At 37.3% G+C, this 57,671-nt stretch carries 54 protein-coding genes and 1 tRNA gene (1 of these 55 running past the window's edge); all 55 read left to right on the top strand.

Features of this window, described 5'->3' with window-relative positions; all coding sequences use genetic code 11:
- Window positions 1–58: the 3' portion of a hypothetical protein gene (locus tag A2536_07605; protein OGF48516.1), read on the top strand. 494 nt of this gene lie to the left of the window's left edge; the window shows 58 of its 552 coding nt (coding positions 495–552); its start codon lies beyond the left edge, outside the window; its stop codon occupies window positions 56–58.
- A 188-nt stretch (window positions 59–246) separates the two neighbouring features.
- Entirely contained in the window at window positions 247–1,449 is a 1,203-nt protein-coding gene (locus A2536_07600) for a hypothetical protein (GenBank protein ID OGF48493.1), read from the top strand.
- Entirely contained in the window at window positions 1,443–3,332 is a 1,890-nt protein-coding gene (locus A2536_07595; GenBank protein OGF48492.1) for a hypothetical protein, read from the top strand. Before A2536_07600 ends, A2536_07595 begins: the two co-directional genes overlap by 7 nt.
- The gene (locus A2536_07590; GenBank protein OGF48491.1) at window positions 3,329–4,024 is read left to right on the top strand and encodes a hypothetical protein; all 696 of its coding nucleotides are present in this window, start codon (window positions 3,329–3,331) and stop codon (window positions 4,022–4,024) included. Before A2536_07595 ends, A2536_07590 begins: the two co-directional genes overlap by 4 nt.
- A 1-nt stretch (window position 4,025) precedes the next feature.
- Entirely contained in the window at window positions 4,026–5,315 is a 1,290-nt protein-coding gene (locus A2536_07585; GenBank protein ID OGF48490.1) for an adenylosuccinate synthase, read from the top strand.
- Window positions 5,303–6,139: a hypothetical protein gene (locus A2536_07580; protein OGF48489.1), complete on the top strand. Its 837-nt coding sequence runs from the start codon at window positions 5,303–5,305 to the stop codon at window positions 6,137–6,139. The genes A2536_07585 and A2536_07580 overlap by 13 nt, the downstream gene beginning before the upstream one ends.
- Entirely contained in the window at window positions 6,136–6,669 is a 534-nt protein-coding gene (locus tag A2536_07575) for a hypothetical protein (protein OGF48488.1), read from the top strand. Before A2536_07580 ends, A2536_07575 begins: the two co-directional genes overlap by 4 nt.
- Window positions 6,662–7,462, top strand: coding sequence for a glutamate racemase (locus A2536_07570; protein OGF48487.1), 801 nt, complete (start codon window positions 6,662–6,664; stop codon window positions 7,460–7,462). The genes A2536_07575 and A2536_07570 overlap by 8 nt, the downstream gene beginning before the upstream one ends.
- Before the next feature lie 3 nt (window positions 7,463–7,465).
- Window positions 7,466–8,188, top strand: a complete 723-nt coding sequence (locus A2536_07565; GenBank protein OGF48486.1) for a ribonuclease PH — start codon at window positions 7,466–7,468, stop codon at window positions 8,186–8,188.
- Complete coding sequence (locus tag A2536_07560) at window positions 8,179–8,781, top strand: non-canonical purine NTP pyrophosphatase, RdgB/HAM1 family (protein OGF48485.1); 603 nt, start codon at window positions 8,179–8,181, stop codon at window positions 8,779–8,781. Before A2536_07565 ends, A2536_07560 begins: the two co-directional genes overlap by 10 nt.
- Before the next feature lie 67 nt (window positions 8,782–8,848).
- A tRNA-Pro gene (locus tag A2536_07555) sits at window positions 8,849–8,925 on the top strand.
- 95 nt (window positions 8,926–9,020) lie between these two features.
- Complete coding sequence (locus A2536_07550; GenBank protein OGF48484.1) at window positions 9,021–10,595, top strand: hypothetical protein; 1,575 nt, start codon at window positions 9,021–9,023, stop codon at window positions 10,593–10,595.
- A gap of 44 nt (window positions 10,596–10,639) precedes the next feature.
- Window positions 10,640–11,023, top strand: coding sequence for a reactive intermediate/imine deaminase (locus A2536_07545; protein OGF48483.1), 384 nt, complete (start codon window positions 10,640–10,642; stop codon window positions 11,021–11,023).
- A 61-nt stretch (window positions 11,024–11,084) separates the two neighbouring features.
- Entirely contained in the window at window positions 11,085–11,438 is a 354-nt protein-coding gene (locus A2536_07540; protein OGF48482.1) for a hypothetical protein, read from the top strand.
- 358 nt (window positions 11,439–11,796) lie between these two features.
- Window positions 11,797–13,878: an ATP-dependent DNA helicase RecG gene (locus A2536_07535; GenBank protein ID OGF48481.1), complete on the top strand. Its 2,082-nt coding sequence runs from the start codon at window positions 11,797–11,799 to the stop codon at window positions 13,876–13,878.
- A gap of 272 nt (window positions 13,879–14,150) precedes the next feature.
- On the top strand, window positions 14,151–14,693 hold the full coding sequence (locus tag A2536_07530; protein OGF48480.1) for a 16S rRNA (guanine(966)-N(2))-methyltransferase RsmD: 543 nt from the start codon (window positions 14,151–14,153) through the stop codon (window positions 14,691–14,693).
- A 96-nt stretch (window positions 14,694–14,789) separates the two neighbouring features.
- Window positions 14,790–15,275: a pantetheine-phosphate adenylyltransferase gene (locus tag A2536_07525; protein ID OGF48479.1), complete on the top strand. Its 486-nt coding sequence runs from the start codon at window positions 14,790–14,792 to the stop codon at window positions 15,273–15,275.
- Window positions 15,268–15,867, top strand: a complete 600-nt coding sequence (locus A2536_07520) for a hypothetical protein (protein OGF48478.1) — start codon at window positions 15,268–15,270, stop codon at window positions 15,865–15,867. The genes A2536_07525 and A2536_07520 overlap by 8 nt, the downstream gene beginning before the upstream one ends.
- 92 nt (window positions 15,868–15,959) lie before the next feature.
- Window positions 15,960–16,460, top strand: coding sequence for a hypothetical protein (locus A2536_07515; protein OGF48477.1), 501 nt, complete (start codon window positions 15,960–15,962; stop codon window positions 16,458–16,460).
- Window positions 16,461–17,579, top strand: coding sequence for a hypothetical protein (locus A2536_07510; protein ID OGF48476.1), 1,119 nt, complete (start codon window positions 16,461–16,463; stop codon window positions 17,577–17,579).
- Window positions 17,580–17,861: 282 nt separating this feature from the next.
- Window positions 17,862–18,896: a hypothetical protein gene (locus tag A2536_07505; GenBank protein ID OGF48475.1), complete on the top strand. Its 1,035-nt coding sequence runs from the start codon at window positions 17,862–17,864 to the stop codon at window positions 18,894–18,896.
- A 35-nt stretch (window positions 18,897–18,931) separates the two neighbouring features.
- The gene (locus A2536_07500; protein ID OGF48474.1) at window positions 18,932–20,146 is read left to right on the top strand and encodes a hypothetical protein; all 1,215 of its coding nucleotides are present in this window, start codon (window positions 18,932–18,934) and stop codon (window positions 20,144–20,146) included.
- Window positions 20,147–20,161: 15 nt separating this feature from the next.
- Window positions 20,162–21,082 (top strand): hypothetical protein, encoded by a 921-nt coding sequence (locus A2536_07495; protein ID OGF48473.1) that lies wholly within the window; start codon window positions 20,162–20,164, stop codon window positions 21,080–21,082.
- Between the two features lie 9 nt (window positions 21,083–21,091).
- Window positions 21,092–21,970: a transketolase gene (locus A2536_07490; GenBank protein OGF48472.1), complete on the top strand. Its 879-nt coding sequence runs from the start codon at window positions 21,092–21,094 to the stop codon at window positions 21,968–21,970.
- Window positions 21,971–22,109: 139 nt separating this feature from the next.
- Entirely contained in the window at window positions 22,110–24,392 is a 2,283-nt protein-coding gene (locus tag A2536_07485; protein ID OGF48515.1) for a pyrophosphatase, read from the top strand.
- A gap of 218 nt (window positions 24,393–24,610) precedes the next feature.
- Complete coding sequence (locus A2536_07480) at window positions 24,611–25,885, top strand: hypothetical protein (GenBank protein OGF48471.1); 1,275 nt, start codon at window positions 24,611–24,613, stop codon at window positions 25,883–25,885.
- 667 nt (window positions 25,886–26,552) lie between these two features.
- The gene (locus A2536_07475; protein OGF48514.1) at window positions 26,553–27,869 is read left to right on the top strand and encodes a hypothetical protein; all 1,317 of its coding nucleotides are present in this window, start codon (window positions 26,553–26,555) and stop codon (window positions 27,867–27,869) included.
- Window positions 27,869–28,483: a 5,10-methylene tetrahydromethanopterin reductase gene (locus tag A2536_07470; protein OGF48470.1), complete on the top strand. Its 615-nt coding sequence runs from the start codon at window positions 27,869–27,871 to the stop codon at window positions 28,481–28,483. The genes A2536_07475 and A2536_07470 overlap by 1 nt, the downstream gene beginning before the upstream one ends.
- A 299-nt stretch (window positions 28,484–28,782) precedes the next feature.
- Entirely contained in the window at window positions 28,783–29,679 is an 897-nt protein-coding gene (locus A2536_07465; protein ID OGF48469.1) for a 5,10-methylenetetrahydrofolate reductase, read from the top strand.
- A complete protein-coding gene (locus tag A2536_07460) occupies window positions 29,676–30,032 on the top strand; it encodes an NADH-quinone oxidoreductase subunit A (protein OGF48468.1) in 357 nt (118 codons plus the stop codon). The genes A2536_07465 and A2536_07460 overlap by 4 nt, the downstream gene beginning before the upstream one ends.
- Window positions 30,033–30,058: 26 nt before the next feature.
- Window positions 30,059–30,247 (top strand): hypothetical protein, encoded by a 189-nt coding sequence (locus A2536_07455; GenBank protein OGF48467.1) that lies wholly within the window; start codon window positions 30,059–30,061, stop codon window positions 30,245–30,247.
- A 16-nt stretch (window positions 30,248–30,263) separates the two neighbouring features.
- Window positions 30,264–30,830 (top strand): 5-formyltetrahydrofolate cyclo-ligase, encoded by a 567-nt coding sequence (locus A2536_07450; protein OGF48513.1) that lies wholly within the window; start codon window positions 30,264–30,266, stop codon window positions 30,828–30,830.
- A 100-nt stretch (window positions 30,831–30,930) separates the two neighbouring features.
- On the top strand, window positions 30,931–33,339 hold the full coding sequence (locus A2536_07445) for a hypothetical protein (protein OGF48466.1): 2,409 nt from the start codon (window positions 30,931–30,933) through the stop codon (window positions 33,337–33,339).
- A 15-nt stretch (window positions 33,340–33,354) separates the two neighbouring features.
- A complete protein-coding gene (locus A2536_07440) occupies window positions 33,355–35,250 on the top strand; it encodes a hypothetical protein (GenBank protein OGF48465.1) in 1,896 nt (631 codons plus the stop codon).
- A gap of 303 nt (window positions 35,251–35,553) precedes the next feature.
- Window positions 35,554–37,125: a ribonuclease Y gene (locus A2536_07435; protein ID OGF48464.1), complete on the top strand. Its 1,572-nt coding sequence runs from the start codon at window positions 35,554–35,556 to the stop codon at window positions 37,123–37,125.
- A gap of 90 nt (window positions 37,126–37,215) precedes the next feature.
- A complete protein-coding gene (locus tag A2536_07430; protein ID OGF48463.1) occupies window positions 37,216–38,004 on the top strand; it encodes a metallophosphoesterase in 789 nt (262 codons plus the stop codon).
- A gap of 12 nt (window positions 38,005–38,016) precedes the next feature.
- Window positions 38,017–38,664, top strand: coding sequence for a dTMP kinase (locus A2536_07425; GenBank protein OGF48462.1), 648 nt, complete (start codon window positions 38,017–38,019; stop codon window positions 38,662–38,664).
- A 26-nt stretch (window positions 38,665–38,690) separates the two neighbouring features.
- Window positions 38,691–39,674 carry a hypothetical protein gene (locus A2536_07420; protein OGF48461.1) on the top strand — a complete coding sequence of 328 codons (984 nt, stop codon included), beginning with the start codon at window positions 38,691–38,693 and terminating at the stop codon, window positions 39,672–39,674.
- Window positions 39,667–40,854, top strand: coding sequence for a hypothetical protein (locus A2536_07415; protein OGF48460.1), 1,188 nt, complete (start codon window positions 39,667–39,669; stop codon window positions 40,852–40,854). The genes A2536_07420 and A2536_07415 overlap by 8 nt, the downstream gene beginning before the upstream one ends.
- Complete coding sequence (locus A2536_07410; GenBank protein OGF48459.1) at window positions 40,851–42,389, top strand: methionine--tRNA ligase; 1,539 nt, start codon at window positions 40,851–40,853, stop codon at window positions 42,387–42,389. The genes A2536_07415 and A2536_07410 overlap by 4 nt, the downstream gene beginning before the upstream one ends.
- Entirely contained in the window at window positions 42,379–43,749 is a 1,371-nt protein-coding gene (locus A2536_07405) for a radical SAM protein (GenBank protein OGF48458.1), read from the top strand. Before A2536_07410 ends, A2536_07405 begins: the two co-directional genes overlap by 11 nt.
- A 3-nt stretch (window positions 43,750–43,752) precedes the next feature.
- A complete protein-coding gene (locus A2536_07400) occupies window positions 43,753–44,562 on the top strand; it encodes a hypothetical protein (GenBank protein ID OGF48457.1) in 810 nt (269 codons plus the stop codon).
- Window positions 44,559–45,731 carry a hypothetical protein gene (locus tag A2536_07395; GenBank protein OGF48456.1) on the top strand — a complete coding sequence of 391 codons (1,173 nt, stop codon included), beginning with the start codon at window positions 44,559–44,561 and terminating at the stop codon, window positions 45,729–45,731. The genes A2536_07400 and A2536_07395 overlap by 4 nt, the downstream gene beginning before the upstream one ends.
- Window positions 45,728–46,012, top strand: a complete 285-nt coding sequence (locus A2536_07390) for an asparaginyl/glutamyl-tRNA amidotransferase subunit C (GenBank protein OGF48455.1) — start codon at window positions 45,728–45,730, stop codon at window positions 46,010–46,012. Before A2536_07395 ends, A2536_07390 begins: the two co-directional genes overlap by 4 nt.
- Before the next feature lie 4 nt (window positions 46,013–46,016).
- Entirely contained in the window at window positions 46,017–47,489 is a 1,473-nt protein-coding gene (gatA, locus tag A2536_07385) for an aspartyl/glutamyl-tRNA amidotransferase subunit A (protein OGF48454.1), read from the top strand.
- 1 nt (window position 47,490) lies between these two features.
- A complete protein-coding gene (locus tag A2536_07380; GenBank protein OGF48453.1) occupies window positions 47,491–49,209 on the top strand; it encodes a hypothetical protein in 1,719 nt (572 codons plus the stop codon).
- On the top strand, window positions 49,178–50,134 hold the full coding sequence (locus A2536_07375) for a tRNA (adenosine(37)-N6)-dimethylallyltransferase MiaA (protein OGF48452.1): 957 nt from the start codon (window positions 49,178–49,180) through the stop codon (window positions 50,132–50,134). The genes A2536_07380 and A2536_07375 overlap by 32 nt, the downstream gene beginning before the upstream one ends.
- Window positions 50,125–51,201, top strand: a complete 1,077-nt coding sequence (locus A2536_07370) for a GTPase HflX (protein OGF48451.1) — start codon at window positions 50,125–50,127, stop codon at window positions 51,199–51,201. The genes A2536_07375 and A2536_07370 overlap by 10 nt, the downstream gene beginning before the upstream one ends.
- Before the next feature lie 44 nt (window positions 51,202–51,245).
- Window positions 51,246–53,354, top strand: coding sequence for a hypothetical protein (locus A2536_07365; protein OGF48450.1), 2,109 nt, complete (start codon window positions 51,246–51,248; stop codon window positions 53,352–53,354).
- Complete coding sequence (locus A2536_07360; GenBank protein ID OGF48449.1) at window positions 53,338–54,594, top strand: hypothetical protein; 1,257 nt, start codon at window positions 53,338–53,340, stop codon at window positions 54,592–54,594. Before A2536_07365 ends, A2536_07360 begins: the two co-directional genes overlap by 17 nt.
- A gap of 5 nt (window positions 54,595–54,599) precedes the next feature.
- Entirely contained in the window at window positions 54,600–55,124 is a 525-nt protein-coding gene (locus tag A2536_07355; protein OGF48512.1) for a hypothetical protein, read from the top strand.
- A 40-nt stretch (window positions 55,125–55,164) separates the two neighbouring features.
- Window positions 55,165–55,785 carry an acyl-phosphate glycerol 3-phosphate acyltransferase gene (locus A2536_07350; protein OGF48511.1) on the top strand — a complete coding sequence of 207 codons (621 nt, stop codon included), beginning with the start codon at window positions 55,165–55,167 and terminating at the stop codon, window positions 55,783–55,785.
- On the top strand, window positions 55,761–56,768 hold the full coding sequence (locus A2536_07345; protein OGF48448.1) for a glycerol-3-phosphate dehydrogenase: 1,008 nt from the start codon (window positions 55,761–55,763) through the stop codon (window positions 56,766–56,768). The genes A2536_07350 and A2536_07345 overlap by 25 nt, the downstream gene beginning before the upstream one ends.
- Before the next feature lie 9 nt (window positions 56,769–56,777).
- A complete protein-coding gene (locus A2536_07340) occupies window positions 56,778–57,065 on the top strand; it encodes a hypothetical protein (GenBank protein OGF48447.1) in 288 nt (95 codons plus the stop codon).
- Window positions 57,055–57,423 carry a hypothetical protein gene (locus tag A2536_07335; protein OGF48446.1) on the top strand — a complete coding sequence of 123 codons (369 nt, stop codon included), beginning with the start codon at window positions 57,055–57,057 and terminating at the stop codon, window positions 57,421–57,423. The genes A2536_07340 and A2536_07335 overlap by 11 nt, the downstream gene beginning before the upstream one ends.
- Window positions 57,424–57,671 lie beyond the last annotated feature (248 nt).

The raw sequence follows: 57,671 nt of genomic DNA, 5'->3' as shown, positions 1-57,671 counted from the left end.
GTGGAAGGATGAAAATACCGATATTTTCGTGTTTTGCGTCGATATAATTTCGGAGTAATTTACCAAATTTATGTAATATTTTTCACAGCAAAGTATACGAAAACTGTTATAATATATATTGATAATACAATAAAGATTGTGTAAAATACTAATGAAAACAAGATGAGGGTAGGGCTGGTATTTGCGAATAACTGCCTTACTTAATAATTATTGTAGTTTTGATAATAGGCAGTTCAGGAGGAACAGATGAAAAAGCTATTAATTGGATTGTTTATTTGCCTTGCTATATTTATTTTACCTGCAAACGCAAGCGAGAGAGTAAGAATGGGCGTTTATGATCTGGAAAGTTCAAACATTTCAAAGGATACGGCGTTGGCGGTTTCCGAGATGATGCGTGCTGAGCTTTTTTCAACAGGAAGGTTTGTAATTGTGGATAAGAAAAACATGGAAAAGGTTTTGAAAGAGCAGGCTTTTCAACAAACAGGTTGCACCTCAAGTGAGTGTGCTGTTGAAGTCGGTAAAATACTTGGCGTTAATATCATGGCAACCGGTTCTTTGACAAAACTTGGTAACAGTATAAATATTTCTGTTACCCTGACTGATGTAGAAAAGAGTGAATCAATAGCTATCGAAAAAGGGTCTTGCGATTCCGAAGATAAGTTAGCCGATGTTGTGAAGAGAATAGCTTTTTCAATAGCAATAAAGACGCCTCTTACAGGAAAAGTAGTAAGAGTTTCGAATCAGGAAAGTGTAGTTGTTGACCTTGGGTCTACCGATAATGTATCTAAAGGAATGAAATTAATGGTAAATAGGATAAAAGAAGAGATTAAAGATTCTACAGGTAAGGTTATTATGAGAGAGTATGAAGATGTAGGAGAGATTGAGCTTATTGATGTACAAAAGGATGCTTCCAGAGCAAAATTTTTTAACAGAAAGTTGTCTGTAAAAGAAGGGGATACAGTTAAGGTAAGTGATGCCGTAATAACAAATAACTCCGATACTTCAAAGCTTATACAGCAAATGCAAAGCTCAAGCGGTCCCGGCAGCGGGAGTTTCATAGATCCGGCATGGAGATCCTTAATTATTCCCGGCTGGGGGCAATTCTATAATAAAGATGATTTTAAAGGCTGGTTATTTCTAATTGCAGGGGTTGCTTCTGCTGCAGGGTCAATATCGGGGTATTTAGATTATACAAAAAAATATGATGAATATAACATGAGGACTGATCCAATACTAATAGAAGAAAGTTATCAAATAGCTAATGAATCCTATCAGAAATTTTCAGGAGCTATTAAAATAACAGCAGGAATCTGGGCTCTTAATCTACTGGATTCGGTATTATCTTTTGATCCAAAAAAGCATACTGCAGAAGGCCGTAATCCAAATGCAATGTTCTGTCAAATCAACGGAATAGATTCCGTGAAAGTAGGATACACTGTTAAATGGTAGTAGCTAAGTTTCGTAAAAACAATAAAGGCCTATTAGCGGCAATGCTGATAGGCTTTGCTGTTTTGTTAGTTTTAACTTTTTTTGTTTTTAAGAATCCTGTACCATCATTAAAGAGCGGCAGCTATAATATGCTCTTTTCATGGAGAGGGCATAGAGCCCCGATTGATGATGTTATTATTGTTGCGATTGATGATAAGAGTTTTGAAGAACTTGGTACTTACCCCTGGCCGCGTGATGTATACGGAAAGATTATTGAAAAACTAAAAGCGGATAATGCAAAAGTTATCGGCTTGGATATTGAATTTGCTAATCCGGGTCCTATGCCTGAAAAAGACCTTTTTTTTGCAAAAGCTGCTAAAGCTGCCGGAAATGTACTTTCAGTTGCAACCTTTACAGATGACAAACTTGTTGTGGAAAATGCTAAGGGCGCATGGGAAATGCCTTATAAAAGATATAATCTGCCGATAAAAGTTCTGAATGATTCTATGAAGAAGACGGGTTATACAGCTTTTGAAATGGACATTGACGGAGTTGTCAGAAAATCTGCTCTTGTTGATTTTCTGGATGATAAAAAAGAGCTCTCAAAAATACTTTATAAAGATGCGCAGAAAGTGTATTCTTTTGCGCTTGCTTCTGTCAGTATGTTTACCGGTAAGACTGAAGAGCAGGTTATAGATGATGTAATGCGGCGTAATACCGGTTATAAAAAAGGGGTGAATTCTGGAGATAATACTTTGTTAATAAATTTTGAGGGGGGACCTAAAACTTTCAAACGGGTTTCGTTTTATAGAGTCCTTAATGGGGAAGTTCCTAAAGGTACCTTTAAAGACAAAATAGTACTTGTAGGAGCTACGAGCACTGTTTTGCATGATGAATTTCTTTCTCCTTTTACCGAACTCGGAAATATGCCCGGTGTGGAAATTCATGCGAACGCCATTGATGACCTGCTTAAGAACGAGTATCTTGAAAAATCCGGTATACTGATTAATTATCTTGTATTATTGGCATTTGTTACGATAATATTATTTTTTACTTCCAGATTTACTCCACTTTTGAGTGCCGCTCTTTCTATTCTTGTATATATTTCATATTTTTTCCTGGTGCTATATTTGTTTATCAGAAATTATTGGCTGGATATTTCCGTGCCTTTTGTTGCTCTTATTCTTACTTATGTGGTAAATGTGGGCTATAGGGTTATTACTGAAGGCCAAAAAAGCAGAAAGATGAAAGGTGCATTTCAGCGCTTTGTATCAAGACAGGTAGTGGATGAGATAATTAAAAACGGTCTTGATAATCTGACAGTCGGAGGCAGAAAGCAGAAACTTGTAGTATTCTTCTCTGATATTAGAAACTTTACTACTATGGCAGAAAGGCTGGCTCCGGAAGAAGTCGTTGAAGTCCTTAATTTCTATTTTAAAGAAATGACGAGTATTGCTTTTAAGTATGGCGGTACGGTTGATAAATATATAGGTGATGCTATTATGGTTGAGTTTGGTGCTCCCTTAGCAAGGCCCAATGATGAGGAACTGGCAGTCAGAATGGCGATTGAAATGCAGGAAAAGATGAAAGAATTGAGAGAGATTTGGAAGAGCCAGGGTCGGGAGCAATTTGAGATTGGCTGCGGTATTAATTCAGGAGAGGCCGTAGTTGGATTTATGGGTACGGACAGAAAGATGGAATACTCTGCGCTCGGTGATACCGTTAACCTTGCCTCGCGTCTTGAATCACTTACCAAGGAATACCATGCTTCGATTATTATCAGTCATTCTGTCTATGAGAAAGTGAAGGATATTATTGTTGTCAAAGATCTTGGGTTTGCGACGGTAAAGGGAAAGACAATTAAGGTTCAGATATATGATGTTCTTGGCCTTAAGAAAATATGAAGCAAATTGCCCTTTTGTTTTTCTTAATTCCGTTTTTTTATGAGGCGGAGCAAGCTAAAACGGTTTCTATCGAGCACTATCAAAAAGGTCTTGAGTATTATAAAGCAAATGATTCTGAAAAAGCTAAATCTGAGTTTTTGAAAGCTCTGGAAACAAATAATGCGGACGATGCTAGTAAGAATATGCTTGTAGCTCTTGAAAGAGAGGTTTACAAAGAGGAACCCGGGGATTCTTTTAAGGATTTAGTAAAAGAATTGTTTCTTAAAGGGTTGGTATTTTATAGAGCAGGTGAAAAAGAAAAAGCATTAAGAGAGTGGGAAAAAGGATTGTCTTTAACTCCAAATAATAAGCAATTGAAAGAGTTCTGTAATCTTGTTAATGAGGCAAGTAAAGAAAACTCTTTAAAGCCAGTTGAAAAGAAAGAAGCAGAACGGAAAAAAACTGTAAAAAAAGAAGTTCCGGTAAAGAAAACAGCTCTTCAGAAAGAAAAACACAGTGCTGCTAATGCAAAAAAAAGTGTTGACGAAAAAAAGGTTTCTGACTTATACTATGAAGGTTTAAAATTATACAAGCAGGGTGATTTGAAAAAAGCGGTAGAAATCTGGGAACAGGTCTTAAAACTGGACCCTGATTCAAACAAGACCAGGAAAAACCTGGATAGGGCAAAAAAAGAATTAACACAGGGAGAATAAGATGAATCTTGTTGTTTTGGGCGTTCAATGGGGAGATGAAGGTAAGGGAAAAATAATAGATTTTCTTGCCAAAGAAGCAAGTGTTGTAATTCGTTATCAAGGCGGGAATAATGCCGGACATACGGTAGTGATTGACGGGAGAAAATTTGTTCTTCATCTGATACCTTCCGGAATACTGCATAAAGGTAAAGCCTGTATAATAGGTAACGGCGTTGTTATTGATCCAAAATATCTTCTGGAAGAGATTGCTTATCTGAAAACCAACGGGATCAATGTTGATAATTATCTGAAGGTTAGCGAGAATGCGAGTGTTATTATGCCTTACCATAAGTTGCTTGATGCCTCGAGCGAGAACAAAAACAAAAAAGAAAAAATCGGGACAACGGGTAGGGGTATCGGACCGGCCTATGTTGATAAGGTCGGTCGTCTTGGAATTCGAATGGTTGATCTGCTAAATAAAAGGGTATTAGCGGAAAAACTGGAAAAGAATCTGGCGCAAAAAAACTTTATCATTAGTAAATATTACGGCGAAAAACCTTATAATAAAATAAAACTCTTGAAAGAATATCTCGGTTATGGCCGCCAATTAAGAAAATATATTGTGAATACCATCCCTTACTTGTATAAATATTCCGAGAGTAATAAAAGAATACTCTTTGAAGGTGCGCAGGGCACGATGCTGGATATAGATTTTGGTACTTACCCTTACGTTACTTCCTCTAATTCTACGGCTGGCGGAGCGAGTACAGGCTCGGGGGTCGGACCTGGTGCAATCGATCGGGTTATCGGTGTTACCAAGTCATATACAACCAGGGTAGGCGAAGGGCCGTTCCCTACAGAACTGGATAATCCATGCGGGGAGCTGCTTCGGAACAAAGGACATGAATATGGCGCGACGACCGGAAGACCGAGACGCTGCGGGTGGTTTGATGCCGTGGTCTCTAAATACTCAGCGATGGTTAACGGCTTGACCGGATTAGCACTTACAAAACTTGACGTGCTTTCCGGGCAGAAAGAGCTGAAAATATGTGTAGCCTATAAAATAGGCGGGAAAATTTATAAGGATTTTCCTGCAGATATGGATATGCTCGCGAAAGCCGTCCCTGTTTATAAGACCATGAAAGGATGGACGGAAGACCTTACAGGCATAACAAAATATTCTGACTTACCTGGAAATACTAAAAGATATGTGAAAGAACTTGAAAAGCTTACGGGTGTTAAGGTCACTATATTGTCGGTAGGGCCTGATAGGAGCCAGACTTTTGTGCTGGGTAAAATATGGCAAAAATGAAAATTAGCTGTTTGCTTTTTATTGTTGCGGGGCTGCTGGCACAGGAAGCAGTACAAAATAATATAGTGCCTGGAGCTCAAACGCCGCCGGTTCCTGCGAAAGTTATTAAAGTTGTTATTGATCCCGGACATGGGGGCAGAGATGGCGGTGCTGTCGGGAATAAAGGGACAAGAGAAAAAGATGTTGTTTTGGAAATTTCCAATTTATTTGCTAAAGTATTGGCGGATGCTCCCGACCGGCGGTTTAAAGCTATTTTGACAAGAGCCGAAGATAAGTTTATTACTCTTGAAGACAGGATTTCGTTTGCAAATCAATATGAAGGCGACCTTTTTATCAGTATTCATGCCAACTCTTCTGAAAGTAAACGGGATAATGGTTTTGAAGTTTATTACAACTCAATAGCTACGGATGATTCTGCGATTGACTTGGTAAAACGCGAAAATGCCGGCGCTGTGGAAAAGAAAGAAGTTCAACCTGTAGATTCTATGTTTGTTCTTTGGGATCTGGCGCAAAATGAATTTCAAAAAGAATCAATGGATTTTGCCGACATGATACAGTCCGGTGTTGAAGGTTCTATCAGTAAAGCTATGTTAAACGGTAAGATATTAAATACAAGAAATAGAGGAGTAAAACAAGCTGCTTTCGCGGTTTTACGAGGTGTGAGAATGCCCGGGGCTCTTGTGGAGACTTCTTACCTATCCAATGAAAATGATGAAAATAATTTAAGGTCTTTAGCTTTTAAGGAAAAGCTGGTTTTGGGTCTGCTTGAAGCTGTGACTAATATGGCGAAGAAACTTGAAAAGCAGCAGGAAGGAATAAAGTGAAAAAACCTTCCGGATTATTATTGATAATCATTATTGCCGTTCTTATTTGTGGATATTTTGCGGTAAAATATTTTATTATGCACAAACGGGATTCCTTATTTAACTATGCTGCTCAGCCAAAAGTAATTAGACTATTTTTCGTGAATGAAAACGGCAAACTGCAGGCTGAAAAAAGAGAAATACAGGGTGCGACCAGTGTACTTGATGATGTAAAAATATGTGTAGTAGAATTGGTTAAAGGACCAAAAGAAAAAGGTCTATTTGGTGCCTTGCCAAAAGAGACGGAGGTACGAGAAGTTTATCTTGATGATAATCGTTGCCTTTATCTGGATTTTACTAAAAGTATTATTGACAATCCAAAAGGCGGGACTACGTCGGAAATGCAGCTTATTTATTCGCTTGTAAACACAATACTTGAGAATTTCGGCCAAATTGCCAGTGTCAGGATTCTTATAGAGGGGCAGGAAGTAAAAACTATCGGAGGTCATCTTGATGTTCACAGGCCTTTGAGAGGTAAAAAGCTTGAATAACAACAGACCTATAGGCATCTTTGACTCTGGAGTAGGCGGGGTAACCGTACTTAAAGAAATATGCAAGTATCTTCCAAACGAAAGTATTATTTATTTTGGGGATACAAAACATCTTCCGTATGGCTCTAAATCCAAGGCTACGGTAACCAGACTATCAACAGAGAATGTTCAATTTTTATTAAAGAAAAATGTTAAATTTGTGGTAGTTGCCTGCAATACTGCGTCTGCTTTAAGTTTAAAGCTTCTTAAAAAATTTTATTTAGTTCCAATGCTTGGAGTTGTCGAATCCGGAGCAAAAGCCGCGGCAGAAGCTACTAAAAACAATAAAATAGGCATAATAGGTACTAAAGCGACAATAGAAAGCAGAGCGTATATAGATGCTCTGCTTAAACATAATAACAGGCTTAAGGTAACGGGAAAAGCCTGCCCTTTATTTGTTTCTCTGGTTGAGGAAGGCTGGTTTAACTCGAAAATAACCGAACTAACAGCAAGGGAATATTTAAAGGCATTTAATAAAAAAAATATTGATACTCTTGTCCTGGGCTGCACTCATTATCCTTTTTTAAAGCCGGTCTTGGCCAGGGTTTTAAAAGGAGTAAAGCTGATAGATTCTGCAACAGAAACTGCTAAGTCTGTTAAAGAAGCTTTGACGGTAAAAGGTATGCTAAGAAAGACAACAAAACGTCCGGTTTACAGCTTTTATGTTACGGATGCTCCGGAAAAATTCAGAAAACTTGGTTCCTCTTTTCTCGGCAAAAATATTAATAACGTAAAACTCGTTAAAGTGGAGTGAAAAATGAGAATTGATAATAGAAAAAATGACGAATTAAGACCATTGCGTATAATCCGTCATTATATTAAATATCCGGAAGGTTCAGTGTTGATTGCCTGCGGTTTTACCAAGGTCATCTGCACTGCCACTATACTTGATGAAGTTCCGCCTTTTTTGAGATCAGAGAATAGAGGCTGGATAACTGCTGAATACGGGATGATCCCGAGATCTACGCCTGAAAGGAAAAATAGAGACGGTTCAAAAGGAAAGGTTGACGGCAGGACACATGAAATTCAGCGTTTGATAGGACGTTCTCTCCGTGCCGTAGTGGATATGACAAAACTGGGGAAACGCACAATATTGCTGGACTGCGATGTTATTCAGGCTGATGGAGGCACAAGGACTGCGGCTATTACAGGCTCGTTTGTTGCGATGGCTGATGCTTTATTATATCTTCATAAAAAAGGTATTCTTGAGGAAAATCCTATTAAGGATTATGTTGCTGCTATAAGTGTTGGTGTTGTTAGAGGTGAAGCGATGCTGGATCTTTGCTATGAAGAGGATTCAAAAGCTGAAGTAGACATGAATTTTGTAATGACCGGTTCCGGTAAGTTTGTGGAGATTCAAGGTACTGCCGAAAATAATCCTTTTTCGAAGCAGGATGTCGGTGCCATGATGAAACTGGCAGAACAAGGTATTAAAGAGATATTTAAAGATCAAAAAAAGGTACTTGGGCCTTGGAAATAGTTCTTGCAACGCGTAACCGCAATAAAATAAGAGAGATTTCAAAAAAACTCAAAACATTTGGATTAAAGTTTCTTACTTTGGATAATTTTAGAAATTTTCCTGAAGTAATAGAAAATAAAGATACCCTGGAAGAGAATGCGGTAAAGAAAGCCTCTGAGATAAGCAGCTGTACCGGACATATTTCTCTGTCCGATGATACAGGATTGGAGGTTGATTATTTAAAAGGCGCTCCGGGTGTATATTCCGCAAGATTTGCAGGTGAAGGCTGTTCATATCAGGATAATAATATCAAACTTCTAAAATTACTGTCTAATGTTCCTTTAAGTAAAAGAGGGGCTCTCTTTCGAACTGTCATAGTTATAAAAATTCCAGGGAAAAAACCTGTTATTCTTGAAGGGCGCTGCAGAGGTAAAATATCATTTGCGATTAATGGTAAAAAAGGTTTTGGCTATGATTCAATTTTTATTCCTTCGGGTTATAAGAAGACTTACTCTGAAATGTCACTTTCTTCTAAAAATAGAATAAGTCACAGAGGAAAAGCGCTGGACAAAGTAAAGAAAGTTCTGGTAAGATTGATAAAGATACGCAAATAGGTTTGTAAAGCAAAAGCAAAATTATAGAACCTATACTAACCTTGAATACTTTATGAAACATTATCGTCGGGGCGTAGCGCAGGTGGCTAGCGCATCTGCTTTGGGAGCAGAGGGTCGCCCGTTCAAATCGGGTCGCCCCGACCAATAATAAGTAATGAAATATGTATTCTTACTGTGTTGTAAAAAATATACGAAGAACTGATAAATGCAGCATCTTTAAATCTGGAGGAACATAAGTTATGTTTTCTTATAGAAAAGATGAAAAACAATTCCGGATAAACTCTGAAAAAACAAACAATGAAATAATGTTAAAGACAATCCTTGATAATTCTCCTGATATTATCTATCTAATTAATCTGAATTATTTGTGTACATATGCTAACCAAAAAGCACTTTCATTTTTGGATAAAAATTTGGAGGAGGTTGTAGGGAAAAAAATAACGGATTTGTTTCAGCCGGAAGCTGCCTCTGAAAATATGCGTAATATTCAAAGTGTAATAGAGACTGGGGAAAATAAAGTATTCCTTGAAAGACCTTTTTTGACTTCAAAAGGTACTTTGTGGCTGGACACGATAATTATTGGCATTAAAGATGATTCCGGCAAGGTTACCGGTGTGTTAGGTCATTCCAGAGATATAACAAAATACAAACAAGAAAAAGTAAAAATAGCGGAACTGGAAATTTATGCCCGGAAGGTTCAAAATCTTGAAAGTCTTGGTGTTCTTGCGGGGGGAATTGCTCATGAATTTAATAATCTATTAAGCGGGATACTTGGTTATTTGGAAAACGCAAGGAGTCATTTGAATGAGAAAGATAAAGTTGAGGATAATCTGGTCAAAGCTATTGCTGTTTTTGACAAAGCAAAAGTTCTTACAAAACAACTTTTAACTTTCTCAAAGGGAGGTTCTCCTGAGATGAGGACTGTCGATATCAGAGAAATACTAAAAAAAACAGTTAAATCTCTGACTGACGGGACAAATATAAAAGTATTATTTTATTTTGCTGAAAATCTTAAGAATTGCGATATAGATGAAAATCAAATTACTCAAGTGTTTTATAATATAGTTTTAAACGCCAGGCAGTCAATGTCTAAGGGTGGTATACTTAAAGTTAAGGCAGTTAACGTAGAAAAAAACAAAGAAGGATATTCTTCTTTGTTGGAATTTGGGAAGAATTACATAGAAATTATTATTATAGATACCGGTACGGGAATCCCCACTGAGATAATATCAAAGATATTTGACCCGTTTTTTTCTACAAAAAAGCATGGTAGTGGGTTAGGTCTCGCAGCAGCATTTTCGATTATAAAAAGACACAATGGTGTTATTGAAGCAAAATCAAGTATAAAGGAAGGTACTTCGATGTATGTATATCTTCCTTCCAGTGAAAAAACAGCAGAGAAAGTAGAAGAGATTCTTTTGAAAAAACAAACAGGTATGGGTAACATACTTGTAATGGATGATGAAATATATATTTTGGAGTTACTTAGGGATATTCTGGGGGAGCTTGGATATAAAGTTAATACTGTTGAGAGGTCAGATGAAGCTCTGGAAATATTTAAGAATGCGCTGCCGTCAAAAAACAAATATGAAATAGTAATACTTGATCTTACTATTCCCGGAGGAATGGGCGGTAAAGATATAGTAAAAAGAATGAAGGAACTGGATCCGAATGTGAAAGCTGTAGCCTCAAGCGGTTATTCTGATGATGAAATAATGGCAAGACCAAAAGATTTTGGATTTGATGCCAGTCTTGCTAAGCCTTATACTATAGAAGATCTGGCTAAAATACTGCAAGATTTTAGTAAGAAATAATAGCAAAATAACTGATTGTCTGAAAAAGACAGTGGAGGGTATATATGTCAAAAGAGATAATAAGTACAGATAAAGCTCCAAAAGCGTTAGGTCCGTATTCTCAAGCCGTAAAAGTTGGTAATTTAGTATTCTTTTCCGGACAAATCCCTCTTGATCCTGCAACCGGTATCAAGATTGCCGGAGGTATTGAAGCTCAGACCAAGCGTGTAATGGATAGTTTAAAATCTGTAGCTGAGGCAGCCGGTGGTTCGATGGATAAGATAGTAAAAACTACTATATATTTAAAGGATCTTAATGATTTTAAATTTGTTAATCTGGTCTACGAGAAGTATTTCACTGTAAACTATCCTGCAAGGGTAACAGTCGGGATATCTGATCTGCCTAAAGGAGTGGATTTGGAAATTGACGCAATTATGTCATTGGAATAAGAAGAACAGGTGCTAGATTTTGGGGAAAGAAGAAATTAAAGACAGGTTTTAGGGGTGAAATATGGGGAGAGGTTATAAGGATTTAGAAGTATGGAAAAAGGCAAAAGATTTGGCTGTTAAAATATACAAACAAGCTGGAACAGGAAAAATAGCGAAAGATTACGGATTGAGGGAACAATTACAGAGATCATCCGTAAGTATAGCAAGTAATATTGCAGAAGGTGAAGGAAGAGAAAGCAGTAAGGAATCAATAAGATTCTTTTATATTTCAATGGGTTCGCTTGCAGAGCTTGAAACCCAACTTCAAATAGCTTTTGAGATTGGGTTGCTTGAAGAATCCGTATTTAAACAAATAGAGAAAGACTGTGCTTCCGTAGGGAAAATGACAAGGGGTCTTATTAATTACAGGAAATGAATCTAGGAAAACTAAAATAGTTATGTTTTCTTATAACCTAAAACCAGTGTCTGATCTTTTATTGTCCTTTCAGTCCCCTAGAACCTATCACCCAGAAACTGCTCTTATCTAGCTTTTCTCTTCAGGCACTTAGCGCAAACCATTTCGCCCTTGACTTTTCTAAGGTTCGGGTATGACTTTCTTAAACATTTTTTGTTGGCATGTGATACCAGGTTGATAACCAATGGTTTTTTGCCGCATACGGAACAAACTTTTGACATATTTTCTCCTTCTATAAAACAAATTGAAATTACTACTGTTTTTGTGATATTCTTATGTAGATTATATTGAAAAGGGGTTAAAAAGTCAATAAGAAACTATGACAGATGAAGAATTACGCTACATAAAAGGTGTCGGACCGGTAAAAGCCTCATCATTGAAAAGAATAGGTGTAAAATCTGTTAAAGACCTTCTGTTTTTTTTCCCCCGTTGGCACGTTCATAAAAGCAGGATTACTCCTGTTTCTTCCATAGAAAGCGGCGGAAAATATTTTATTAAAGGTAGAATTTCAGGATTAGAAGAACTTCGAAAACCCGGAAGAAATATTCTAAAAGTGCTGATAGAAGATGAAAGCGGCGGGACTCTAACCTGGATTTGGTACAATAGACCTTATATGAAACCTGCTTTGCTGGCCGGCAGAAGAGTTGTAATTTGGGATACAGTTGAGAATACAAGATGGGGAAAACAAATCACTGCTTCAAATGATTCTTTTGAATTTATTGAAGAATTTGAGAATAAAGCAATAGCAGAAGGGGAAATTCTGTCTTTTTATAAGACTACGAAAATCCTCACAAATGTGTTTTTTCGGGAGGTAATGGCAGAACTTATAAAAAATAATCTTGTGGATATCCATGAGATATTATCCCCGGAATTAACATCAAAACGGGACCTGTATATAATAAAAGAAGCTGTACTGAATATTCATTTTCCGAAGAATTTGTGCGATTTGGAAAAAGCCCGGCAGCGGCTGGTTTTTAATGAACTTTTGATACTTCAGCTTTTTCTGGCAAAACGGAAGAAATATTTTGGGAAAAAAGTAAAGAACAGAAATTATATCATAAATCCGTCAATTATTGAAAAGATAATAAGTAAAATAGGATTTACTCTTACCGGAGCTCAAGTAAGAGTTCTTGAGGATATCAGAAAGGATCTCCTGAAGAAATCCCCTATGAATCGTCTCCTTCAAGGAGACGTAGGTTCGGGAAAGACTATTGTAGCACTTCTTGCTCTTATCCCTGTTCTGGAAAATAATTATCAGGCAGCGGTCATGGCGCCAACGGAAATATTAGCCGAACAGCATTATGCGACTTTTAAAAAAATATTTTCATTAACCGGATATGACAAATCAATTTTACTTTTAACAAGTAAGATTACAGCAAAAGTAAGGAGAGAGTCACTGGCTGCGATAGCCGACGGAAAGGTGTCCCTGGTGATAGGGACTCATGCTTTACTGCAAGAGGATGTTGCTTTTAAGAATCTGGGTTTTGTTGTAATTGATGAGAGACATAAATTTGGAGTGTTTCAACGCCTGGCACTTGAAGCAAAGGGGGTGTTTCCTGATGCGCTTATGATGACTGCAACACCTTTTCCGAGAGCTCTTGTTCTTACTCTTTATGGGGATACGGATTTGTCTGTAATTGATGAGTTACCGCCGGGGCGTCAGCCTATCTATACGAAATGGCAACCGGAAAAGAAAAGACAGGAAGTATATGGTTTTATCTCTCAAAGGTTGAAAGCAGGTGAACAGGTTTATATCGTATATCCGTTGGTGGAAGAGTCTTCAAAATCTCTTTTAAAAGCGGCGGAGCAGGAAGCCCTGCAATTGCAGAATATCGTATTTAAGGATTATAAGGTCGGACTTATTCATGGCAGGATGTCTTCTGAAGAGAAAGAAGCTGTAATGAATGATTTTAAGTCGAAGAAAATAAATATTCTGGTCTCTACGACTGTCATAGAAGTCGGTATTGATGTTTCTAATGCCACAATTATGCTTATTGAACATGCTGAGAGGTTTGGGCTGGCTCAGCTTCATCAGCTTAGGGGACGGGTGGGAAGGGGTACTGCAAGATCTTATTGTTATCTTATGACGGGCTGGCTTCAATCTTCTGATTCTTTTAAACGTATGCGGATAATGGAGCAAATAAATGATGGTTTTAAAATTGCTGAAGCGGATCTTGATATCAGGGGACCCGGCGAACTATTCGGAGCTAATCAGCATGGAGAATTAGATCTAAAGCTTATTAATTTGGAAAAAGACAGGGAGCTCCTTGAAATGGCAAGGGAAGAAGCACATAATATCATAGAACAGGATCCGGATTTTAAGAAACAAGAAAATATTAAGCTGGGAGTATTTTTTAAAGAAAGATTTTCAAAGGATCTGGAGATGATTACCATCAGTTAAAGCTGAGGCGCAGAGGGTCTGATGCTCGGAGGCGCAGTAAGTAAAAGTATAAAGTACGATGTACAGTACGAAGTTTATTGTATTTAGTTATTAATAAATTAAATACCACATTAAAGTAGAACGTTAGTAACATGATAACGTGTAACGTTTTAACGGAATCGCTTGTATCAGTGGAATCCCGTAGTTTTGTAATCAGCGGAATCACTGCTGAAATACAAATAATACATATAAATCAAGAACAAATATAGGTTGAAAAATTGAGAGGGGCTTACATGAGAGTAATCGGCGGTATTGCAAGAAGCAGAAAAGTAAAGATGAACAACAATCTTACTATTCGCCCTATAAGTGACAGGGTTAAGCAATCCTTATTTGAAATATTGAAGTATGATATAAGTGATTCAGTATTTTTAGATTTATTTGCCGGAAGCGGGAGTGTTGGTATTGAGGCTCTAAGCCGGGGGGCAAGAGAAGCGGTTTTTGTAGACAGTAATGAAAAATGTGCCGGATTAATCAGGGAAAATCTTAGAATATTAGGCTTTATTTCAGCGGAAGTGATTAACTCTGATGCTTCCAGAGCCTTAGATGTTCTTTCTAAAAAAGGAAAAAAATTTCTTCTGGTATTTCTTGATCCGCCTTATGAACTCGGTCTTATTAAAAACATATTGAAAAAGCTGGAAACAAGTGATATTCTAAATGAAAATAGTGTGGTGATCGTAAAACGCCATAAGAAAGAAATACTGGATACAAATTTTAATCTTATAAAAGAACGTTTTTACGGCGACACCGTACTTTCGTTCTTAAAAAGAAAAAGCTAGGTTCTTGGCACTTAGTTCTTGGAAAAGAAGAATATTTAATTGTTCCTATCGCCTTGTGCCTGGCACTAGGCACCTGGTTTTTAAAGGAGATAAACAATGAAAACAAAAGCAATCTATCCCGGAAGTTTTGATCCTATTACTTTTGGACATCTTGATCTTTTAAAAAGAAGCCGTAAACTGTTTGATGATCTCACTATTGCTGTGGTTGTTAATCCTCATAAAAAAGCTCTTTTCACTATAGACGAAAGAGTTAAAATGATCAAACAGGCAACGAAAGGATATGGTGATATTAAAGTTGATAAGTTTGATGGACTTTTGGTGAGCTACGCAAAGAAAGTAAAGGCAAATGTTATAATCAGAGGTCTTCGCGCTATTGCAGATTTTGAATATGAATTTCAAATGGCTTTAGTTAATAGATCTCTTAATAATCAGCTTGACATGGTCTATATGATGCCGTCCGTTGAATATACTTACTTGAGTTCAAGTATAGTCAGGGAAGTATCATCTTTAGGTGGAGATGTCTCCAAGTTTGTACCTCCATTTATTGTTGACAGATTGAAGGAAAAACTGAAAAATGCTTAATGTGTTTTTTACGCAATTTCTACTGGCTTTTATTCCTCTGTTTGTAGCTCTCGATGCTTTAGGTACTGTTCCTTTTTTTATCTACTATACGCAAAATGCAGATAAAGAGAGGTTGAAAGTAATAGTTCTACGTTCTGTGATTGTAGCATTTGTAATCGGTATTGTTTTTGTTTTTGTCGGCGAATACATACTGAAATTTCTTGGCATAACTATGTCTGATTTTAAAATAGCAGGAGGTCTTCTTTTATTGGTATTTTCGATAAGATCCATCAGTAAAGAAAAAGAGAAATTGGAGAAATTTGAAGATGATTTTTCGGTAGTACCGCTTGCAATTCCTTTAATGATAGGACCGGCGGTGCTTACAACTTTATTAGTATTTAAAGGAATATATAGATTACCGGTAATTTCTCTTGCCCTGGCTGTAAATCTGATAATAGCGGCTCTTATGTTTAGGTTTTCTAAAGTGCTTATGAAGATACTTGGGAAAGACGGCATGAAAGCCATAGGAAAGATTGCCAGCATTTTGTTGGCAGCAATTGCGGTTATGCTTATCCGTAAAGGAATATTTGAACTTTTCAATCCCTGGCTATGAAAGCAAGTAAAATTAGTAAAGGAAGCTTAAAGGACTCAATTCTTCAAGGCGAAAAAAAGAAATATTTGTAATTTAAAAACCTAGAGGTTAAAATGAAGAAGATACTTGATTTAGGTTGTGGAAATAATAAAATGCCTGATGCTATAGGCCTCGATAGACATAAATATCCTTGTGTTGATATAGTTTATGATCTTGACAAAATACCATATCCGTTCAAAGAGAATGAGTTTGATCTTGTAAACTGTTCTCATATAATAGAGCATGTTGCGGAGCCGTTTGATTTTATAAAAGAGATCTGCAGAATATCCAAGCCGGACGCAGAAATAAGGATTATTACGCCGCACTATTCCAGCCAGTTATCCTACAGTGATCTAACTCATAAATATCATTTCGGTTACAATACTTTCGTCTGGCTGGAGCAAAGAGGTATTGTAAAAATAATAAAATATAAAATATACTTTACAGATCTATATAATATTATTCTTGTTGGTTATTTTGCTAACCTGTTTCCCCGGAGATGGGAAAAGTACCTGGCTTTTATTTTTCCTGCTTTATATGTCGAAGTTAGCTTAAGCGTAAAAAAGAATAACTAGATGAACAAGACAAGGCTTTTTTTTCACAATCTTGAGAATGTTTTGAAGGGTGTGCTGGTAAAGATACTTTTTAAAAAAAGTATAAATATCTCCCCAGCAGAAATAGATTTTGGTAAAATTAAAAAAATACTTATAGTAAGGCAACATGACCCAATGGGTGATGTTCTTATCAGCACAGCAATAATCCCAAACCTGAGTAAAGCTTTTCCTGATGCCGAAATAGATATTATTGCGCGCCCTCAGCTTTCAGAAAAAGATATATTTATAAATAGTCCGCTAATAAAAGAAGTAATAGTTTTTAGCAAGAAAGAGTTCTTTTTTCCTTTGAAGATTCTATCTTTCATAAATATTCTTAAGAGAAACAAATATGACATTGCCATAATCGCAGGAAGCACATCTGTTTCCTTTACAAGTTTGCTGCTGGCATTTTTAAGCAGGGCTAAAATAAGAGCCGGTTATGATGGTGAATACTTCGGAAAAAAGCGCTATACCGATGCTTTTCTTACTACTCCGGTCCCTTATGATCCGTTAGCAATAAAACATCAGGTAATTAGAAATCTTGACATTTTAAGTTATTTGAATATCCCTATTGTTAATATAGAGCATTATATGCATATCTCCGCAAAAGAGAAAATATCTGCAGGAGAAAGATTGGAACAACGCGGTATTATCAAATCTGAAAATACAATTATAGGGATCCATCTTGGTGCAAATGTATTATTAAACCGGTGGCCTGTAGAAAAATTTGCAGAAATTAGCGATTATTTTACAGATATTCCTAAGACAAAAGTGATAATATTTCACGGACCCAAAGAAAAAGATCTTGCTGGAATATTCAGAAAGATTGCGAAAAATGAAGTATTTATTCAAAATGCACTCCCATTAAGACAGTTTGCTTCAATGATAAGTTTATTGGATGTATTTGTCTGTAATGATACCGGTGTATTGCATGTTGCTGCCGCTGTGGGGACAAAAACTGTAGCTATTTTTGGTCCTACTGATCCGAAGCAGTGGAATCCTTTAGGCAAAAAACATTTGTGGGTGAGACATGAAGATGGCAGTGTGCTTTCTATAAAACCTGAAGAAATTATTGAAAAAATAAAAGAACTCCTGCCTTAAAATTCATAGATAAAACGAAGTTGTAATAAGCAGTCAATGCAAAAGAAAACATTTATGATCGTCCCGGTATCTAAACTTGTATAAGATTTCAGTTTTAACCGTATTGGGAAGATAAAATATGCTGTATACACCTGACTTTTGGACATAAAACCACTTGAAAAAATCCATTCATAAATGCTATAATTACGGTAATTGTTTTGTGTTTGTAAGATAAGGACAATACAACATGTTGTATTGTTGAATAAAAAAACTGCATATATTTTTTTATAGGAGGAAATAAAAATGGCTGCTTATCAAGTAGGGAATTATGAGTTCAAGTTGTCCCAATTCTTCACAAAGAAGATGTTTGATGCTATCACGGATGTCAGGGTGGATTCCCCTGAGGTTATTCTTAAAGAAGCAAAAGAAAGAAAGAAAAGAAAGAAAATAACAAAAGATGGTAAACTTACCATTTTAGCTGCTGATCATCCGGGGCGTATGGTAAACAAAAACGGCGATGATCCTATTGCTATGTCCGACAGGCACCAATATCTGGGCAGAGTACTCAGAGTTATTACGCATCCGGATTTTGACGGAATAATGGCTACTACTGACGTAATAGAAGATCTGTTTATAATTAACTATCTGGTCAAGAAGAACGGCGGACCTTCCTTCCTGGATGACAAAGTAATGCTTGGCTCTATGAATAGGGGTGGTTTGGCGGGAACAAAATTTGAGATGGATGATACGTTTACCTGTTTTTCTTCAGAATCTCTCCGCTTGCTGAATATGGACGGCGCAAAGACTATGTTACGCCTTGATACGACCAGTTATGATTCTGCAAAGACCGTACTTTATTGTGCAAATATGATAAGCGAACTTAACAAATATGAAATGCCTACTTTTCTGGAGCCGCTTTTTGTTACTTCCGATGGTTTTAAAGTCCAGAAATCACTCACTGAAATGGTGAAGATAATCGGCGTTGCTTCCGCTATGGGCGATTCTTCCAGAAATCTCTGGCTTAAAATACCTTATGGCGAGAATTATGAAAGAGTAGTAAGAGCGACAACTTTGCCGATTCTTATGCTTGGCGGTGAATCAAAAGGCGATCCGACAGGTACTATTTCAGAATTTGAAACAGGTATGAAAGCCGGAAAGAATGTAAGAGGTGCTTTAGTGGGCCGAAATATCCTGTTTCCCGGCAAAGAAGATCCTCTTGCGGCAGCACTTGCAGTAAATAAAGTTATCCATAACTCATTTACTAAAGATCAGGCCGTAGACTTTTTAATGAAGAACCGTGATATTAATATTGACGTGCTTACAAAATTTATTAAGTAGATTGTAGATTTAAAAATTTGGAAGGAGCTCCTTAAATGGCTTTGAAAGGAAATGCGTTATTTGCCCAATCCGGCGGACCTACGGCTGTCATTAATAGCAGTATCTCGGGAGCAATTCAAGAAGCTTCAAAACATAAAGAAATCACGGCAATGTATGGCTCAATTAACGGGATTTTGGGTGTTCTAAACGAGAATATGATTGACTTGAATAAAGAAACCAAGAGAAATATTGAGTTGCTTCGTGTTACTCCTTCCTCTGCGTTAGGTTCTTCCAGACATAAGCTTAAAAATGATGATGACTTTGAAAAACTTCTGAAGGTTCTAGAGGCTCACAATATCCGCTACTTTTTCGTGGCCGGCGGAAATGATTCGATGGATACGGCAAATAAAGTTCATAAGCTTGCCGTTTCAAAAAAGTATGAACTCAGAGTTATGGGGCTTCCAAAGACCGTTGATAATGACTTGGCAGTGACTGATCATTGCCCGGGATACGGTTCTGTTTCAAGATGGTTGGCAATGGCTGTTAGAGATGCAGGTCTTGATACCGAGGCTATATATACTTCAGACACTATTAAGGTTATCGAGACAATGGGCAGGAACGCCGGCTGGATTACTGCTTCTACTGCGCTTGCAAGACTAAAAGAAAACGATGCGCCGCACATTATACTTTTACCCGAAGTGCCTTTTAATCAGGATAAATTTCTTTCAACACTGGACAAAGTCTATAAAAAACTCGGCTTCGCGGTTATAACTTGCTGTGAGGGCTTGAAAGATGAAAAAGGAGAGTATTTAACTTCTTCAAAAAGGTCTATTGATACAGATAAGTTCGGACATAAACAGCTTGGAGGAGTAGGTGAAACTCTTGTTTCCATCATAGCTGAAAATATGAAAATAAAAGCCCGCTGCGATAAGCCGGGGACGATTCAAAGAGTATCCGGAATGGCTCAATCTAAAGTTGATCAGGAAGAAGCTTTTGTTTCAGGCACAATGGCCGTAAGGCATGGAATAGAAGGAAAGAGCGGTATGATGGTAACGCTTGTCAGAGATTCAGAGGATCCGTATAAATGTTCTACCGGAGTTTCCGATTTAGATAACATCGCAAATAAAGAACGTAAAGTCCCCCAGGACTTTATCAGTACTGATGGAATGTATATTACAGGTAAGTTTATTAAATATGTTACTCCTCTTATCGGCGGACAATTACCTGAATATGCAAGGCTTGAAAAGAATTTTATTGCAAAAAAACTTTAATAACCGGAGGAAATTATGAAAGAATTATGGCATGGATATGCAGATCTCGGACTTATTCATTCAATGGCTTTTCCGGCAACGGGTAAGGGTGACGGTCCTTTTGCAGAAACTTTGAAAACTATATCAATTGACTCGTTCTTCGGCGCAGTAGAAATCAGAAGGCCTCTAAATATTGAAATAAAGGAAAAAGCCCGGAAGGTAACAGATGTTTCCGGTATCAGGGTTATAATGGCCGGCCAACCGCCGTTACTCGCAGGCAAACTGAATCTAAACGCAGAAAATGCTGATGAAAGAAAAAAAGCAATAGAAGACGTAAAGAAAACTATAGATGATGCGGTGTATTTTAATGCGGAAAAAGTTATTGTCCTTTCCGGTCCTCATCCGGGAGCAGAAAAAAAAGAAGTTGCCGTAAAACTTTTGATTGAATCTTTAAAAGAACTATCTGCTTACGCGAAATCAAAAGATAAAATATTTTCTCTTGAAACGTTTGATGAAACTATTGATAAAAAATGCCTTATCGGTGTTTCCAAAGAATCAGTAAAAGTAGCGGAAGAAGTTAAAAAATCATACAGTAATTTCGGGCTTACCATTGATCTTTCGCATTTGCCGCTTTTAAACGAAAAATCCGAATATTCTTTATCCACTGTTAAAAGTTGTCTTAATCATGTTCACGTCGGCAATTGCTATATGAAGGATAAAACAAATCCGGCTTATGGTGATGTACACCCGAGATTTGGTTATCCGGGCAGTGAGAATGATGTGCAGGCATTGGCAGAGTTTATTAAAGCGCTCTTTAAAGTTGGTTATCTTAAAGATACGGCAAGTGCTAAACCGCCGGTTGTTTCTTTTGAAGTGAAACCTGTGGGAGATGAAGATCCGGAAGCGGTAATAGCTAACGCAAAACGCGCCTGGAAAAATGCTTGGGCTTTGGTATAAGGGGGAATAATGTATCAGGGTAAAAATGAAACACCGGATATAAAAAAACTTGAAGAACGCACGGTAAATATAAGAAGGAGTATTCTTATTGCTTTAAATGCGGCCGGGTCGGGTCATCCAGGCGGTTCTCTTTCAATGGTGGAGTTTCTTACGGCACTTTATTTTGCCGAACTAAGACACGATCCTAAAAATCCTAAATGGGAAAAGAGGGATAGAGTTTTTCTTTCTAAAGGGCATGCTGTACCCGGACTTTATTCCGTACTTGCAGAAGCTGGATATTTTCCTAAAGAAGAGTTAATAACGCTTAGAAAACTTCACAGCCTTCTTCAAGGACATCCTCACAGTGCAAAAACACCCGGTATAGAGATTTCTGCGGGATCCCTGGGGCAGGGGCTTGGAGCAGCCAACGGTGCGGCTTTAGGGCTCAGACTTGACGGAAGTGATTCCAGAGTGTTTTGTATTCTGGGGGACGGTGAACTTCAGGAGGGCTCTGTTTGGGAAGCGATAATGACTTCGGCGCATAGAAAACTTGACAATATTGTTGCCTGGGTGGATTATAATAATTTACAAATAGACGGGACAGTGGAAGAAGTAAAAGGATTGGCGCCGCTTGCTGAAAAATTTAAAGCGTTTAACTGGCATGTTATAGAGATAGACGGACATTCTATAGAAGCCCATTTGAAGGCGTTTAAAGAAGCTAGAGTAACTAAAGGTAAGCCGACCGTAATTATCGCAAAAACAGTAAAAGGTAAAGGGGTCTGCTTTATGGAAAATAAAGTAGAATGGCACGGAGTTGCTCCAAACAACGAACAACTCGAAGCAGCTCTAAAAGATCTTTGCGTGGTAAATGGGCCGTCAAAACAACAAGTTGAAAATGCAGAAGCTTAATAATAACCCGTAAAATTGCGGGTTATTACAAAATGAGATAAAAATTTCCTGATGCTGCCTGCAAGGCTGTGTTAAGGAAAAAAGAAAAGGAGGAATTAAAATGATAGGAAGTATAGTCTCACAACTTGGTCAGCTTGTTATGAGCGCAAGTGAAGCTAGCCTCGTGCTGCCTGAATTCGGGCCGCATGAAAATAGGGTGCTTTTCTATGTGTTTTGCGCCGCACTTATTGCACTGCTTTATGGTGTAATACTTGTAGTAAAAGTAATGAGGCAGCCGGCAGGTCCGAAAGCCCTGACGGACGTTGCAGATGCCATAGAACAGGGTTCAATGGCGTATCTTAAACAACAGAGCAAAATAATGGGTATATTTGTTTTAATTGTTTTTGTAACTCTGCTTTCTATGTACTACTATGGTACCTTTAGGGATGATCCAAAAAGAATGGAGCTTTCATGGGGTATAGCCGTGGCATTTGTTGCCGGAGTTATTTGCTCCTATGGCGCAGGCTTTGTAGGGATGAAACTTGCGGTGAAAGGCAATGTCCGTACTGCAAACGCAGCCCTGACAAGTTTCTCAAAATGTTTAAGAGTCTCCTTTGATGCCGGTGCTGTTTCAGGAATGTTCACCGTTGGTTTTGGTCTTCTTGGAGCAACTATTATTTTCGTGTTGTTCAAACAGGATGCAATGAAAGTCTTAATCGGTTTTGGTTTTGGCGGTTCGCTTGCAGCGCTCTTTATGAGAGTCGGCGGCGGTATCTATACTAAAGCGGCTGATGTAGGGGCTGACTTGGTCGGTAAAGTTGAAGCTGGTATTCCGGAAGATGATCCGAGAAATGCCGCAACTATTGCCGATAATGTCGGTGATAACGTCGGGGATTGTGCCGGTATGGCTGCAGATATGTTTGAATCCTATGAAGTTACTCTTGTCGCCGCAATTATTCTTGCAGCGTCGTTAGGAGGGGATAAAGCATTACCCTTTATCATGTTTGCCCTTCTTATAAGAGCATTAGGTGTATTTACTTCAATTATAGGAACCTGGTTTGTTAGAGGAAATGATAAAGCAAAAGTTTTTGATCCGATGAAACCGATCATTATAGGTTACTGTGTATCCGCAGCTTTATCGATAATGGGCTTCTTTGCTCTTTCTCATAAAATGTTCTATGACGGCGGAGCCAGCTGGCTTTGGGTTAAATTGGCGCTTATTACCTCAATAGGTATTTTGCTGGCGGTAGCCACTCTTATCCTTACGAATATATTTACTCATCCGGATAAGAGAGCAGTTACCGAAACGGCAATTGCGACAAAAACCGGGCCGGCCACTCTTATACTTAACGGGCTTGCGGAAGGGATGGAATCGTCTGTATGGGCAATAGTTCTGATTTGCGGTACCATTGTCAGCTCTTTAGTTATTTTTAAAGGTGATCCCGGCATGGCCGCTTTCGGTGTTGCGCTTTCCGGACTCGGGCTTCTTGCTACCACAGGGTTTGTACTTGCCATGGATACTTTTGGTCCTATCACTGACAATGCGCACGGTATATTTGAAATGTCAAAGATAAAGGCAACTAAAGCTTCTGAAACACTTGCATGGATGGATGCTATCGGGAATACAACAAAAGCTCTCACAAAAGGTCTTGCAATAGCGACAGCGGTGATAGCTGCGACTGCTCTTTTCAGATCTTACATTGATGAGGCCAAACTTGTAGCGACAGGTATTCAGATTAATATTCCGGAGATATTTGTAGGTTTAATGATCGGAGCTGCGGTACCTATGTTATTCTCTTCTTTTATGTTAAAAGCAGTCGGAAGAGCAGCTTTCTTAGTCGTTCAGGAAGTCAGAAGGCAGTTTAAAATGCATCCCGGGATTATGAAAGGTAAAGAGTTGCCGGAATACGGTCCTTGTGTTGCTATTGTTACTGAAGCCGCGCAAAGAGAGCTTGTGGGACCCGGAATTCTTGCGGTAGCTACTCCGGTTCTGGTTGCTTATACTTTAGGTGTCGGCGCTCTTGGCGGATATCTTGTGGGAACCATTGTAATGGGACAGCTGCTGGCTGTGTTTATGTCTAATACCGGCGGGCTCTGGGACAATGCGAAAAAGAAAATTGAAGACGGTTTTATGGGCGGAAAGGGAACTGATTCTCATAAAGCAGCAGTTATAGGAGATACAGTCGGAGACCCGTTTAAGGATACAGCAGGTCCGGCAATTAATCCTATGATTAAAGTTATGAATCTTGTAGCTATTATTCTGGCTCCTATAGCTCCGGCAGCGGTAATTTCCATGAGTGATGCAGATTTTGGAAAAAAAGTTATTATTGCTCTGGTATGTTTAGCAGCTCTTGGTTATGCGTTTGTTGCAAACAGGCGCGGTTCGCTGCTTAACAAAGAAGTAGCCTCAGCAGGAAAAAAATCTAAATCGAAAAAGAAATAAGTTTTAAATATAGCTACCCCGTGCTTTAACCGCGGGGTAGTATATATTTTTGAAGGCAGAAAAATGAATTATTGCTTTTGATTGTGAAAAACGGGTTATATTGAAAATCTGCTTTCAAAAATGTAAATGGATAAAATGCTTAGGCATCTGCTTAGAGAAATGAAATCCAATGCATGGCCCAGTATGACTAAAAATACATAACAAAGAGGAGCAATAATATGTCCAGTCGTAAAATAGATGTAACCATAGTCGGCGGGGGAATGATCACGGCTGTTCAAATACTTCCTTCCATTTATCAGCTTCAGCGTAAAGGACTTGTCGGAAATATCGATATAGTTGCGTTAAATGGTGCGCCTTTAAAAGCGCTCGGGGAAAATGGGATGCTTTGTAAGTCTTTTCCGGGGCAGTCTTTTAATTCTTATCCTGACTATAAAAAAGGCGATCTTACAAATAATTATCCTGATCTGTTCAAGGATGTAATAAAAAAAATGAAACCGGGTAATTTTGTTTTTGTGGCTATGCCGGATCAGCTGCATTATATGGTCATAAAAGAAGCCTTAAAAAACAATCAACATGTATGTAGTGTTAAACCGTTAGTATTAAAATACAAAGAAGCTAAGGAAATAGAAGAAGAAGCTCTTTCAAAAGGTTTATTTGTTGGCGTGGAATATCATAAAAGGTTTGATGACAGAGGTCTTATAGCCCGGCGCAGGTATCAAAACGGTGAGTTTGGAGAGTTTAGGATAGGGCAGGCGCATCTTATTGAGCCCTGGTATTACAGACATTCGAATTTTCAAAATTGGTGTACTTTAAAGAATTCCGATGCTTTTTCTTATGTAGGCTGTCATTATATTGACTTAGTGGCTTTTATTACCGGGCTCCTTCCGGTAGAAGTCTCGGTATATGGAATTCCTGATAAGTATCCCAACGGTAATGAAGGTTTTCTCTGGACTGACGGCCGGGTGCTCTGGAATAATGGAGCCTGCTTAAATGTGGTCAACGGTTTTGGCTATCCTGATCAGGGTCCGGGCGGAAATACCCAGGGAATGGTTCTTCATACACAAAATAAGGATATGGGCGGAATGATATCCCACTCTGACCAGTTCAGAGGGGTTAAACATTCCGTACTGACGAAGGGAAATGATCCTGATGATAAATTTTATTATGAGACCAATCCTGAATACTTTCAGATGGTTTATCACGGAGGGGAAGGTTATGAGCCGGTAGGGTATGGCTATAGATCAATAGAAGCTAATATTTTATCTGCTCTAAGGGTGGAAGAGGGGAAGAGTACAGAAGAAAAGAAAAATATAATCATGAAAATAGATAAAGAAGGTGTAGTTGCCACTCCGGCTAACAGTTATTATAATGAACTGGTGATGGAGGCCGGCAGGCTCTCTATTATGAACGGGGGAAAGCCTGCGGTAATAGAATACGGAAAGGATCCGAAAGTCAGGTTTAAGCTTGATTCGGAATACAAAAAATACTCTTAATATGCAAAAAACTGATTACACGAAATACAAGCTAAAGAGTAAAGAAGAGATACTGGAGATACTTGCAGGACAAGAAAGAATTTATATCATCTCTTGTAATAAATGCTTTAATGAATTTGCCCTGGATGTTGAACCAGAAACTGCTGAGTTAAATAAACTCCTCAATGAATCCGGAAAAACCACGGTAGGATTTATGCACATGGATTTCCTCTGTAATGAATATCTTACCGGTAAGTTATTAAAAAATGTAATGCAGGATATTAATAATGCGGATGCAGTTGCTGTTATCTCTTGCGGGGTAGGTGTTCAAACCGTTGCCGGACAGCTAAATATTCCTGTGTTGACTGTTTGTGATTCCGTCTTTCAAGGCGGCTTTCACGGGATTACCTTAGGTGTGGAAAAATGCGGTGCCTGCGGGGAGTGTTATCTCAGTGTTACCGGAGGCATATGCCCTGTTGTGGATTGCAGTAAGGGATTAATTAACGGGCCCTGCGGCGGTGCAAAAAAAGGCAAGTGTGAAGTATCAAAAGAAAAAGATTGTGCCTGGGAAAATATTTATAATCGTTTAGCCTGTCAAAATCGTCAAAATATATTTATTGAACAGTTGCCAAAACTGCGAAATTATAATAAAAACAGTGCAGACTTTGTTGATTCCTATGTCAAATTCATACAGGCAAAGAGAAATGAAGGTTTCTACGGCGGAATATATCCTGAGGAAAGAAAAGAACTTACCGCAAAAATAGCCATTGAGAAGATATCTCCTCCCGAATATGTTTATATCCCTCTTCAGCAGCATGCCGGCGTAATATGTGAACCATTTGTAAAAATAGGTGATAGAGTTAAAGTCGGACAGAAAATAGGCGATTCAAAAGCGATGGTTACAGCTTTTGTTCATTCCGGTGTCTCAGGAGAAGTTATTTTTGTGGAACCGCGAAAACATCCTTTGCTTCCTTTTGACGTTTTAACAATTGGCATAAAAAATGACATGAAAAACGAACAGGATCCTTCTATTATTCCAAAAGGGACTCTTGAGAGCTGCTCGAAAGAAAGTATAATTTCTGCAATAAAAAATGCCGGTATTGTCGGGATGGGAGGGGCGCAGTTCCCCTCGCATATAAAATTGAGCTCAAACAAACCCGTGGACACTATTTTGTTGAATGGCTGTGAATGCGAACCTCTGCTTAATGCTGATTTTAGATTGATGGTTGAGAGACCCGGGAAAGTCCTCATGGGATTTAAGCTGCTTATGAAAGCTGCAGGTGTTAAAAAAGGAATTATTGCTGTAGAGGATAATAAACCTGAAGCGCTGGAAGCTCTTAAAGAAAAGTGTAAAGCAGAAACATCTGTTGAAATAGTTTCGGTAAAAACTAAATATCCTGAAGGCGCAGAGAGAATGCTTATAAAAAGGATTTTGGGACGGGAAGTTCCTCTTGGCGGTCTTCCTTTGGATGTCGGTGTAATAGTAAATAATATTGGAACGGCTTGTGCTGTATACGATTCAATATATTCAGGAATGCCGCTTGTCAGCAGAGTAGTTACAGTAGCAGGTGAAGGTGTTTCTAAACCCGGGAACTATGAAGTACCTATAGGAATGCTTGTATCTGATATAATCAAGGTCTGCGGTATAAAAGTACCTGAAAAATTCGAACTTAAAATGGGCGGAGCCGTAATGGGCTTTACTCAAAATGATTATGAAGTGCCAGTAATTAAAGGTACAAACGGTATTGCGGTAGTTCAAAAGAAAGATGATCTGACGGAAGAACCTTGTATTAAATGCGGCAGATGCGTTAATGTTTGCCCGATGGAGCTGAAACCGCATAAACTTGTTTTCTATGCCAAAGCTGAAAATTGGGTTAAAATAGAAAAAGAAGGCATAATGAATTGCATCGAGTGCGGTTGCTGCGAGGAGATTTGTTCTTCTAAATCACATATGGTCGAAATATTTAAAAAGTCAAAGAAAATGCTGCGGGAGATAAAAAAGTAATGTTGATCACTCAAGTTAAAAAGAAAGAAGAAATTCTGCCTTTTCTTAAAGGTGAAATATTATTGATCGCTTGTTTTGGCTGTAAAGAAGTTCATTTTGCGGAAAAAGAATATGAAACGCTCAAGGAAGAGCTAAAAGCTGCCAAATTGAATATATCCGGCGAGATAAAATTGGACTACTTGTGCAATGAAGAGTATACAAGAAAGAGATTAGACATTCATAAAAATGAAATTACAGCGGCAGTATCGGTAGTTATATTTTCCTGCGGAGTAGGTGTTCAGACTTTTGCCGGTCTGCTTCCTGATAAAGTAGTTCTTTCCGGTTGTGACACATTTTATGTCCCGGGTTTCTCAGGATTTACACCTTCTTCTTGCGATTGCGAGCAGTGCGGAGAATGCATGTTGGGATATACTGTCGGGATATGTCCTGTAACAGCATGCTCCAAGGGACTTTTAAATGGTCAATGCGGCGGAGCGAAAAATGGAAAGTGCGAAGTTTCAAAAAATAAAGAATGCGGCTGGGAAAGAATATTTAACAGGATGTTGGCTATAAATGAAAGTGACAAAAATTTAAAAGAAATGATCAGTATCCGCGATTACAAGAAAAGTCAGTAAAGAAATTTACGAATTACGATTTACAATTGACAATTTGAGGTAAACGGACAAAAGCATCCGTTAAATGTTTAAAAGAAAATAAGTTATAAATATAATCGCCAACGGTTTATGGTTGGCGTTCATTAATTAGTAATTCAGACTGTGTCGCAATGTAGTTGCCTGATTCATCAGGCGCAATAGGTACGCTCGATGAATCGAGCAACTACAACCTATTGTGGTACGTCAGATCGAAAATGTAATTGCGACACAGTCTGCATTAGCCATTAGTACTTAGTAATTATTATTTGGAAGGAGGCTTTATGAGATTTACTGAAATCACAAAAATGGGGAGGTTTGTTGTTACCTCTGAACTTGGACCGCCTAAGGGTTTTCATATAGAGAAAGCTCTTCATGAGGCCGGAGTTGTTTGGCCTTATGTTCATGCAATTAATGTTACGGATAATCAATCTTCAGTCATGCGACTTGGCGGATTGGCTATGTGTAAAGCTCTAAAAGAAAAAGGCATTGAGCCGGTATTTCAGGTTACCTGCAGAGACAGGAACCGTTTAGCTTTGCAATCAGATATTCTCAGCGCTGCTTTGTTTGGAATAGAAAACCTGTTACTCCTCACGGGAGATCATACTACTTTAGGTGATCATAAAGATGCAAAGCCCGTATTTGATCTGGATTCGGTGTCCTTAGCTTATATGGTAAAACAACTGGAAGAAGGCAAGGATCTGGCAGGGAATGCTTTGGAAGGCGAACCCCCCAGGTTTTGTAAAGGTGCAGTTGTATCTCCGTGCGCGGAGCCTCTGGATCCTCAGCTCTTTAAAATGGAGAAGAAAATAAATGCTGGTATTGAATTCTTTCAGACTCAGGCAGTGTATGAAGTTGATAAGTTTGAAAAGTTCATGAAAAGAGTAAAGCAGTTTGGGGTGCCTGTTTATGTCGGAATCGTTGTGCTTAAAGGTGCCGGAATGGCAAAGTTTATGAATGAGAATGTAGCAGGCATTCATGTCCCGGACAATTTAATCGAAGAATTAAAGAAAGATAAAGAAAAGACCAAGTCAGGTCAAACAGGTATTGAAATATCTGCAAGATTAATAAAAGATTTAAAGCCTTACTGCCAGGGTGTACATTTGATGCCTTTAGGCTGGGATGATAAAGTCCCAAAAATTCTTGAACTATCGGGAGTTAAGGCGGAAAAAGACTTATGATAAATGAATATCTTGCAGTTTTTATATTTTTTGTTATAGCTCTGGGTTTTACTGTCGGAGGTCTGGTGACTGCATTCCTGGTCAGGGATTCAAAGCCCGGCTACGAGAAAGAAACTACTTATGAATGCGGTGAGGAACCTGTTGGCGGAGCTTGGATTCAGTTTAACATGAGATATTATTTTTTTGCAATACTTTTTGTTATTTTTGATGTGGAAGTAATATTCCTTTATCCCTGGGCTGTAGTTTTTAAGGAGCTTGGATTATTTGCGTTTATAGAAATGACCTTATTCCTTGGTATTTTAATCCTGGGTCTCGTGTATGCCTGGAAAAAAGGATATTTGCAGTGGGAGTAAGATAATCTGAAATATTAGGAAGATAAATGATAAAACTTAAGAGAATTAACGGAGCTGAGATCCTGGTAAATGTTGACCTGATAGAAATAGTTGAGCATCATGGTGATACTATCATTCATCTGACAAATGGCAATAAGATAGTAGTGAGTGATTCTCTGGAAAGTTTGCAGAAGGCAATAATTGAGTATAAAAAGGCAATTTATGAGAAAAATTAGCCTTGGTAAGTCTCTGATAAAAAAGAGGCTGAGACAAAAGCTTAAGAAAATAAGATCGCTTCAAAAACCCTCAGTTATCAACTGTAAAAGCAAGGTAATAATGAAAAAACTCTTCTCTCTTCCTGAATTCAAAAAAGCCAAAAAAGTAATGTTTTATGTGTCTTTTAATAATGAGGTGTTTACGCATAGAATGATAAGTAAAGCGTTAAAAATAAAAAAAGAAATATTTGTACCTCTAGCTGACATTAAGAATAGACGGCTAAGTGTAGTCAGGATAAGGGAATTTCCCGACAGTCTTGAGAGGTCTAAATATGGCATTCTTGAGCCAAAGAAAGGATGTAAGGGGCTATTTCGCGGTCGTAATATGGATATAATCATTGTTCCGGTTGTTGGTTTTGATTGCGATGGAAATAGGCTTGGATATGGCGGCGGTTTTTATGACCGTTTTTTAAAAAAAATGAAGGCAATTAAGGTCGGACTTGCTTTTAATTTTCAACTGCTTAAAAGTATTCCGAATGAAAAGAATGACCAGAGATTGGATATTATAATAACGGAAAAAAGAGCATTTAAGTCATGTCTGTAATTTAATCTGTTGTTCACTTCTTTGAAGAAATCAGACGTTATATTGATTGTAATGAATTTTAAGTGTATAATATAATAATTAATTAAATTTAGGAGGTTTAGTGAAAAAGCAAGTTATATATGTAAAGTTTTTTATTTATATTCTCGCGGCAATAATAACATTACCTGGTATTATTCTTGCGGAAAATAATAAAAGTAACGATAAAGTAGTACTTAAAATATGGCGTATTCCAAGAAAAGATGTTAGATCGGCATACATGCGTGCTGAGAGACAGGTATATGAAAGGTTTCTTGAGTTAAATCCTGATCTTGAATTAAAAGCGGCTGCAGGTATTGCTATGGCGGGTATGGATTCTGCTGATTCTGTAAGCATGGCCTTAGCCGGCGGAACCGCTCCTGATGTTATGCTGAGTTATTTAAGGAAAAGTACGACTTATATTGATCAAGGGTTATATTTGCCTTTGGACGGGTATTTTTCAAATGAAGAGATTAGTAAATTCCATCCTAAAATAATGCCGGCTATAATGCAAAAAGGTCCTCCTGACGGGAAAGAGCATTTATATCTTATTCCAATTGGAGCTCCACTGATAATGGCAATGCAATATCGAAAAGATGTTTTTGCAAAAGCCGGACTTGATCCAAAGAAGCCGCCAAAGAACTGGGAAGAGTTTATAGAGTATTCAAAAAAAATGTATGACCCTGATAAAGGTATCTATGGGTATGCGGGACCTACGGGAGTTGAAGCCGGTTGGCATTTCTTTAATTTTATTTATCAGGCCGGCGGTGACATTGTTGCTAAAAATGAAAAAGGCGAGTGGCAGGCTGTATATAACAGTAAAGAAACTATTATGGCATTAAAATTCTATCAGCGACTTTTCCATGAAGAGTTTATAAAAAACGGTAAAAAGTATAAGGGTGTTGTTTTTAGAGGTTCTTCTACGGAAATTACCAGAGCTATGTCTGAAGGCAGAATAGGAATGAGCTTTAACTATATTGATGAACAGAAACTCTTTCCTCCGGGCGCAAATACGGAATTGTATGAAATTGCACCTTTACCTGTTGGTCCGACAGGTAAAGGAGGCGGAGAGTTTAACCAGGATATGCTTGGAGTGAATTCTCAGGTTAAAGATCCCCGGGTTTTTGATGCTGCTGTAAGATATCTTAAATATATGAGCAGTGAAGAACCAAAAAGAATCAGTACAGGAATATTGGTTGAAGAAGGTTTGGGCAGGTTTTTGAATCCAAAATATCTTAAGAGTTTTGGTTATAGTGATTTACTTGAAGATGCCAATCCACAATGGATAAAAGTAAACGAAGAAGCATTTAAATACGCACATCCCGAGCCTTATGGCAAAAACTGTGATATGATTTATAGTGAGCTTTCGGTAGTACTTGATAAAATTCAGAGTAATCCGAATGTTGATATTGCAGCAGAACTGGCAATAGCTGAAAAGCATACTAATGAGCAATTGCTTGGGAAACTGGAAGAGAAGGAACGGAAAAACAGGACTGCCAAAGTCTGGATTGTTCTTTTCGTAATTGCTGTTGTTTTTTCCTATTTTGGAATCAGGGCGTTTAGAATATTTAAGGAAATGTCAAAACCAAATGCTGTGAATTATCAGAAGACAAGTTTCAGAAATCATATGTTTGCCTGGCTTTTTATGGGTATTGCTGTAATTACTGTACTGATGTGGTCATACTTTCCTGTTGGCAGCGGTTTGCTGATGGCCTTTCAGAATTATAAAATAGTCGGAAACAGTGAATGGATAGGTCTTGGTAATTTCATTCAATTATTTTGGCAGCCTATTTTCTGGCAATCAGTAGTGAATACTGTTTTTTACGTTGTTCTGACATTAGCACTTGGTTTTTTTGCTCCAATAATACTGGCTTTGATATTTAATGAGATACCAAGGGGTTCTTTGTTTTTCAGAATGATATTTTACCTTCCGACTGTAACTAGCGGCATAATAGTCCTTCTCCTTTGGAAACAGTTTTACGAGCCTAGTCAGGCAGGTTTATTCAACAAACTTCTTGCTGCTGTTAATCTTCCGGGTCAGATGTGGCTTTTTGACTCAAAACTTGCGATGCTCTGCATTATCATTCCCGGTATCTGGGGTGGGGTAGGAGCGGGAAGTGTTTTTTATCTTGCAGCATTAAAAAATGTTCCCGAAGAATTGTATGAATCTTCATCCATAGACGGAGCCGGGATATGGGGTAAATTAAGGCATGTTACATACCCTACTTTGAGTATGCTGCTTATAATAAATTTTGTGGGTGCATTCATAGGAGCTTTTAATGCAACTTCAAATATTTTAGTAATGACAGGCGGAGGCCCTGCAAATGCTACGCATGTTATAGGTCTTGAGATATTTTATAATGCTTATGTATATCTCAGGTTTGGATATGCGACAGCTATTGCCTGGGTTTTGGGAAGCTTTTTGGTAGGCTTTACTGTACTGCAATTACGGATATTGCGCGATGTCAGATTTACGACTGTAAATAAACTATAGGCTGGAGGGTTTAAAATGCCTTTAATAGATTCAGTGGGCAGAAAGAGTCCAAAAACGATTTTTATTTTTGCTCTTTTATACTTATTTTTAATTTTAGGCGGTATTACCATGGTTTATCCGTTTTTGCTTATGTTGGCGGGATCGACAACAAATGAAGTTGATTATATGGAATATCGTGTTATACCAAAATATTTTTACAATGAAGAGTATTTATTTAAAAAGTATGTTTCAGATAAATATACCGCCACGAATCCGAGTCTTGACTTGTTTAACCACAGAGCATCGGAATATTATCTCAGGTTTCAAGATGTTAAAATTCCGAAATATTCAGGAATAGATGTTCGAAAAGTAAGATCTGATTGGGAAGAATACATGACAGAATTACCTGCTCAATACAAAGCAATGGGGTTTCGCGTCGTAGGTTCTGCCACCGGAAGGGCGGAACGTCTTTATCGAGAATATATTGAAAATAAATACAAGGATATTAAAATAGTAAATAAAAAATATGCTATGGAAAATGAAGATTTTACCAGGTTGAGAAGCCCTTTTGAAAGACTTGATGATAGGGGTTTTAAATATGAAGACAGTTTATTGGTCAAGGAGTATTTGGAATTTAAGAGTCAGCTGCCAAATAATTATCTGTATCCTGTTTTAATAGAAGGTAATTTTCAGCTATATTTAATACGTAAATATAATAATATTTCTTTTTTTAATGAAAAATACAAGTCAAACTATAAAAAGTTCAGTGAGATACTATTCTCAGGTACGATAGCAGGTACAAAAATAAAGGAAGATTGGGAGTATTTCGCAAAATCAAGAGTACCTTTGATCTATTTCAAACTTGATGAAAGAACTGATTCGATATATCGCAGATATTTAGAAAAAAAATACAAGAAAATTGAGAAACTTAATATTATATATTTTCCGTCTAATCCTAAGGGAGGATACAAATCTTTCAAGGAGTTAAGAATAAAAGATAACTATGAAAATGAGGTAAATAATAAGATATTCCCTGATATATTGGAGATGATAAAAGATAAAGAAACAGCATTTCCTGCATCATATATCAAAATACAAACAAGTGAATTAAAATTCAGGGAATTTGCGGAGAAGAAGTACAAAAATATTAGTGATTATAATAAAGTGTATACATCTTCGTATAAAACTTTCGAAGAAATTAGAATTCCTTGTGAATTGAACGATTGGTTTGATTTGAAGGAAAATCCCGGAAAAATCAGAATGAACTTTATTACCAGAAATTATAAGGAAGTATCTGAGTACATTCTTCTGCATGGAAGAGCTGTGATTAATACTGCTATCTTTTGCTTTATTATAATATTCACAACACTCACGGTTAATCCGATGTGCGCATATGCGCTTTCAAGGTTCAGCCTGTCATATAGTAACAAGGTTTTGATATTTTTGCTTGCAACAATGGCTTTTCCTGCAGAAGTGGCAATGATACCTAATTTTTTAATGCTAAAGAAACTGCATATGTTAAATACATATTGGGCTTTGGTATTGCCGGGACTGGCGAGTGGTTATAGTATATTTATTCTCAAGGGATTCTTTGACAGCTTGCCCAAGGAATTCTATGAAGCCGCTCAGATGGATGGAGCAGGTGAGATGAAAATATTCTGGGATATTACACTGCCATTGGCTAAGCCTATACTTGCATATCTGGCACTGGGAGCATTTGTGGGAGCTTATACGGCCTTTATGTTTGCTTTACTTGTGTGTCAGGACCCAAGTATGTGGACTATTATGGTATGGTTGTATGAAATGCAGATTTGGGCATCTCCGTCTTTACTAATGGCCGCTCTTGTAGTATCAGCTATACCTACTTTATTTATCTTTGGTTTTGCACAAAGAGTAATAATGAGAGGTGTTATTATCCCTGTGCAGCATTAGTTAACTGAAAACTAGGTTGACAAATCAGGATTTATATAATATAATATTATAAGTAAAGGTAAGGTGTATATGGGAATGTTTTATTTCATAGGGTTTTTAGAATTGGATAAAATTTACAAATCAGAAGAGAATTCTGTTTTTGTTTATAGAAATTCTGTCTTTTTAGCATCTGCTAAAAATAAAAAGCTTTGTTTGTTCAGGAAAAGCGGACAGAATTTAACCTATTCGAAATAATCTTTCCTATTAATACCTAATACAAACCTTTCAAAGCGTTCTTATTTTTCAAATGAGGAGGAAACCTACATGAATATTACTACAATATTGATTATAGTGTTTAGTAGTGCAGTAATGGCTGTATTAGGTATTGTTATTGGCTGGATGATACGGAAAAAAACGTCAGAAGACAAGATTGCATCGGCTGAACAAGTTGCAAAAAAGTTGTTGACTGACGCCGAAAAACAAGTGGAGGCAAAGAAGAAAGAAGCTATTATTGAAGCTAAAGAAGAGCTGTATAAGGCAAAGCAGCAGTTTGAGTCGGAAACCAAGGAAAGACGCGTTGAAATTCAAAACCTTGAAAAACGACTGGTTCAGAGGGAAGAACATGTTGATAAAAAAGTAGATCTATTAGATCAGAAGGAAAAAGAGTATAAGACCAGAGAGAATGAGCTTATTCAAAAAGATAAAATATTAAAGGATAAAGACGATAAGTTAAACAAAATGATTGAGGATGAGCGGGTAAAACTTGAAAAGATATCAGGATTAACTACAGAAAGTGCGAAAAAAATGCTTCTTGAGATGTTGGAAAAACAGGCTCATCATGATGCGGCCGCTATAATTAAGCGTATTGAAGATGAAGCAAAAGAAGAAGCTGAAAAGAAAGCAAAGAAGATTATTTCTCTTGCTATACAGCGTTGTTCAATTGATCATACAGTAGAATCAACTGTTTCGGTTGTTCCTCTTCCAAATGAGGAAATGAAAGGCCGTGTTATCGGAAGAGAAGGGCGTAATATTAGGGCGCTTGAGGCAGCTACAGGGATAGACGTTATAGTTGATGACACTCCTGAAGCTGTCGTTTTGTCCGGTTTTGACATGGTACGCCGGGAGATAGCCAGGATATCTTTAGAGCGTTTGATATCTGACGGAAGAATTCATCCTACAAGAATAGAAGAAGTTGTAGAAAGAGTTAAAAGTGAAGTAGAAGAAAAAATCAAAGAGACCGGAGAGAGAACGGTTTTGGACATGGGCCTTTCCGGTATTCACCCTGAATTGGTAAGATTGATAGGCCGCTTAAAATATAGAACCAGCTACGGACAGAATATTTTACAGCACTCGATAGAAGTTGCTAATATGGCAGGTATGCTTGCCGGTGAATTAGGTCTTGATACTGTAATGTTTAAACGCGCGGGGTTGTTACACGATATCGGTAAAGCTGTTGACCATGAGATTGAAGGTACACATCCTCAAATAGGTGCCGATCTGGTAAAAAAATACAAAGAAAGTCCCAGAGTTATTTCCGCTGTTGGAGACCATCATGGAGACGATCAATTAAGAACAATAGATGCGATAATTGTTCAGGCTGCCGACTCAATTTCAGGAGCAAGACCCGGGGCAAGGCGTGAATCTTTAGAAACATATATTAAGCGTCTTGAAAAGCTGGAGAATATTGCCGAATCATTTACCGGGGTAAAAAAATCATTTGCGATTCAAGCAGGAAGAGAGATCAGGATTATGGTAGAACATACTGAAATTAATGATTCTCAAGCACTTCAGATCGCAAAAGATATAGCTAAACGTATAGAAGAAGAAGTGGAATATCCGGGACAGGTTAAAGTTACGGTTATCAGGGAAATGCGTGCTTCTGAATATGCTAAGTAAGTCCTCCGCCTAAGGCGTAGAGACTGATGGCACAGATATGAATGAGATATCACAGATAAAATAGCAGATAAAACAAATGGAAGGGATTAAATGAAAATCCTGTTTTTTGGAGATATAATAGGAGAACCGGGAAGAGATGCAATAAAGGTGTTGCTTCCTGATCTTCGGCGTGAGTTTAAACCTGATTTTGTAATTGCTAATGGTGAAAACTCTGCGCATGGTTTTGGAATTACACCAAAGATCTTAGAAGACCTGTTCTCATTTGAAATTGATGTAATCACCTCCGGTAACCATATTTGGGATAAAAAAGAAGTAATGCAGATAATAGACAAAGAACCGAGGTTACTCCGGCCTGCAAATTACCCTCCGGGGGTTGCCGGAATAGGTTTTAAGGTGTATACGGCTGCAAATGGTCTGAAAGTTGGAGTTTTAAATCTTGAAGGAAGGGTTTATCTTTCTAACATTGATTGTCCTTTTCGAACCGCAAAAGAGGCTATTAAAATACTTAAAGCTGAAACAAATATAATTATTATTGATTTCCATGCCGAAATTACTTCAGAAAAAAATGCGCTTGCTTGTTACCTTGATGGTGAGGTCTCCGCAGTTTTTGGGACACATACACATGTTCAAACTGCAGATGAAAGAATACTTCCGGATGGGACAGCTTTTATTACCGACACAGGTATGTGCGGTTCTGCCGATTCTGTAATCGGGATGAAGAAAGAAATAGCACTGCAAAGATTCCTCTATGACATTCCGGTAAGATTTGAGGTTGAAACTAAAAATATTAATGTTAACGGTGTTTTTGTGGAAATAGATGATAATTCCGGAAGAGCGGTCAGCATTACCAGGATTTGCAGAAAGTATCTAAGGGGTTAGGGAGTATATTAGATGATTTTTATTACATTTGAGGGTCCTGAGGGCAGCGGGAAAACTACACAGATTGACTTGCTCGAGTGTCACCTTAAATCTCTCGGTATTTCTGTAGTTAAAACAAGAGAGCCGGGAGGGTCGGAGCTTGCAGAAAAGATCAGAGAACTCCTGCTTGATCCAAAGAATAAAAAAATGTCGGCGGCGGCAGAATTACTTCTTTACCTTGCAAGCCGGGCTCAACATGTAAAAGATAAAATCAAACCTGCTTTAGAAAGCGGTAAAGCTGTAATTTGTGACAGATTTTCAGATTCAACGATGGCTTATCAGGGGTATGCCAGAGGTATTTCAAAACAATTGATAAAAAGTATGAATGATTTTGCTGCTTCGGGATTAAAACCTGATCTTACTTTTTATATGGATATTGATGTCGGACTGGGATTAAAAAGAGCATGCAAAAGATCGGGAAGTAAAGACAGGCTGGAATTGGAAAAATCATCTTTTCATAATAAAGTTCGTAAAGGCTACATTTCTATCGCGAAGAGAGAGCCAAATAGAATAAAAATTATTTGCGGGACTCAGACAATAGAAAAAATATCAGAGCAAGTATTCTTATATGCTGATAAGAAATTAAAAACCGGGGCGTTTAAAAACAAAAGCCGGGTATAATTGCTTTACAGATTAACGGGACATCTATGCTGGAAAACATTACAGGTCATGATAATCAGAAAAAAATACTTGCGTCTTCTTTTGTCAATAATAGAATGGCGCATGCCTATCTTTTTCTCGGAAAAGAAGGGGTGGGAAAAAAAGCATTGGCTGTGGAGTTCGCCAGGCTGGTTAATTGCGAACATCCTGATTTCGAAGCTTTCCGGTCATGTTCCGGCTGTGATTCCTGTGAAAAACAATCAAAATATTTAAATCCTGATATTGCGGTAGTGGAACAGGACGGCGCTACTATAAAGAAACTCCAGATTAAAACTTTACTGGAAGATCAGAGCTTGTCTTCTTACTTTAATAAATATAAATTCATAATAATAAACAATGCGGAAAGACTTACAAAGGATGCTGTTCCGATGCTTTTGAAAACCATAGAAGAGCCGGCTGGGAAAAGAGTGTTTATTTTGATTGCAGCAAATCCGTATTTTATTTTACCGACTATAAAGTCAAGATGTCAGGTGATAAAATTCGGAGGTCTGACTTTGGAGCAAGTGAGAGATATATTGATTTTTAAAAGTAATGCCAAAGAAAGCATAATTGAATATGCGGCAAGGGCATCTGAAGGTAGTGCGGCAAGAGCATTGGAGCTGATAGAGGAAAAGAACCTTGAGTTAAGAGAAATAATATTCCGGATGTTGGAATCTTATTATTCAGCCAAACAACTCTTTGAAATTAAAACGATAAAGAATAAATTTGAGAAATTTTCTATTATGACCACGGATATTCTTGAAAGTTTCTTTTATGATGTTTTTAAAATGAAGATTGGGAAAGGTTTGATATTTAATTCTGATAAAGAAAATATGATTAAAAAATATTCCGCTCTTCTTCCGTTGGAAAGTATTTCAAATATTATCAGGGATCTGGATGGCTCAAGAAGCCTGATATCCAGAAATCTAAGTATGAATCAGGATCTGGTCATTAACAGTATTTTGGTTAAAGGGGATATAAGAAATGGATGAAACAATAAATAAGCAATCAAATCCCGGTGAAAATCAGGAAAGAAAGTCTCAGGTAAACGAAGGTTCTTCTAATCCGGGACACGTTTGCTCTTGTGCTGATGGCAGCGGTTGTCCTCATGCTGCAGCTCCAGCAGTTCCTGTTGCTCCTGCAGCTCCAACAGCTTCTGCAGTTTCTTCCGCTTCTCCGGTTTTTCAGATTCATGTAAGATTCAGAGACAGATGTAAACTGTTTAATTGCTTTTCATATAACGGGAGTATAAAAGAAGGGGCTAACTGTGTAGTAGATTCAGAGGACGGGCCTCAGTTTGGACAAGTCGTTAAATTGCCAAAACTTATAACGGACGGTAAAATAGACGGTTTAATGAAGATTCTAAGAGTTGCTTCGCAGGAGGATATAAAGCATTATTATGAGAACATTCAGAAGGAGAAAGATGCTTATAAATCCTGCCAGCAGAAAATTGAGGAGAAAAGTCTGGAAATGAAACTTGTAGAGGCTGATTTTTCCCTGGACCGTTCCAAGATAGTATTCTATTTCACTGCGGAAAAAAGGATGGATTTCAGGGAGTTGGTCAAAGATCTTGCATATCTCCTCAAAGCCAGAATAGAGATGCGGCAAATTGGTGTTCGTGATGAAGCAAAGATGCTTGGAGGCTACGGTTGTTGTGGAAGAGAGTTGTGTTGTGTTTCTTTTCTTAAGGACTTTATTCCGGTTACAATAAAAATGGCAAAAGAACAGCATTTACCTCTTAATCAAACAAAAATATCCGGTATGTGCGGAAGGTTGATGTGTTGTCTTGCTTATGAGCAGGGTCAATATGATTCTGTTAAAGAAGCTGCGCTTGCAAATACAAATAAAATACAGGAAACTAAAGATGTAAAACTTTCAGAACCTCAGACAAAAGCAGCAATTAAGACTCAAAATGCTAATAATGCTTCCAGAGATTGGCAGAATAACAGAAAACAGCAGCATGGGAATAATCGTAATGCTCAGAATAAAGATAAAGAGCCGGGCAGACAAAATAATCAAGGGCAAAAGAGCTGGTATAATAGCCAGCAGCACAGACAAAATAATGCCGGTAACAAGACCGGTGTTGGAAGTGAACTGCCGAAGCCAACGGGTCTTGTGAATCCTGATATTAAGGTTTTCTCTGCTGCTGAAGTGTCCGGAGAAAAAAAGTGAAGAAATATTATGTAACGACACCGATATATTATCCTAATGATGTTCCTCATATAGGACATGCTTATACAACACTTGCAGCGGATATTCTTTCAAGATGGCATAAATTTTTAGGGGAAGATGTATTTTTTCTTACAGGAACTGATGAGCATGGAAAGAAAATTGAAGACGCTGCTTTAAATAATAATAAAACACCTAGGGAATTTGTTGATTCTCTGATTCCTAAATATAAAGCTGCCTGGAAAATATTAAATATTGATTATTCGAGATTTATACGTACTACGGAAGAACAGCATAAAAAAGTTGTATCAGATCTGCTTCTTAAGGTATATCAGAAAGGCGGCATATACAAGGGAATATATGAAGGGCTTTACTGTACCGGCTGTGAAGCTTATTTTCTTGAAAAGGATTTAATTGACGGTTATTGTCCTGTGCATAAAACAAAAGTTGAATTATTAAAGGAAGAAAGTTACTTCTTTAAGCTTTCGGCATATAGAGATAGATTATTGGAACTTTTTTATAAGAATAAGAAGTTTGTAATGCCGGAATCCAGGAGAAATGAAATATTGTTCCGGCTTAAGGAAGGTCTTCAGGATCTTTCTATTTCCAGAAAGAGTTTTAAGTGGGGGATTGAGCTGCCTTTTGATAAAAATCATATCACCTATGTATGGTTTGATGCGCTTACGAATTATATTACGGGGGTAGATTATCCGTCAGAAAAATATGAAAGATACTGGCCGGTCGATGTCCATTTGGTGGGAAAAGATATACTCTGGTTCCATTCGATAATCTGGCCGGCGATGTTAATGGCCGGTGAACTGGAGCCGCCTAAAAGTATTTTTGCGCACGGTTGGTGGACTTTTAATAAAGAAAAAATTTCAAAATCAAGAGGGAAAGTCATAAATGTAGATGAGCTTGTCGCGATTGCAGGGGTAGATGCTGCAAGATATTTTCTTTTTGCGGAAACTACTTTTGGGCAGGACGGAGATTTTTCATCTGAAGGATTACTTAGAAGGCGTGATAATGAACTTGCAAATGATCTTGGTAATCTGGTAAGCAGGGCAATTGTAATGTGCGAAAAATATTCCGAGAATAAGGTGCCTGCGTATAGTTCTGCATCTGCTGCTGAAAAAGAAATAGAGGACGCTGCCTTATGTGCAATAACTGCGGTGAATAAATCAATGGAAGAAATAGATTTTTCAGGAGCTCTTCAGAACACCTGGGTTTTTATACGCCTGTTAAATCAATATATTGAGAAGACTGCTCCATGGAAACTTGCAAAGGCTGACGACCCGGAACGGTTAAAATGTGTGTTATACTATTTGTTGGAAGGGATAAGGATTATCTCTCTTCTTGTTTATCCTTTTATGCCGGAAACCTCCGTGAAAATATTAAATCAACTGGGTCTGGGAGCCGGGCATATTAATAGTGACCATAAGAAAATCATGGAATTCGGATATTTAAAATCCGGGACATTATTAGTAAAAGGACCTGTTCTATTTCCAAAAGAAAAAAAGGAAAAAGAAAATGCTGGTTGATTCTCATGCCCATTTGGAAGATGATAAGTATTCGGATGATAGAGCGAGAGTAATTGAAAATGCAAAAATTGCGGGCTTAAAGTATATTATTAATATAGGCACGGATGTTGAAGGAAACAAAAATTCCTTAAAAATAGCAGCAGAATATGATAATATATATTGTACGTTAGGGCTTCACCCGCATTACTGTGCGGAAGTGGACGAAACAGCCTATGACTATATAAAAACAAATGCTTCAAATAAGAAAGTTGTGGGTATAGGGGAAACAGGACTTGACTATTTTAGAAACACCTGTTCAAAAGAGGATCAACATAAGGTTTTCAGACGGCTTATTGGTATCGCCCGGAATCAATGTCTTCCTCTGGTTATACACAGCAGAGACGCCAGTCTTGACACGATAAGAATAATAAAAGAAGAAAACGGACAGGAAGCCGGAGGAGTACTCCATTGTTTTACAGGAGACAGAATGCTTCTTGACGAGTTTCTTAAATTTGGTTTTTATATTGCCGTTGGCGGGGCTGTGACCTATCCGAGTGCTGCGGTTTTGAGAGAGGCTGTTAAAGAAATACCGTTAAGTCGTTTGCTTTTAGAAACTGATTGTCCTTATTTGGCCCCTCAATCAAAAAGAGGGCAGAGAAATGAACCTGCGTTTTTAAAAGAAACTGCAGAGAAAGTTGCCGGGATTAAAGGCATTACTTTTGAAAGTGTTTCAAATTGGTCTGAGTTAAATGCAGGTTATTTGTTTAAATTGGGAGTAAAACAAAGAGGTAAGATAGTTTATGAGATAAATGGTTCTTTGTATATAAATTTGACCAATAGATGCTCCAACCATTGCAGTTTTTGCGCTAGAAATGAAAGTACGCTGGTAAAGGGACATGATTTAGCAATTGACCGTGAGCCGACAGCCGGAGAAATAATAGAAGCAGCAGGAGATGTTTCAAAATATAAAGAAGTAGTTTTCTGCGGTTTTGGAGAACCTATGATCAGGTTTGAAGTTTTAAAGGAGATAGCTTTAAGACTAAAATCAAAAGGCGCCAGAATAAGGATTGATACTAACGGTCAGGGTAATCTTATTCACAGGAGAAATGTTTTACCTGAATTAACGGGTTTTGTAGACGCAATTTCGGTTAGTCTGAATGCGCCGGACTCTGTAGGCTATCAAAAACTGTGTTCATCACAATTTAAGGAAGCTGCTTATTCCGGTGTGAAAGAATTTATAAAAGAGGCAAAAAAATATATACCGGAAGTAATCGCAAGTGTGGTTACAGTTCCGGGGACGGATATTGAAGCTTGCAGAAAAGTGGCGGAAGAAGAACTAAAAGTAAAATTTAAAATAAGGCAATTTGGAAAGGTAGGATAAGTAATGAAAAATATTATTATTATCGCAGGTTTTCTTATTGTAACTCTTTTGACCGGAAGCGTGTATTTCAATCCATTCAAAGGTAATGTAAAAATTCTTGTAGACGGTAAGATAGTGGAAGCGGATGTTAAAAACTGTACGGTTTACGATGTGTTAAAGGAAAAAAAACTTTCCCTGGAAATTCAGGATATTGTTTCTCCGAGTTTAAATACACTTGTGACAGACGGGATGATGATAAAGATTCAAAGAGTTAAAGAAGCAAATATTACAGTTACAGAAATAGTAAAAGCAGAAACTGTCAGGATCTGGGATAAAAACCTTAATATTAATGAAATAGTAGATCTTCAAAATGGTATTGATGGCTTTCTTGAAAAAGAAGTAAAAGTGAGATATCATGATAATAAAGAAGTTTGGCGCAAGGTATTTAATATTTCTAATCAAAAAAAACCGGTAAACAGAGTTGTTATACAGGGTACAACAAAAGCAAAAAGAATGTACATGATGACCAAAAAAATGACTGTTGTCAAGGTCTATAGTCTTCTTGCTACAGGGTACTATCCCGGACCTGAAGATTGTGGTCCCTACGCTGATGGTTTAACTGCGAACGGCATGAAAGCAGGTTATGGTGTATGTGCAGTGGATCCTAAACTTATACCTCTTGGAACAAAGTTATATGTTGAGAATTATGGGTATTGTATTGCTGCTGATACCGGCGGGAGCATAAAAGGTAATAAGATAGATCTTTGCTTTGATGAATATAAAGATTCAAGTACTTATAATCCGAAGTATGTAAAAACTTATGTCCTAAAATGAAAAAGATAGCGGTAATTGCAGATGATTTAACCGGTGCGAATGATGCCGGTTCACAGGTGTTTCTGCAGGGATATACCTGCTGTTCTTTGAATTCAACAGGTCTTAAACAGGGAAAGCTTGTGGATGTTCCGGTTTATAACAGTTCAACAAGATTGTTGAACGGGAAAAAAGCTTATGCAAAAGTTAAAAAAATGGTTCTTTCACTTTCTGAATATGATTTAATATATAAAAAAACTGACTCAACTCTGCGCGGAAATATCGGACAAGAGATAGACGGGTGTGTAGATGCATTGAGAACTAATAAGGCTGCGTTTGTTACCGCTTTGCCTGCTTTGAAGCGCTGCAGTGTTTATGGGAGGTTATTTCTTGACTCCGATGTCATAGAAAATACTGAATTTGCTTTAGATGCCTTGAATCCGGTTTTAACTTCTAATATAATTGAATTATTAAAGAACCAGTCAAAATACTGTCCGGTACTTGTAGAGATAGATATAATAAGAAAAGGTTCAGAGGCTGTACTTAGTTTTATAGAAAAGCAGGTTGAGTATAACGGTAAAAAAACTGTTATTTTTGTTTTTGACTGTATTTCAAACACGGATCTTGAAATAATATCTAAAAGTTTGAAGGGTTTCAGAGTAATAGCGGGGGCCTCGGCTCTTGTTAAGTATTTGTTGAAAAAAAAGAAGAGAAAAAAGTTCAAGCCGGAGATTAATATTGAAGCCGGTCAGGCTTTTTTTATAGGAAGTATGAAAAAAATCACGCATGAACAGCTGAGTCTGTTTAAAGATTATATGGGAAAAGAAAAATTTGATCCGTCAAATAGACGCATGACAAAACAGAGAACTGTTATTTTTTCGGTAAAAAAAACAAGTAAAGCTGTGTATGATAAAGCAGAAGGGAAACGTATAGACGGGAAATTTGCCAAAGAGGCAGTCAAATTGTTTAAAGAAAGAGGATATGGAAAATTGGTTTTGTCCGGAGGGGCTACTGCTGAGAATATTTTTAAAGCGCTTAATATTAATTTTACAGAAATAACAGGAAGTATTTTATCCGGGATACCTTTGACCTACAGTCCGGAGATAAATTTATATGTTGTGACAAAACCCGGAGGTTATGGAGATAAAAATGCTCTAATTACTATTTTTAAAAGACTAAAGGAGCTGCAATGATTTCAAAAAAAGATGTTCTTCATGTGGCGAAACTTTCACATTTGAAATTTGAAGAGAAAGATCTGGACAAGTTTGCTCTTCAATTAGAAGGCATGATAGAATTTGTTGATAAACTTAAAGAGGTGAATACTGACGGTATAGAACCTACTTCAAGCGTTATCCCTGTTACAAACGTAATGAGGGAAGATGAGCTCAAACCTTCTTTTAGCCGGGAAAAGGCGCTATCAAATGCTCCGGAGAAAGAGTTGGGACATTATAAGATTCCAAAGATGATGGAGTGAGAAAATGAATTTTACAGAAATGAAAGCCCATGAACTTGCAGAATTAATAAGATCAAAAAAAGTCTCTTCAAAAGAGGTAACAGCAGCATTTATAGAAAGGATTAAAAAGCTTAATCCAAAGTTAAATGCATTTGTATCCGAAGAATTTGAAAGTGCTTTAAAAACTGCGGAAGATAATGATAAAAAACTTTCCGCTGGCGTAAGTATTTGTTCTCCGTTGTTTGGAGTTCCTGTAGCTCTAAAGGACAATATGTGCAGTGAAGGGACAAAAGTTACCTGCTGTTCGAAGATATTGAATAATTTTATCTCGCCTTATGATGCAACTATTGTTGAGAAATTAAAAAATGCCGGAATGCCTATACTTGGCAAGTGTAATATGGATGAATTTGCCATGGGATCTTCTACTGAAAATTCTATTTATGGACCATCTTTAAATCCGTGGGATGACTCAAGAATACCGGGAGGTTCTTCAGGGGGCTCAGCGGTGGCTGTTTCCGCCGGACTTTCACCATTATCTCTTGGCTCAGATACCGGAGGTTCCATTCGTCAACCTGCATCTTGTTGCGGCGTTGTCGGTTTAAAGCCTACTTATGGAAGGGTCTCAAGGTACGGATTGATAGCTTTTGCTTCTTCTCTTGATCAAATAGGTCCGATTACTTCTGATGTGGAAGATAATGCCGCTTTACTTGAAATAATTGCGGGCTATGATAAAAAAGATTCCACCTCTATTAATAAAGAAGTTCCTGTGTATTCGAAATATTTGAATAAAAGTATTAAAGGCATGAAAATTGCACTGCCCAAAGAATATTTTGGAAAAGGCGGTTTGTCTGAAGATGTTTCGAAGGCAGTAAATGAATCAATAGAAACCTATAGAAAACTTGGTGCTGAATTTGGAGAGGTAAGTTTACCGCATACGGAGTATTGCCTGGCGGCTTATTATGTTATAGCCACAGCGGAAGCCAGCTCAAATCTTGCGAGATATGACGGTGTTCATTACGGCTATCGAAATAAAGAGGCAAAAACACTGGGAGAGATGTTTACAACTACGAGAGCTTCCGGTTTTGGAAATGAAGTTAAGAGACGAATAATGCTTGGTACATATGTTCTAAGCGCCGGTTATTATGATGCCTATTATTTGAAAGCGCAAAAAGTTAGGACTTTGATTAAAAGAGATTTTGATAAGGTATTTGAAAAGTATGACTGTGTGCTCACGCCGACGGCGCCGACTCCGGCATTTAAACTTGGAGAGAAAGTCTCGGATCCTATTCAAATGTATCTTTCTGATATATTTACAATTTCTGCCAATCTGGCGGGGATTCCCGGGATTTCTATTCCTTGCGGTATTTCTAAGGACAACCTTCCTATAGGCCTTCAGCTTATTGGTAAACCTTTTATGGAAGGTGAGCTTTTAAGTCTTGCTCATGCTTTTGAGCAAGCGAGCAAAAAAGTAACGTCAAAGAAACAAGGGATATTTTGATATGAGTCATATTCGAATTCTTCCTGAAGAACTTGTTAAAAAGATTTCCGCCGGAGAAGTCATTGAGAGACCGGCTTCTGTAATTAAAGAACTTCTGGAAAATTCCTTAGATGCCAAATCCGGGCGAATTTCTGTAGAAATCAGACAGGGAGGCAAAAAGCTTATAAAGGTAAAAGATGACGGTATAGGTATGGAACCGGAAGATTTAAAGATTTGTACAGACAGGCATACTACCAGTAAAATTAAAGAATTGGAAGATATTTATAATATTAATACTCTTGGTTTTAGAGGCGAAGCGCTATCCTCAATAGCTGCTGTTTCTAAACTTGAAGTAACAAGTTGTTACAAAAAATCAAAAAATGCATATAAGTTGTCAGTTAACGGAAAAAATAAGGAAATTATTGTAGCTAAGGCTTCAAGCGGCACTCTTATTTGCGTTAATGAGCTTTTTTACAATGTACCGGCCCGGTTGAAATTTTTGAAGAGTGTAGAGACTGAGACCGGGTATATAAATGATATTATACATATACTGGCAATATATAATTATGCGGTTTGTTTTGAATTAAAATCGGATGGAAGAGAATTGCTTTTCGTTGAACAAGTTAAGACGATGAGAGAACGGCTTTATCAGTTGTTTGGAGAGAACACGGTAAAATGTCTGCTTCCTGTGAAGTGTGAGCAGTCCGGAGTAAAGATAGACGGTTTTATATCCTCTCCCCAGGAATTAAAAAGCAGTAGAAACTATATTTATACTTTTGTGAATGGCCGCTTGATAAGTGATAAAACAATAAACCACGCAATAGTCTCCGGTTATGGGAATCTAATACCTTTTGGAAAATATCCGTTGGCGGTTCTGGATATCAAAATTAATCCGGGACTTATAGATGTGAATGTACACCCGACAAAAAAAGAGGTCAAATTTTCCAACGGTGCCCTGGTTCATAATGCAGTGGAAAGTGCAATAAAAGAATCTCTGATAAGCGGGAAACCGGTCCCGGCAATTACGCTTGAGGGAGCATCTCAAAGCGGAACTATTAAGAATATTGGCAGTTATTCCGGTGATAATAATAATTCGCGATTAGAGTCAATACCTGCCGCTTTTGAAAATAGAGCCTCTTTTGTTCAGGAGGTTCTTCAAGATGAAAAAAAATACCGTCTAAAACCGATTTATCAGGCAAAAAGCATGTATATCATAGCTGCTGACGAAGAAGCTGTATACATAATTGATCAACATGTTGCGCATGAAAAAGTGCTTTATGAGAAGTTGAAAGACAAAAAACAATCTTGCGGATCCCAGCAGTTACTTACGTCAATAAGTGTTAGTTTAAAATACAAGCAAGTTAAAATACTTAATGATAATATAAAAACTTTTAAGACATTTGGTTTCGATGTTGAGGCTATCGGGAAAGATACTTTTATGATTAACGGAGTCCCTGAATTTCTTGCAGGAAAGGATTCTGAAAGAGTATTAATTGAAGTTATTGAACAGCTTGAAGAAGATAATCGTAACTCTAGCTCTATCAGTGACAAAGCAGATTTAATAGTTAAGACATTAGCTTGTCATTCGGCTGTGAGGGCGGGAGATTCTTTAAGCTATGAGTTAATGCTTATATTAATAAATAACTTTATTGAATGCGACCTGCCATATTGTCCTCACGGTAGACCGGGGATAATTAAGATAACCTTTGATGAGCTTGATAAAAAATTCAAAAGAACTTAAAAATGCCTCTCTTCTTGTAATCCTTGGGCCGACCGCTTCAGGTAAGACGGACATCTCTCTCAGGCTGGCAAAGGAGCTGGAAGGAGAAATTATTTCCGCTGATTCATTGCAGATTTACAAGGAGTTTGATATTGGATCTGCAAAACCTGATGAGCGGCAATTAAAAACGGTTAAACACCATCTTATTGGTACTATATCTCCTAAAACAGAGTTAAATGCATTCGATTATTCAACTATGGCAAGGCAGTCCATAAAAGAAGTTGTTAGTAAAGGTCGTTTTCCTATATTGGTTGGCGGTTCGGGTTTGTATGTTAGAGCTGTATTAGACGGCCTTTTGAAGGTGGAAGGTTCTTTTAAGGGAGTCAGGCAGAGTATAATTGATGAAATAAAAACAAAAGGACTTAAATTCCTCTATGAAGAGTTAGTCAAATCAGATCCTGATTCTGCAAAACATATTCACTTTAATGATGAGATGAGGATAATAAGAGCGCTTGAGTTGTTTAGAGTTACAAATAAATCCAGAAAGGAAATTGCGAAGTCTGCAATTCCTTTAGATATCGGAAGTACGGTTCTCATCGGGCTGAATCTTGAAAGAAAAGAGCTTTATTCCAGAATAAATGATAGAGTTGATAAAATGCTGAGTGCGGGACTTTTGAATGAAGTGAAAACTATAGTTGATAAGTATGGGTTCGAAATTTCTCAGTTAAATGGTCTTGGTTACCGGCAATTTGCAGATCATCTTAAGGGGCTTATCACTTTTGAAAAAGCTGTATATTTAACAAAAATGAATACCAGGCACTATGCAAAGCGGCAGATTACGTGGTTTAAAAAAGATCCAAGGGTTAACTGGGTTGATGCTAAAGAAGATATAGATATATTATTAAGATACATTATCTCTAAAATAAAGGAAAAAAAATGCCTATAGAAAAAGGAGTACTTTGCGGAATTTCTACCGAAGGGGCAGATTCTTATAAAGAAACAGAACTGCTTGCGAATACCGCTTCAGTGGAGATTCTTGAGACAGTAATTCAAAATAGAAGTATTCCTGATGCGACTTATTTTATTGGAAAGGGAAAAGTTGATGAAATTCGCCAAAGAAGCCGAGAAATAGGCGCGGATGTTATAATATTTAATAATAATTTAAAGCCAAATCAGCAGCGTAATTTGGAAGAGTCTATTAAAAGAAAAATAATAGACAGGTGTACTCTTATTCTTGATATTTTTGCAAGACATGCAAGGACAACGGAGGGAAAGCTGCAGGTAGAATTAGCTCAGCTTATCTATTTATTGCCGCGGTTATCAGGAAAAGGAATAGAGCTTTCTCAGATGGGTGGAGGTATTGGAACGAGGGGGCCGGGTGAGACAAAGCTGGAAGTTGATAAGCGTAATATACGGAGCCGCATAGAATTTTTAAAAGGAAAGCTTGATGATGTAAGGGCTCATCGAAAAATAATGAGAGAGGGACGAAAAGCCAAGGGGTTTCTGAATGCGACTCTCGTAGGTTACACTAACTCCGGAAAATCAACTTTGCTTAACTTGTTGACAAAATCTAATGTTCTTGCTGAAAATAAGCTGTTTTCAACACTGGACCCGACAACCAGAAAACTGTACCTTTCATCTAAAGTCAGTATTCTGTTGACTGATACTGTTGGATTTATCAGAAGCTTACCGTCTGAACTGGTGACATCATTCAGGGCAACTCTTGAAGAGATTGAATATTCTGATATCATAATTATGATTTTAGATGCCGGCAGATTAGATCTTGACATTCAAATTGAAGCTGTATACAGGGAGCTTCGCGAGTTAAACGTCCTAAATAAACCTATTTTGACAGTGTTAAATAAAATAGATATGACTCAAAAATCCAGAATTCTACGCTTAAAGAATGACTATCCTGATGCTGTATTTGTCTCAGCCAAAGAATCTATGGGAATTTCAACACTCCTATCAAAAATATCTCTCATATCAAATGAGTTATTGACAAAAAGCTAATACTTTGCTAAGCTAATTATATCTAACTTAAAGAAGGATATAAAATGCATTTGAATGTCCCAGTTATAGATGTATTATTGTTTATATCAATTTTGCTTCTTGTTTTATCTATTAGCTGGCTTTTTTTAAAACTTAAAAATGAGAGTAGTTCACTTTTAGGGCAGGTACAGAATTTATTTGATCAGTTTAAAATAATTAATAGAAGTAGTGAATTGATAACTTCCTCTAATGCCCCCAAGGATATTCTTAATGTCATAACAATTGAAGCCGGGAAAATTATTAAAAATGTTGCCGTTGGCATTTTTCTTTTCGAAAAAGATGATGATATTTCTGTTATTACCGGAAATGAAGATTTTATTAAATGGGTTAAAGAAGTTACATTAAATACAATAAAATTACAAAAGTTCTGGGAGGATACAAAAGCAGGAAAACAGGTGGAAATAAAATCTCCGGCGAATGTAATTCTCGTGAAAACAGGGGTAATTATACCGGTATTAATAAAAGGTAAAGTTACCGGAGCTCTCTTGTTTTTAAGTCTTGAAGATCCCCGGCTGTTTTTAGAAGCAGAAAAAAAATACATGAAAATATTTGCTTCGCAGATATCTATTGTTATTGAGAATAAAAAGCTCATTGATCAGGAGAAGGCCTACAAAGAGGAATTGCTGGGTATAAATGCTATTACTGAGATTGGTTTACTTTCTTTAACCACGGAAGAGGTTTTAGAGGTACTGATTAACAGGTTTGTAAGTATCTCTAAATCTGAAAGTGCGGTAATATTTATGAAATCAGCCAGAACAAATGAATGTGCCGTAAAAGCAGTGTGTGGCTTTAAAATAAAGAGAGAATCTAATTTGCTGAAAGAAAATCAGGAAGTTGTCGACAATGTCTTTACTTCCGGAAAATTTGTAAGAATTACCGGTAGAATCGGTTTCCCGCTTAAAACTAATAATGAGGTTTTTGGTTGTATTGTTGTATATAAAGATAATATTACGGAAAGGGAATTGTCCCATTATTCTAATCTTATAGAAAAGGCTTCAATAATAGTTGAACGCGCAAAGATGAATGAGAACACGGCGACTATTATTAATGAACTCTCTGCAATATCCTATATTGGAAACGTGATTTTATCAACGTTAAAGCTTGATGATGTTTTAAATCTCATATCAAAATCTGTTTGTGAAATGATGGATGCAAAAGGTTCAACTTTAAGACTGCTTAATGAAAAAACCCAGGAACTTGAACTTTGTATATCTTATGGCTTGTCGTCAAAATGCATGGACGGTCAACATCTTAAAGTATTTACAACCAGTGAAGGTGAAGTTGTAGAAACACATCAAATAATGGTTATTGAAGATTTGGAAAACAGTAAATATGAAATGTCAACTCCATTAATAGCTGAGGGGATTAAGTCTCTTGTTTGTATTCCGCTTTTAGCGAAAAACAAAGTCATCGGTATTTTAACTCTGTTTTTCAGGCATAAACGTGAATTTTCCGGTAACGACCGGAAGTTAATGTTGATTTTTACTTCCCATACTGCTATTGCAATAGAAAATACCAGGTTATTTAAAAATTGGAAAGAAATGTACCTGAATGTTATTAAATCTTTTGCCACAGCTCTTGATGAAAAGGATAACTATACTAAAGGTCATTCAGAAGAGGTTTTAAGGTATGCGACGGATATTGCATTAGAAATGGGACTAAAAGAAAATGAAATGGAACTTCTTCAATACAGCGCAATTCTTCATGATATAGGTAAAATCGCAATAAGCGACAATATTCTAAAAAAACCCGAGAAATTGACTAAAGAAGAGTATGAAGTCATTAAAAAACATCCGGTTATTGGATCAAATATTCTTGCGAATATAGAAGAATTTAAAGATGTCGCAAAAATCATTGCGCACCATCATGAAATGTACGGAGGAGGCGGGTATCCTGACGGGTTAAAAAAAGAAGATATTCCAATACTTTCAAGAATCATAACTGTTGTTGATTCCTTTGAAGCAATGACTTCAGACAGACCCTACAGAAAGGCTATGAGCCATGAAAAAGCCATACGTGAATTGGAAGGCAATAAGTATACGCAATTTGATCCTTCAATAGTGGATGTTTTTGTGAAAATTATGACAAAGAGAAAGAATGATAAGTCAAATTAACAAATTTGTAAATACGTTTATCACTGAGAATCGTCTCAGATTGATGCCCTGGCTGGTCAGGACATCAACTCTTTTAATTCTGCTTCTTCTTGCTGCCTTTGTTTTTCTTGACTTCGAAGAAATTAATGATCTTTATCTGAAATACGGAATTTTTATTCTTTTTGTCTTTTTTTTCGTAAGGAACGATGTAAGCAATTATTGGCAGATTAGAGGGCTTCAACATATGTACAACGAGTTTAAAGAAATTAACAGGGTTACCGAAGCTTTAAGAAGTACTATGAATCTGGAAAATGTACTCGATATGATTTTGCATAATCTTACCCGCGAACTTAAATATGAGAGGGCTTTTATATTCCTGACAGTAGAAGAAAAACAAAAAACGGTTTTACGCGGAGAAATAGGAATGGGGGTTTTAAACGAAGTTCTTCGTCAGCAGTTTTTTAATTTAGATGAAACAACCGGAATAATCTCAAGGACTGCGATAGAGAAAAAACCTTTTATAATAAAAGATGCGAAAAATGATCACAGATGCGAACAACATTTGATTGAATTATTAAACCTTAAAGAATTTGCCACAATACCGTTGATCGTAAGAAATAATGTACTTGGTGTACTGGTAGTTGTCGCAGACGGGTTCACTAAAGCTGCAATTTCTGCGGAAGATCTTACTTTGCTTGAAATTTTCGCAAATCAATCGGCTATCGCTATTCAAAATGCAAGATTTTACGAGAGAATTGAACGTCTGTCCTTCTCTGATGAATTGACGGGTTTGTATAATCACAGATATTTTCAAGAAAAATTGAGAGAAGAATATAAAAAAGCAAAAGAAAACGGCAAATCATTATCTTTGATATATTTTGATATAGATGATTTTAAATATTATAACGATACCTTTGGACACCTGGAAGGCGATAGTATTTTAAGAGCTATAGGAACACTTGTACATTCTACGCTTGAAGAAAGTGCTTGTTCTGCAAGATACGGAGGAGAAGAATTCGCAATAATCCTGCCAGGAAAAAACAAGGATGAAGCATTTGAATTGGCTGAGGAACTCCGGAAAAATGTAGAAAAATATGAATTTGAATATAAGAAAAAATCACGCACAAAGAACCTGACCATAAGTCTGGGTATTTCTTCTTTGTCCGGTAAAAATAATGGACCGAGGGATCTTATTGATATTGCTGATAACCGGCTTTATACCGCAAAGAAAAGCGGCAAAAACAAGGTTGTGAAAGTATGAGAACTTTGACAGTCCCTAATTTTCTCACGGTGTTGCGCATTATAGGTGTTCCTATATTTATTATTTTTTTCAGAAAGAGCCTGCCTATTGCGACCTTAATATTTTTCTTGGCAATTATTACTGACGTCATAGACGGTGTTGTCGCCAGGCTTTCGAAATCCCGGAGTTTACTGGGAGCTATGCTGGATCCCCTGGCTGATAAATTACTTATTGATACGGCTTTTATTCTTTTTGCGCTTAATAACTACATTCCGGATTGGATTGCGATAGTAATAATCAGCAGGGATGTTTTGCTTATTATTGGCTGGATATTAATGTATATGATTACTTCAAATATAAAAGTAGAACCCAGTATTTTCGGAAAAATTACCAATTTTTTTGAAAGTACTTCTGTTATGCTTTTGTTGCTTAATGCAGTTTTTGCTTTTAATTACAATCTGGAAATAGAAATTTACATGTATATTACCGTATTATTGTGTACAATTTCTCTCGTAGATTACAGTATAAAGGGGATTAAAAAATTTGGATAAAATATTATTTCAAATAACCGGTGCTGTTTTGCTTTCGTATATGATCGGATCAATTCCTTTTGGTCTTTTAATCGGGAAATTGTTTTATAAAAAAGATATCAGAGAATTGGGAAGTAAGAATATAGGCGCGACAAATATTATGAGAACTTTCGGAACTTTTCCGGGTGTATCTGTCTTGCTTCTGGATGCTCTTAAAGGATTTCTATGCGTAGTCTTTATTCCCGGATTGTTCGGAATTACTGCAGCAGCTGCTGCTTTTACAGGAGATACTTCCAGATTTCTGCCAATACTGATCAGTGCTTCAATACTCTGCGGTTTAGCGGCAATAGTCGGTCACAACTGGTCGTTTTTTCTAAAGTTCAAAGGCGGAAAAGGTGTAGCAACAAGTATAGGAGTTGCTTTGGCTCTTGCACCGATAGAAGCAATAGTAGCCTTTTCAGCTTTTGCGATATTAGTGTTTCTGACGAGATATGTTTCTGTAGGTTCCATTATTGGCTCCATTATTTTTCCGGTAACAATGTTTTTTTCCGGAGAATCTTTGCCTCTTCAGTTATTCGGTGTTCTGGCTTGTGTAATGATAATAATCAGGCATCTTCCAAATATAAAAAGATTATATAAAGGGACGGAGAATAAGATATGGCAGAAAAAGTTGCAATTATAGGTGCCGGAGGCTGGGGCACAGCATTGGCATTGGTACTTAATGAAAATGGTCAGAATGTTACTATTTATGAATATTTAAAGCCCTATGCAAAATATTTAAACAAGAAAAGAATTAATACAAAATTTTTACCGGGAATTAAAATTCCTGAGGGTATAAAGATTACAGCTTCGCTTTCTGATGCGGTAAAAGAAGCGAAAGCTATTGTAATTGCAATACCATCAAAATTTGTAAGAAGTGTTTTGGATAAGTTAAAAAACGAGAAAATCAGAAATGATGTTGTTGTTTTGAGTGTAGTTAAAGGTATTGATACTAAAACATTGGAGAGAATGTCTGAGATAATTAAAAAAAAGTTAGGTAAAAAAATAAAACTGGCTGTATTGTCAGGTCCCAGTCATGCGGAAGAAGTTGGTCGAAAGATGCCTACAGCCGTGATAGTCGCTTCAAAGGACGCAAAAATTGCATCTTATTTCCAAACTTTATTTTCAAATAAATATTTCAGAGTCTATACCAGCAGGGATGTGATAGGGGTTGAGCTTGGCGGTGCATTAAAGAACGTTATTGCCCTTTCCAAAGGCATTCTTGATGGAATGGAATTGGGAGATAATACGAAAGCAGCTTTACTGACCAGGGGAATGGCTGAGATGAAAAGATTAGCTCTTAAGCTTGGTGCAAAATCCGAAACTTTAAACGGTTTGGCCGGTTTTGGAGATCTTATAGTTACCTGTATGAGTCCGCATAGCAGAAATCGCAGTGTTGGAGAGCGAATTGGGCGGGGAGAAAAGCTTTCAAAAATATTAAAGTCTATGGATATGGTAGCGGAAGGTGTAACTACATCGGCAGCTGTTTTCAGGCTTGCTAAGAAGGAAAAAGTAGATATGCCGATAGTGGCTGAGACTTATGGCGTGCTTTTTAACCGGAATAATCCAAAAACAGCCGTTAATAATCTTATGCAAAGAAAGCTGAAAAAAGAAGAAAATTTCTAAGGGGATAAAATGGAAACAGTTACGAAAAATAATCTGGTCAAAAAAGTAGTAGATCTTGGTGTAAACGGCAATGTAGCTAAAGTTGCGGTTCAATCCTTTATTGACTGTATTGTTGATTCCTTAAAGAATGGAGACAAGGTTCAAATCAGCGGTTTTGGAACGTTTATTATAAGAACAAGAAAAGAAAGAGTCTGCAGGAATCCAAAGACAGGCGAGAAAATTGTTGTTCCTGAGAGGAATTCTCCTGCTTTTAAACCGAGTGAAATACTCAAAAAAAGGATAGAAAATGGAAAATAATCCTGCTCAAGAAATACAGATTCCGGATAAGTTATTTTTTACAATACGAGAGGTAAGTGATATTACCAAAGTTAAGTCATATATTCTCAGGTATTGGGAAAAGCAATTCAAAATTCTAAGACCGGTAAGAAGCATTGGCGGACAACGTGCCTATAGAAAAAAAGATATAGAAATGGTATTATTAATCCAGCGCTTACTGTATAACGAAGGATTTACGATAGATGGTGCAAAAAAGAAACTAAAGGATTTGAGGAAAAACGAAGTTCAAATGGAGATTAATTTTAAAGAACTTGAACTTGTAGAGACAATTGATAAACTCAAAAAAAAGCTTAGTGACTTAAAGAAGACAATGGAGTAATATATATTTTCTGTATGTAGTTGATGTGATATCGGGGCGTCCGCTGTGAAACAGCGAGACCTCGCCGGAAAACCGGTCCTCAAATTAAAAGTCGCTTCTGTCCTTTATTCCGCAGGCCTGCTTTATTTCCCTTTGCGACTTCTTTAATCCATATCTAACCCAAGTTCCGCTGAATTAGGCATATTTAGACTCATTTCCCTTATTTAAAGCCTTTTTTTATTAAAGGTCTGTACCACATTTCAATTTCA

The organism is Candidatus Firestonebacteria bacterium RIFOXYD2_FULL_39_29, assembly GCA_001778375.1.
GTDB lineage: Bacteria > Oederibacteriota > D2-FULL-39-29 > D2-FULL-39-29 > D2-FULL-39-29 > D2-FULL-39-29.
The sequence above is the reverse complement of the archived record's forward strand: the minus strand, read 5'-3'. Positions and strand labels throughout refer to the sequence as shown.

What these genes read in the sequence shown, in the direction of transcription:
- A2536_07535 (OGF48481.1), top strand. Translation starts at nt 11,797, where the DNA reads ATGACAGATGAAGAATTACGCTACATAAAAGGTGTCGGACCGGTAAAA.
- A2536_07530 (OGF48480.1), top strand. Translation starts at nt 14,151, where the DNA reads ATGAGAGTAATCGGCGGTATTGCAAGAAGCAGAAAAGTAAAGATGAAC.
- A2536_07345 (OGF48448.1), top strand. Translation starts at nt 55,761, where the DNA reads ATGGCAGAAAAAGTTGCAATTATAGGTGCCGGAGGCTGGGGCACAGCA.
- A2536_07360 (OGF48449.1), top strand. Translation starts at nt 53,338, where the DNA reads ATGATAAGTCAAATTAACAAATTTGTAAATACGTTTATCACTGAGAAT.
- A2536_07480 (OGF48471.1), top strand. Translation starts at nt 24,611, where the DNA reads ATGTCCAGTCGTAAAATAGATGTAACCATAGTCGGCGGGGGAATGATC.
- A2536_07440 (OGF48465.1), top strand. Translation starts at nt 33,355, where the DNA reads ATGCCTTTAATAGATTCAGTGGGCAGAAAGAGTCCAAAAACGATTTTT.
- A2536_07580 (OGF48489.1), top strand. Translation starts at nt 5,303, where the DNA reads ATGGCAAAAATGAAAATTAGCTGTTTGCTTTTTATTGTTGCGGGGCTG.
- A2536_07430 (OGF48463.1), top strand. Translation starts at nt 37,216, where the DNA reads ATGAAAATCCTGTTTTTTGGAGATATAATAGGAGAACCGGGAAGAGAT.
- A2536_07600 (OGF48493.1), top strand. Translation starts at nt 247, where the DNA reads ATGAAAAAGCTATTAATTGGATTGTTTATTTGCCTTGCTATATTTATT.
- A2536_07380 (OGF48453.1), top strand. Translation starts at nt 47,491, where the DNA reads ATGAGTCATATTCGAATTCTTCCTGAAGAACTTGTTAAAAAGATTTCC.
- A2536_07490 (OGF48472.1), top strand. Translation starts at nt 21,092, where the DNA reads ATGTATCAGGGTAAAAATGAAACACCGGATATAAAAAAACTTGAAGAA.
- A2536_07565 (OGF48486.1), top strand. Translation starts at nt 7,466, where the DNA reads ATGAGAATTGATAATAGAAAAAATGACGAATTAAGACCATTGCGTATA.
- A2536_07515 (OGF48477.1), top strand. Translation starts at nt 15,960, where the DNA reads ATGAAGAAGATACTTGATTTAGGTTGTGGAAATAATAAAATGCCTGAT.
- A2536_07525 (OGF48479.1), top strand. Translation starts at nt 14,790, where the DNA reads ATGAAAACAAAAGCAATCTATCCCGGAAGTTTTGATCCTATTACTTTT.
- A2536_07395 (OGF48456.1), top strand. Translation starts at nt 44,559, where the DNA reads ATGAAAAAGATAGCGGTAATTGCAGATGATTTAACCGGTGCGAATGAT.
- A2536_07350 (OGF48511.1), top strand. Translation starts at nt 55,165, where the DNA reads ATGATCGGATCAATTCCTTTTGGTCTTTTAATCGGGAAATTGTTTTAT.
- A2536_07585 (OGF48490.1), top strand. Translation starts at nt 4,026, where the DNA reads ATGAATCTTGTTGTTTTGGGCGTTCAATGGGGAGATGAAGGTAAGGGA.
- A2536_07470 (OGF48470.1), top strand. Translation starts at nt 27,869, where the DNA reads ATGTTGATCACTCAAGTTAAAAAGAAAGAAGAAATTCTGCCTTTTCTT.
- A2536_07365 (OGF48450.1), top strand. Translation starts at nt 51,246, where the DNA reads ATGCATTTGAATGTCCCAGTTATAGATGTATTATTGTTTATATCAATT.
- A2536_07415 (OGF48460.1), top strand. Translation starts at nt 39,667, where the DNA reads ATGGATGAAACAATAAATAAGCAATCAAATCCCGGTGAAAATCAGGAA.
- A2536_07590 (OGF48491.1), top strand. Translation starts at nt 3,329, where the DNA reads ATGAAGCAAATTGCCCTTTTGTTTTTCTTAATTCCGTTTTTTTATGAG.
- A2536_07405 (OGF48458.1), top strand. Translation starts at nt 42,379, where the DNA reads ATGCTGGTTGATTCTCATGCCCATTTGGAAGATGATAAGTATTCGGAT.
- A2536_07520 (OGF48478.1), top strand. Translation starts at nt 15,268, where the DNA reads ATGCTTAATGTGTTTTTTACGCAATTTCTACTGGCTTTTATTCCTCTG.
- A2536_07460 (OGF48468.1), top strand. Translation starts at nt 29,676, where the DNA reads ATGATAAATGAATATCTTGCAGTTTTTATATTTTTTGTTATAGCTCTG.
- A2536_07435 (OGF48464.1), top strand. Translation starts at nt 35,554, where the DNA reads ATGAATATTACTACAATATTGATTATAGTGTTTAGTAGTGCAGTAATG.
- A2536_07375 (OGF48452.1), top strand. Translation starts at nt 49,178, where the DNA reads ATGAGCTTGATAAAAAATTCAAAAGAACTTAAAAATGCCTCTCTTCTT.
- A2536_07545 (OGF48483.1), top strand. Translation starts at nt 10,640, where the DNA reads ATGTCAAAAGAGATAATAAGTACAGATAAAGCTCCAAAAGCGTTAGGT.
- A2536_07420 (OGF48461.1), top strand. Translation starts at nt 38,691, where the DNA reads ATGCTGGAAAACATTACAGGTCATGATAATCAGAAAAAAATACTTGCG.
- A2536_07495 (OGF48473.1), top strand. Translation starts at nt 20,162, where the DNA reads ATGAAAGAATTATGGCATGGATATGCAGATCTCGGACTTATTCATTCA.
- A2536_07510 (OGF48476.1), top strand. Translation starts at nt 16,461, where the DNA reads ATGAACAAGACAAGGCTTTTTTTTCACAATCTTGAGAATGTTTTGAAG.
- A2536_07465 (OGF48469.1), top strand. Translation starts at nt 28,783, where the DNA reads ATGAGATTTACTGAAATCACAAAAATGGGGAGGTTTGTTGTTACCTCT.
- A2536_07500 (OGF48474.1), top strand. Translation starts at nt 18,932, where the DNA reads ATGGCTTTGAAAGGAAATGCGTTATTTGCCCAATCCGGCGGACCTACG.
- A2536_07485 (OGF48515.1), top strand. Translation starts at nt 22,110, where the DNA reads ATGAGCGCAAGTGAAGCTAGCCTCGTGCTGCCTGAATTCGGGCCGCAT.
- A2536_07550 (OGF48484.1), top strand. Translation starts at nt 9,021, where the DNA reads ATGTTTTCTTATAGAAAAGATGAAAAACAATTCCGGATAAACTCTGAA.
- A2536_07340 (OGF48447.1), top strand. Translation starts at nt 56,778, where the DNA reads ATGGAAACAGTTACGAAAAATAATCTGGTCAAAAAAGTAGTAGATCTT.
- A2536_07505 (OGF48475.1), top strand. Translation starts at nt 17,862, where the DNA reads ATGGCTGCTTATCAAGTAGGGAATTATGAGTTCAAGTTGTCCCAATTC.
- A2536_07455 (OGF48467.1), top strand. Translation starts at nt 30,059, where the DNA reads ATGATAAAACTTAAGAGAATTAACGGAGCTGAGATCCTGGTAAATGTT.
- A2536_07425 (OGF48462.1), top strand. Translation starts at nt 38,017, where the DNA reads ATGATTTTTATTACATTTGAGGGTCCTGAGGGCAGCGGGAAAACTACA.
- A2536_07335 (OGF48446.1), top strand. Translation starts at nt 57,055, where the DNA reads ATGGAAAATAATCCTGCTCAAGAAATACAGATTCCGGATAAGTTATTT.
- gatA (OGF48454.1), top strand. Translation starts at nt 46,017, where the DNA reads ATGAATTTTACAGAAATGAAAGCCCATGAACTTGCAGAATTAATAAGA.
- A2536_07400 (OGF48457.1), top strand. Translation starts at nt 43,753, where the DNA reads ATGAAAAATATTATTATTATCGCAGGTTTTCTTATTGTAACTCTTTTG.
- A2536_07370 (OGF48451.1), top strand. Translation starts at nt 50,125, where the DNA reads ATGCCTATAGAAAAAGGAGTACTTTGCGGAATTTCTACCGAAGGGGCA.
- A2536_07595 (OGF48492.1), top strand. Translation starts at nt 1,443, where the DNA reads ATGGTAGTAGCTAAGTTTCGTAAAAACAATAAAGGCCTATTAGCGGCA.
- A2536_07540 (OGF48482.1), top strand. Translation starts at nt 11,085, where the DNA reads ATGGGGAGAGGTTATAAGGATTTAGAAGTATGGAAAAAGGCAAAAGAT.
- A2536_07390 (OGF48455.1), top strand. Translation starts at nt 45,728, where the DNA reads ATGATTTCAAAAAAAGATGTTCTTCATGTGGCGAAACTTTCACATTTG.